Source organism: Micromonospora sp. MH99, from assembly GCF_021442385.1.
Lineage (GTDB): Bacteria > Actinomycetota > Actinomycetes > Mycobacteriales > Micromonosporaceae > Micromonospora.
In genome coordinates, this window is the sequence record NZ_MUZA01000034.1 from 1 (window position 1) to 55,290 (window position 55,290).

General features: G+C 72.4%; 62 protein-coding genes, 1 tRNA gene, 1 pseudogene and 1 riboswitch (1 of these 65 only partly in view). Of the genes and pseudogenes, 47 read left to right on the forward strand and 17 right to left on the reverse strand.

Features of this window, described 5'->3' with window-relative positions; genetic code table 11:
- From B0E54_RS18475 to B0E54_RS18510, 8 genes and pseudogenes are all read left to right on the forward strand, one after another.
- A pseudogene (locus B0E54_RS18475) lies at nt 1–236 on the forward strand (nitrite reductase); the annotation flags it as partial.
- Between the two features lie 34 nt (nt 237–270).
- Nucleotides 271–366 (forward strand) — tRNA-Sec (locus B0E54_RS18480).
- A 19-nt stretch (nt 367–385) separates the two neighbouring features.
- Entirely contained in the window at nt 386–1,690 is a 1,305-nt protein-coding gene (gene selA / locus B0E54_RS18485) for an L-seryl-tRNA(Sec) selenium transferase (protein WP_234586092.1), read from the forward strand.
- 2 nt (nt 1,691–1,692) lie between these two features.
- Nucleotides 1,693–3,447 carry a selenocysteine-specific translation elongation factor gene (selB, locus tag B0E54_RS18490; RefSeq protein WP_234586094.1) on the forward strand — a complete coding sequence of 585 codons (1,755 nt, stop codon included), beginning with the start codon at nt 1,693–1,695 and terminating at the stop codon, nt 3,445–3,447.
- A 60-nt stretch (nt 3,448–3,507) separates the two neighbouring features.
- On the forward strand, nt 3,508–4,257 hold the full coding sequence (locus B0E54_RS18495) for a hypothetical protein (protein ID WP_234586096.1): 750 nt from the start codon (nt 3,508–3,510) through the stop codon (nt 4,255–4,257).
- 39 nt (nt 4,258–4,296) lie between these two features.
- On the forward strand, nt 4,297–4,494 hold the full coding sequence (locus tag B0E54_RS18500; protein ID WP_234586099.1) for a hypothetical protein: 198 nt from the start codon (nt 4,297–4,299) through the stop codon (nt 4,492–4,494).
- A 78-nt stretch (nt 4,495–4,572) separates the two neighbouring features.
- A complete protein-coding gene (locus B0E54_RS18505) occupies nt 4,573–5,850 on the forward strand; it encodes a hemolysin family protein (protein ID WP_234586101.1) in 1,278 nt (425 codons plus the stop codon).
- A 73-nt stretch (nt 5,851–5,923) separates the two neighbouring features.
- Nucleotides 5,924–6,109 (forward strand): hypothetical protein, encoded by a 186-nt coding sequence (locus B0E54_RS18510; RefSeq protein ID WP_234586346.1) that lies wholly within the window; start codon nt 5,924–5,926, stop codon nt 6,107–6,109.
- 5 nt (nt 6,110–6,114) lie between these two features.
- On the opposite strand, the gene B0E54_RS18515 is transcribed toward B0E54_RS18510, so the two are convergent.
- Nucleotides 6,115–6,765: a hypothetical protein gene (locus B0E54_RS18515; RefSeq protein WP_234586104.1), complete on the reverse strand. Its 651-nt coding sequence runs from the start codon at nt 6,763–6,765 to the stop codon at nt 6,115–6,117.
- Nucleotides 6,766–6,900: 135 nt separating this feature from the next.
- Here B0E54_RS18515 and B0E54_RS18520 point away from each other — a divergent pair, with 135 nt between their 5' ends.
- Complete coding sequence (locus B0E54_RS18520; protein ID WP_234586106.1) at nt 6,901–7,107, forward strand: hypothetical protein; 207 nt, start codon at nt 6,901–6,903, stop codon at nt 7,105–7,107.
- Here the strand turns inward: B0E54_RS18520 and B0E54_RS18525 are convergent.
- From B0E54_RS18525 to B0E54_RS18535, 3 genes are all read right to left on the reverse strand, one after another.
- Entirely contained in the window at nt 7,104–7,580 is a 477-nt protein-coding gene (locus B0E54_RS18525) for a hypothetical protein (RefSeq protein WP_234586111.1), read from the reverse strand. The genes B0E54_RS18520 and B0E54_RS18525 overlap by 4 nt on opposite strands.
- On the reverse strand, nt 7,577–7,789 hold the full coding sequence (locus B0E54_RS18530; protein ID WP_088948250.1) for a phosphatidylethanolamine-binding protein: 213 nt from the start codon (nt 7,787–7,789) through the stop codon (nt 7,577–7,579). Before B0E54_RS18530 ends, B0E54_RS18525 begins: the two co-directional genes overlap by 4 nt.
- A 72-nt stretch (nt 7,790–7,861) precedes the next feature.
- Complete coding sequence (locus B0E54_RS18535; protein ID WP_234586113.1) at nt 7,862–8,743, reverse strand: universal stress protein; 882 nt, start codon at nt 8,741–8,743, stop codon at nt 7,862–7,864.
- 115 nt (nt 8,744–8,858) lie between these two features.
- On the opposite strand from B0E54_RS18535, the gene B0E54_RS18540 reads away from it, so the two are divergent.
- The 16 genes from B0E54_RS18540 (at nt 8,859) to B0E54_RS18615 (ending at nt 21,615) form a co-directional block, all read left to right on the forward strand.
- A complete protein-coding gene (locus B0E54_RS18540; RefSeq protein ID WP_234586115.1) occupies nt 8,859–9,605 on the forward strand; it encodes an SAM-dependent methyltransferase in 747 nt (248 codons plus the stop codon).
- Nucleotides 9,606–9,680: 75 nt separating this feature from the next.
- Nucleotides 9,681–10,859: a PP2C family protein-serine/threonine phosphatase gene (locus B0E54_RS18545; RefSeq protein ID WP_234586117.1), complete on the forward strand. Its 1,179-nt coding sequence runs from the start codon at nt 9,681–9,683 to the stop codon at nt 10,857–10,859.
- 56 nt (nt 10,860–10,915) lie between these two features.
- Nucleotides 10,916–11,380, forward strand: a complete 465-nt coding sequence (locus B0E54_RS18550; protein ID WP_234586279.1) for a MarR family transcriptional regulator — start codon at nt 10,916–10,918, stop codon at nt 11,378–11,380.
- A gap of 293 nt (nt 11,381–11,673) precedes the next feature.
- Complete coding sequence (locus B0E54_RS18555) at nt 11,674–12,306, forward strand: CDP-alcohol phosphatidyltransferase family protein (RefSeq protein ID WP_234586119.1); 633 nt, start codon at nt 11,674–11,676, stop codon at nt 12,304–12,306.
- A complete protein-coding gene (locus B0E54_RS18560) occupies nt 12,303–13,244 on the forward strand; it encodes a DUF881 domain-containing protein (protein ID WP_234586121.1) in 942 nt (313 codons plus the stop codon). The genes B0E54_RS18555 and B0E54_RS18560 overlap by 4 nt, the downstream gene beginning before the upstream one ends.
- Nucleotides 13,241–13,573, forward strand: a complete 333-nt coding sequence (locus B0E54_RS18565) for a small basic family protein (RefSeq protein WP_007460356.1) — start codon at nt 13,241–13,243, stop codon at nt 13,571–13,573. Before B0E54_RS18560 ends, B0E54_RS18565 begins: the two co-directional genes overlap by 4 nt.
- An 11-nt stretch (nt 13,574–13,584) precedes the next feature.
- Nucleotides 13,585–14,547 carry a DUF881 domain-containing protein gene (locus tag B0E54_RS18570; RefSeq protein ID WP_234586123.1) on the forward strand — a complete coding sequence of 321 codons (963 nt, stop codon included), beginning with the start codon at nt 13,585–13,587 and terminating at the stop codon, nt 14,545–14,547.
- 84 nt (nt 14,548–14,631) lie between these two features.
- Nucleotides 14,632–15,012, forward strand: a complete 381-nt coding sequence (gene gcvH / locus B0E54_RS18575; RefSeq protein ID WP_234586125.1) for a glycine cleavage system protein GcvH — start codon at nt 14,632–14,634, stop codon at nt 15,010–15,012.
- Between the two features lie 217 nt (nt 15,013–15,229).
- Nucleotides 15,230–15,682 (forward strand): FHA domain-containing protein, encoded by a 453-nt coding sequence (locus tag B0E54_RS18580; RefSeq protein WP_007071101.1) that lies wholly within the window; start codon nt 15,230–15,232, stop codon nt 15,680–15,682.
- A 50-nt stretch (nt 15,683–15,732) separates the two neighbouring features.
- Entirely contained in the window at nt 15,733–16,434 is a 702-nt protein-coding gene (locus tag B0E54_RS18585; protein WP_234586290.1) for a MerR family transcriptional regulator, read from the forward strand.
- Nucleotides 16,435–16,619: 185 nt separating this feature from the next.
- Nucleotides 16,620–17,084, forward strand: coding sequence for a bifunctional nuclease family protein (locus B0E54_RS18590; protein WP_007460347.1), 465 nt, complete (start codon nt 16,620–16,622; stop codon nt 17,082–17,084).
- A 192-nt stretch (nt 17,085–17,276) separates the two neighbouring features.
- Nucleotides 17,277–17,873, forward strand: a complete 597-nt coding sequence (locus B0E54_RS18595; protein ID WP_234586138.1) for a MerR family transcriptional regulator — start codon at nt 17,277–17,279, stop codon at nt 17,871–17,873.
- 363 nt (nt 17,874–18,236) lie between these two features.
- Nucleotides 18,237–18,635: a group 1 truncated hemoglobin gene (locus B0E54_RS18600; protein WP_308195378.1), complete on the forward strand. Its 399-nt coding sequence runs from the start codon at nt 18,237–18,239 to the stop codon at nt 18,633–18,635.
- 2 nt (nt 18,636–18,637) lie between these two features.
- Nucleotides 18,638–19,804, forward strand: coding sequence for a globin domain-containing protein (locus tag B0E54_RS18605; protein WP_234586169.1), 1,167 nt, complete (start codon nt 18,638–18,640; stop codon nt 19,802–19,804).
- A gap of 52 nt (nt 19,805–19,856) precedes the next feature.
- The gene (locus tag B0E54_RS18610) at nt 19,857–20,552 is read left to right on the forward strand and encodes a DivIVA domain-containing protein (protein ID WP_234586171.1); all 696 of its coding nucleotides are present in this window, start codon (nt 19,857–19,859) and stop codon (nt 20,550–20,552) included.
- Nucleotides 20,553–20,748: 196 nt separating this feature from the next.
- The gene (locus tag B0E54_RS18615) at nt 20,749–21,615 is read left to right on the forward strand and encodes a cyclopropane-fatty-acyl-phospholipid synthase family protein (protein ID WP_234586173.1); all 867 of its coding nucleotides are present in this window, start codon (nt 20,749–20,751) and stop codon (nt 21,613–21,615) included.
- Between the two features lie 39 nt (nt 21,616–21,654).
- Here the strand turns inward: B0E54_RS18615 and B0E54_RS18620 are convergent, their stop codons facing one another.
- On the reverse strand, nt 21,655–22,311 hold the full coding sequence (locus B0E54_RS18620) for an SDR family oxidoreductase (RefSeq protein ID WP_234586175.1): 657 nt from the start codon (nt 22,309–22,311) through the stop codon (nt 21,655–21,657).
- A 101-nt stretch (nt 22,312–22,412) separates the two neighbouring features.
- Here B0E54_RS18620 and B0E54_RS18625 point away from each other — a divergent pair, with 101 nt between their 5' ends.
- From B0E54_RS18625 to gcvP, 3 genes are all read left to right on the forward strand, one after another.
- Nucleotides 22,413–23,480 carry a MerR family transcriptional regulator gene (locus B0E54_RS18625; RefSeq protein ID WP_234586177.1) on the forward strand — a complete coding sequence of 356 codons (1,068 nt, stop codon included), beginning with the start codon at nt 22,413–22,415 and terminating at the stop codon, nt 23,478–23,480.
- Between the two features lie 11 nt (nt 23,481–23,491).
- Complete coding sequence (locus B0E54_RS18630) at nt 23,492–24,391, forward strand: Sir2 family NAD-dependent protein deacetylase (protein ID WP_234586179.1); 900 nt, start codon at nt 23,492–23,494, stop codon at nt 24,389–24,391.
- A gap of 60 nt (nt 24,392–24,451) precedes the next feature.
- Nucleotides 24,452–24,550: riboswitch (glycine riboswitch) on the forward strand.
- A gap of 71 nt (nt 24,551–24,621) precedes the next feature.
- The gene (gene gcvP, locus B0E54_RS18635) at nt 24,622–27,456 is read left to right on the forward strand and encodes an aminomethyl-transferring glycine dehydrogenase (RefSeq protein ID WP_234586181.1); all 2,835 of its coding nucleotides are present in this window, start codon (nt 24,622–24,624) and stop codon (nt 27,454–27,456) included.
- 125 nt (nt 27,457–27,581) lie between these two features.
- On the opposite strand, the gene B0E54_RS18640 is transcribed toward gcvP, so the two are convergent.
- Nucleotides 27,582–27,782: a DUF5999 family protein gene (locus B0E54_RS18640; protein ID WP_234586185.1), complete on the reverse strand. Its 201-nt coding sequence runs from the start codon at nt 27,780–27,782 to the stop codon at nt 27,582–27,584.
- A 123-nt stretch (nt 27,783–27,905) separates the two neighbouring features.
- Between B0E54_RS18640 and B0E54_RS18645 the strand changes: the two genes are divergently transcribed.
- The gene (locus tag B0E54_RS18645; protein WP_374109287.1) at nt 27,906–29,099 is read left to right on the forward strand and encodes a chorismate-binding protein; all 1,194 of its coding nucleotides are present in this window, start codon (nt 27,906–27,908) and stop codon (nt 29,097–29,099) included.
- Nucleotides 29,100–29,130: 31 nt separating this feature from the next.
- A complete protein-coding gene (def, locus tag B0E54_RS18650) occupies nt 29,131–29,640 on the forward strand; it encodes a peptide deformylase (RefSeq protein WP_234586188.1) in 510 nt (169 codons plus the stop codon).
- A 25-nt stretch (nt 29,641–29,665) separates the two neighbouring features.
- Here the strand turns inward: def and B0E54_RS18655 are convergent, their stop codons facing one another.
- A complete protein-coding gene (locus B0E54_RS18655; protein ID WP_308195379.1) occupies nt 29,666–30,439 on the reverse strand; it encodes a TSUP family transporter in 774 nt (257 codons plus the stop codon).
- Between the two features lie 183 nt (nt 30,440–30,622).
- Here B0E54_RS18655 and B0E54_RS18660 point away from each other — a divergent pair, with 183 nt between their 5' ends.
- From B0E54_RS18660 to B0E54_RS18670, 3 genes are all read left to right on the forward strand, one after another.
- Nucleotides 30,623–31,402 (forward strand): endonuclease/exonuclease/phosphatase family protein, encoded by a 780-nt coding sequence (locus B0E54_RS18660; RefSeq protein ID WP_234586200.1) that lies wholly within the window; start codon nt 30,623–30,625, stop codon nt 31,400–31,402.
- 116 nt (nt 31,403–31,518) lie between these two features.
- Entirely contained in the window at nt 31,519–33,627 is a 2,109-nt protein-coding gene (locus tag B0E54_RS18665) for a M14 family zinc carboxypeptidase (RefSeq protein ID WP_234586202.1), read from the forward strand.
- Between the two features lie 76 nt (nt 33,628–33,703).
- Nucleotides 33,704–34,336, forward strand: coding sequence for a fasciclin domain-containing protein (locus B0E54_RS18670; RefSeq protein WP_234586204.1), 633 nt, complete (start codon nt 33,704–33,706; stop codon nt 34,334–34,336).
- Nucleotides 34,337–34,342: 6 nt separating this feature from the next.
- On the opposite strand, the gene B0E54_RS18675 is transcribed toward B0E54_RS18670, so the two are convergent.
- The gene (locus B0E54_RS18675; protein WP_234586206.1) at nt 34,343–35,344 is read right to left on the reverse strand and encodes a tyrosine-type recombinase/integrase; all 1,002 of its coding nucleotides are present in this window, start codon (nt 35,342–35,344) and stop codon (nt 34,343–34,345) included.
- A gap of 58 nt (nt 35,345–35,402) precedes the next feature.
- Between B0E54_RS18675 and B0E54_RS18680 the strand changes: the two genes are divergently transcribed.
- A complete protein-coding gene (locus tag B0E54_RS18680; RefSeq protein WP_234586208.1) occupies nt 35,403–35,960 on the forward strand; it encodes an AAA family ATPase in 558 nt (185 codons plus the stop codon).
- Between the two features lie 105 nt (nt 35,961–36,065).
- On the opposite strand, the gene B0E54_RS18685 is transcribed toward B0E54_RS18680, so the two are convergent.
- The 3 genes from B0E54_RS18685 to B0E54_RS18695 form a co-directional block, all read right to left on the reverse strand.
- Nucleotides 36,066–36,914, reverse strand: coding sequence for a carbon-nitrogen hydrolase family protein (locus B0E54_RS18685; RefSeq protein ID WP_234586211.1), 849 nt, complete (start codon nt 36,912–36,914; stop codon nt 36,066–36,068).
- Between the two features lie 88 nt (nt 36,915–37,002).
- Nucleotides 37,003–37,593, reverse strand: coding sequence for a DinB family protein (locus B0E54_RS18690; RefSeq protein WP_234586214.1), 591 nt, complete (start codon nt 37,591–37,593; stop codon nt 37,003–37,005).
- Nucleotides 37,594–37,615: 22 nt separating this feature from the next.
- Nucleotides 37,616–38,425 carry an alpha/beta fold hydrolase gene (locus tag B0E54_RS18695; RefSeq protein ID WP_234586216.1) on the reverse strand — a complete coding sequence of 270 codons (810 nt, stop codon included), beginning with the start codon at nt 38,423–38,425 and terminating at the stop codon, nt 37,616–37,618.
- A gap of 237 nt (nt 38,426–38,662) precedes the next feature.
- Between B0E54_RS18695 and zwf the strand changes: the two genes are divergently transcribed.
- From zwf to B0E54_RS32480, 3 genes are all read left to right on the forward strand, one after another.
- Nucleotides 38,663–40,042 carry a glucose-6-phosphate dehydrogenase gene (gene zwf / locus B0E54_RS18700; RefSeq protein WP_234586218.1) on the forward strand — a complete coding sequence of 460 codons (1,380 nt, stop codon included), beginning with the start codon at nt 38,663–38,665 and terminating at the stop codon, nt 40,040–40,042.
- Between the two features lie 129 nt (nt 40,043–40,171).
- Complete coding sequence (locus tag B0E54_RS18705; RefSeq protein WP_234586221.1) at nt 40,172–41,584, forward strand: OFA family MFS transporter; 1,413 nt, start codon at nt 40,172–40,174, stop codon at nt 41,582–41,584.
- Nucleotides 41,581–41,706: a hypothetical protein gene (locus B0E54_RS32480; protein WP_255473694.1), complete on the forward strand. Its 126-nt coding sequence runs from the start codon at nt 41,581–41,583 to the stop codon at nt 41,704–41,706. The genes B0E54_RS18705 and B0E54_RS32480 overlap by 4 nt, the downstream gene beginning before the upstream one ends.
- A gap of 52 nt (nt 41,707–41,758) precedes the next feature.
- On the opposite strand, the gene B0E54_RS18710 is transcribed toward B0E54_RS32480, so the two are convergent.
- Entirely contained in the window at nt 41,759–42,487 is a 729-nt protein-coding gene (locus B0E54_RS18710) for an SDR family oxidoreductase (protein WP_234586224.1), read from the reverse strand.
- Between the two features lie 78 nt (nt 42,488–42,565).
- Between B0E54_RS18710 and B0E54_RS18715 the strand changes: the two genes are divergently transcribed.
- The 7 genes from B0E54_RS18715 to B0E54_RS18745 all read left to right on the forward strand — a co-directional run bounded on the left by B0E54_RS18715 (nt 42,566) and on the right by B0E54_RS18745 (nt 48,165).
- The gene (locus B0E54_RS18715) at nt 42,566–43,399 is read left to right on the forward strand and encodes a patatin-like phospholipase family protein (RefSeq protein WP_234586227.1); all 834 of its coding nucleotides are present in this window, start codon (nt 42,566–42,568) and stop codon (nt 43,397–43,399) included.
- A 45-nt stretch (nt 43,400–43,444) separates the two neighbouring features.
- Nucleotides 43,445–43,906 carry a peroxiredoxin gene (locus B0E54_RS18720; RefSeq protein WP_308195380.1) on the forward strand — a complete coding sequence of 154 codons (462 nt, stop codon included), beginning with the start codon at nt 43,445–43,447 and terminating at the stop codon, nt 43,904–43,906.
- Between the two features lie 74 nt (nt 43,907–43,980).
- Nucleotides 43,981–44,667 (forward strand): hypothetical protein, encoded by a 687-nt coding sequence (locus B0E54_RS18725; RefSeq protein WP_234586229.1) that lies wholly within the window; start codon nt 43,981–43,983, stop codon nt 44,665–44,667.
- Between the two features lie 129 nt (nt 44,668–44,796).
- Nucleotides 44,797–45,066: a metal-sensitive transcriptional regulator gene (locus B0E54_RS18730; RefSeq protein ID WP_234586242.1), complete on the forward strand. Its 270-nt coding sequence runs from the start codon at nt 44,797–44,799 to the stop codon at nt 45,064–45,066.
- A gap of 242 nt (nt 45,067–45,308) precedes the next feature.
- Entirely contained in the window at nt 45,309–46,706 is a 1,398-nt protein-coding gene (locus B0E54_RS18735; RefSeq protein WP_374109289.1) for a rhodanese-like domain-containing protein, read from the forward strand.
- A 24-nt stretch (nt 46,707–46,730) separates the two neighbouring features.
- Nucleotides 46,731–47,321, forward strand: coding sequence for a rhodanese-like domain-containing protein (locus B0E54_RS18740; RefSeq protein ID WP_234586246.1), 591 nt, complete (start codon nt 46,731–46,733; stop codon nt 47,319–47,321).
- A gap of 67 nt (nt 47,322–47,388) precedes the next feature.
- Nucleotides 47,389–48,165: a sulfite exporter TauE/SafE family protein gene (locus B0E54_RS18745; protein WP_308195381.1), complete on the forward strand. Its 777-nt coding sequence runs from the start codon at nt 47,389–47,391 to the stop codon at nt 48,163–48,165.
- 165 nt (nt 48,166–48,330) lie between these two features.
- On the opposite strand, the gene B0E54_RS18750 is transcribed toward B0E54_RS18745, so the two are convergent.
- Nucleotides 48,331–48,783 (reverse strand): MarR family winged helix-turn-helix transcriptional regulator, encoded by a 453-nt coding sequence (locus tag B0E54_RS18750; protein WP_234586247.1) that lies wholly within the window; start codon nt 48,781–48,783, stop codon nt 48,331–48,333.
- A gap of 95 nt (nt 48,784–48,878) precedes the next feature.
- On the opposite strand from B0E54_RS18750, the gene B0E54_RS18755 reads away from it, so the two are divergent.
- Nucleotides 48,879–49,313, forward strand: coding sequence for a hypothetical protein (locus tag B0E54_RS18755; protein WP_234586248.1), 435 nt, complete (start codon nt 48,879–48,881; stop codon nt 49,311–49,313).
- 27 nt (nt 49,314–49,340) lie between these two features.
- Here the strand turns inward: B0E54_RS18755 and eis are convergent, their stop codons facing one another.
- From eis to B0E54_RS18775, 4 genes are all read right to left on the reverse strand, one after another.
- Entirely contained in the window at nt 49,341–50,534 is a 1,194-nt protein-coding gene (gene eis, locus B0E54_RS18760) for an enhanced intracellular survival protein Eis (protein ID WP_234586249.1), read from the reverse strand.
- Between the two features lie 71 nt (nt 50,535–50,605).
- On the reverse strand, nt 50,606–51,442 hold the full coding sequence (locus tag B0E54_RS18765; protein ID WP_234586257.1) for an arginase family protein: 837 nt from the start codon (nt 51,440–51,442) through the stop codon (nt 50,606–50,608).
- Nucleotides 51,443–51,494: 52 nt separating this feature from the next.
- Entirely contained in the window at nt 51,495–52,493 is a 999-nt protein-coding gene (gene cydB, locus B0E54_RS18770; protein WP_234586259.1) for a cytochrome d ubiquinol oxidase subunit II, read from the reverse strand.
- 14 nt (nt 52,494–52,507) lie between these two features.
- Nucleotides 52,508–53,923, reverse strand: a complete 1,416-nt coding sequence (locus tag B0E54_RS18775; RefSeq protein ID WP_234586262.1) for a cytochrome ubiquinol oxidase subunit I — start codon at nt 53,921–53,923, stop codon at nt 52,508–52,510.
- A gap of 174 nt (nt 53,924–54,097) precedes the next feature.
- On the opposite strand from B0E54_RS18775, the gene B0E54_RS18780 reads away from it, so the two are divergent.
- Both B0E54_RS18780 and B0E54_RS18785 read left to right on the forward strand, forming a co-directional pair.
- On the forward strand, nt 54,098–54,871 hold the full coding sequence (locus tag B0E54_RS18780; protein ID WP_234586340.1) for a 1-acyl-sn-glycerol-3-phosphate acyltransferase: 774 nt from the start codon (nt 54,098–54,100) through the stop codon (nt 54,869–54,871).
- A gap of 81 nt (nt 54,872–54,952) precedes the next feature.
- Nucleotides 54,953–55,290, forward strand: the 5' portion of a protein-coding gene (locus tag B0E54_RS18785) for a TetR/AcrR family transcriptional regulator (protein ID WP_234586265.1). It continues 247 nt past the right edge of the window; the window shows 338 of its 585 coding nt (coding positions 1–338); its start codon is at nt 54,953–54,955; the stop codon falls past the right edge of the window.

The window sequence follows — 55,290 nt, forward strand, 5'->3', positions numbered from 1 at the left end:
TGCTGCGCGCCGGTCGGCTGCTGACCGCCGCCGGGGTGGCCGGGGCGCTGCTCGGCCGGCGCAGCCGCGCGGCGGGCGCGTTGTCCGGGGCCGCGTTGCTGGCCGCGTCGGTGGCCACCCGGTTCGGCATCTTCTACGGTGGCGTCGCGTCGGCGCGCGACCCCCGCTACACGGTGGTGCCGCAACGCGAGCGGGTGAACGCTCGACGGACCGGGGTGGATCCGGCGGCTGACTGAGCGGCCGCTTCGGCGTTGTGATCGAATGTCCGACGGAGGCGTTCAGGCGGCTGGTGCCCCTCCCGGTCTTCAAAACCGGTGTGGTCCGGGACCCGGGCCAGGCGGGTTCGATTCCCGTCCGTCTCCGCCAACGGCGGCAGGAGTGAGCGATGCGCGACGGCAGCGTGGACCCGCGACGCCGGGTGCCCCGCACCGACACGCTGCTCGCCGACCCGCGGCTGGCGGAGGCCGTCGCGACCCTCGGCCGGGACCGGGTCAAGGCCGCCGTCGTCCAGGCGCAGGAGCGGGCCCGTCGTGGCGAGATCGAGCCCGACGAGGTCCCCGACGCCGTGGTCGCCGGGTTGCCCGCCCCCGGTCCGCGTACGGTGCTCAACGCCACAGGCGTCGTGCTGCACACCAACCTGGGTCGGGCGCCGCTGTCACCGACCGCAGTCGCCGCGGTCGTGGCGGCCGCCGGGCACACCGACGTCGAGCTGGACCTGCGCACGGGACGACGCGCGCGCCGCGGCCGGGACGCGATGGACGCGCTGGCCGCCGCCGTGCCGGACGCCGCCGCCGTGCACGTGGTCAACAACGGCGCCGCCGCGCTGGTGCTGGCCGCCACCGCGCTGGCCGCCGGTCGGGAGATCGTGGTCAGCCGGGGCGAGCTGGTCGAGATCGGCGACGGCTTCCGCCTGCCGGACCTGCTGGAGAGCACCGGCGCCCGCCTGCGCGAGGTGGGCACCACCAACCGCACCACGCTCGACGACTACGCCGCGGCCGTCGGCCCGCAGACCGGCTTCGTGCTCAAGGTGCACCCGTCGAACTTCCAGATCACCGGCTTCACCTCGGCCACACCGGTGCGCCACCTGGCCACGCTCGACGTGCCGGTGGTAGCCGACATCGGCTCCGGGCTGCTCGCGCCGGATCCGCTGCTGCCCGACGAGCCGGACGCGTCCGGCGCCCTGCGCGCCGGCGCGGCACTGGTCACCGCGAGCGGCGACAAGCTGCTCGGCGGCCCCCAGGCCGGGTTGCTGCTCGGCGACGCCACGCTTGTCGAACGGCTGCGCCGCCACCCGCTGGCCCGGGCGCTGCGGGTGGACAAGCTGACCCTGGCCGCACTGGCCGCCACCCTGCACCGCCCGGACACGCCGACGCGGACCGCGCTGCACGCCGACCCGGCGGCCCTGCGCCGCCGGGTGGAGCTGCTGCGGGACCGGCTCGGCGCCGACGAGTGCAAGGCGGAGGTCGTCCCGGCCGTCGCCGTGGTCGGCGGCGGCGGCGCCCCCGGCGTCGAGCTGGACTCGTGGGCGCTGAGCCTGCCCGAGCGGTACGCCGTGCCGCTGCGCACCGGCGAGCAGCCGGTGCTCGGCCGGGTGGTGCGGGGCCGGCTCCTGCTCGACCTGCGCTGTGTGCCAGTCGACGCCGACGAGGCCGTCCTGGCGGCCGTGCTGCGCGTCGGAGGGGACGACTGATCATGTTCGTCGTCGCCACCGCCGGGCACGTCGACCACGGCAAGTCGACACTGGTCCGGGCGCTCACCGGGATGGAACCCGACCGGTGGGCCGAGGAACGCCGCCGGGGCATGACCATCGACCTGGGTTTCGCCTGGACGACGCTGCCGTCCGGCGCGACCATCGCCTTCGTCGACGTGCCCGGGCACGAACGGTTCGTGCCGAACATGCTCGCGGGGGTCGGCCCGGTGCCGGCCGCGCTGCTCGTGGTCGCCGCCGACGAGGGGTGGATGCCGCAGTCCGCGGAGCACCTGGCCGCGCTCGACGCGCTCGGCGTCGGGTACGGCCTGCTGGTGGTGACCCGCGCGGACCTGGCCGACCCCGCGCCGGCGGCGGAGCGGGCCCGCGCCGAGATCGCGGCGAGCAGCCTCGGCGCGGTGGAGACGGTGGCGGTCAGCGGGTTGACCGGCGCCGGCCTGCCGGAGCTGCGCGCCGCGCTGGACCGGCTCACCGCCCGGCTGCCCGCCCCCACAGTGGACGCGCCGGTGCGCCTCTGGGTGGACCGCAGCTTCACCGTCCGGGGCAGCGGCACCGTCGTCACCGGCACGCTGGGCGCTGGCCGGTTGCGCGTCGGCGACGAGTTGGAGCTGGCCGGGGCCGACGAACCGGTCCGGATTCGGGGCCTGCACTCCCTCGGCGAGGCCCGTCCGGAGGCGGCGGCCGTGGCCCGGGTGGCGGTCAACCTGCGCGGTACGCCCCGCGACCGGCTCGGCCGCGGCGACGCGCTGCTCACCCCGGGCCGGTTCCACCACACCGACGTCATCGACGTACGGCTCACCGGCGACCCGGCCGCCGACCTGCCCGCCACGCTCACCCTGCACGTGGGGTCGGCGGCGGTGCCGGTGCGGGTACGGCCGCTCGGCGCGGACACCGTCCGGCTGCGGCTGGCCCGCCCGTTGCCGCTGCTGGTCGGCGACCGGGCGTTGCTGCGTGATCCCGGCCGACACCACGTGGCCGGTGGCGTCCGGGTCCTCGACGTGGCGCCTCCACCGCTGTCGCGCCGGGGCGCGGCTGCCGCCCGCGCGACGGTCCTGGCCGACCTCGACGGTCGACCCGACCTGGCCGGTGAGCTGCGCCGCCGTCGGCTGGTGCGGGCCGGCGCGCTGCGGCGGATGGGTGTGCCGGTGCAGGCCACACCGGTGGCCGGTGACTGGCTGGCCGACCCCGCGCACTGGCGGCGACTCGGCGAGCAGCTCACCGACGAGGTCGGCCGGTACGCCCGGGAGCACCCGCTGGAGCCCGGCATGCCGGTGGACGCGTTGCGTCAACGCCTCGCCCTGCCCGACCGGGCGCTGGTCGAGGCGCTGATCCGCCCGCCGCTGCGGGTCCACGCCGGGCGGATCGGCACGGCCGCCGTCGACACGCTGCCGGAGCCGGTGGCCCGGGCCGTGCAGCGGGTCCGCGCCGAGTACGCCGACCGGCCGTTTCGCGCTCCCGAGGCGGACCGTCTCGTCGACCTGGGCCTGGGCCCGCGGGAGATCGGTGCGGCGGTGCGCGCCGGCGCGCTGGTGCGGCTGGCCGACACGGTGGTGCTGCTGCCCGACGCCCTCGACGCGGCGGTCACCGTGCTGGCCGCGTTGCCGCAGCCGTTCACCCTGTCGGCGGCCCGGCAGGCGTTGGACACCACCCGCCGGGTGGCGGTGCCCCTGCTGGAGTTGCTGGACCGTCGCGGCGCCACCCGCCGCCTTCCCGACGACGCCCGGGTCGTCGTCACCTGAGCGCGCCGACCGCGATGGTCGGGGGCGGCCGGGATTGCGGCGGGCTGCGAGGGTGGAGCGATGGCCGAGCTGTCCGCGTCCCCGTCCGTCTCGCGGCCGTTTGGTGACCGGTGGCGTGGTGTCGTTTCGATCGCGCTGCGCTGGGGTTTGCCACTGCTGTGGGTGCTGTGGGCTTCGCTGGCATGGTGGGTGGCGCCGCGCGAGGCGACGGCGGGCCAGCTCGACCGGGATCTGGCGGCGGGCCGGGTGGTGACCTTCCAACGGGCGTCGGGCTGGGCCGACGACGACCCGTACTGGGGCAGCCGAGGGCAGCCGCGGTACGACCCGCAGGGCGCGATGATCGCGTGGAGCGTGCCGAACGGCCACGTCCGGTACGCCTTCGTCGAGCCGCCCGAGGAGCAGGCGGAGCCCACCGGGTCGCAGTCGACGGATCGACCCACCGGGTTGGACGCGAGACTGGCCGCGTCGGCGGGTCCGTGGCAGTCGGCCGGCGCTGTCGCGCACCGGCTCGCCGACGCCGCCGGGCTGCTCGCTGGCGCGGTGACCCTGCTGTGGCTGGTCCGGCTGGTCGTTGGCGCCCCGCCGCTGGTCGGCAACCGGTGGTTCTGGTACTGGATCGGACTCCTGCCGTTCGGGGTGGGCGTGCTGGCCTGGTCGTACCGTGAGATCTGGCGACCGCCGCCGGTGCCGCCGGCCGTTCGCGGCTCGGGGTGGCGCGGCGCCGGTTGGCTGCTGCTCGCCGGGGTCGGCATCGTCCTGTTGGTGTCGGTGGCGCGTGCTCTGTTCGGCGGCTCGGTGGTGCCGGGCTAACCGGCCCCTCGACAGTCGGCGGTCACCTACGGTGACGCCATGGACCCTTCGGCCATCTGGCGGGACCGGCAGCACCAATGGCGGATCGAGGCGTACCGCGCGCCGGATCTGCGGTTCGCCATCTACGCGACCAACGGCCCCACCGAGTCGGTGCCGCTGTGGCTGTTCGGCATGTCGGCGCTGGCCCGGTGGTTGATGACCCACTCGATCTCGCTGGACGACCTGGAGGTCGACTGAGCGCCCCCGGCCGGAAACGGGACCCGGAGCCGGGCGCGCTGCGGTTAGGTGACCTGAGGCGGTCAACGGGGGTGGGCGGTGGGCGGTCAGCTGGGGCAGTTGGCGCTGGTGGCCGTGCTGGTGCTGGTCAACGCCGCGCTCTCGGGCAGCGAGATGGCGCTGGTGACGCTGCGGGAGGGGCAGCTGCGCCGGTTGGGTCGGCGGACCCGCGCCGGTGACCGGCTGGTCCGGCTCTCCCGGGACCCGAACCGCTATCTGGCCACCATCCAGCTCGGCATCACCCTGGCCGGGTTCCTCGCCTCGGCTGCCGCGGCGGTGTCGCTCGCCCAGCCGTTGGTCGGCCCGTTGGGCTTCCTCGGCGCGGCGGCCCGACCGGCCGCGGTGCTGCTGGTGACCGTGGCGCTGACCTTCGTCACGTTGGTGCTGGGCGAGTTGGCGCCCAAACGCCTCGCCATGCAGCGGGCCGAGCGGTGGGCGTTGCTCAGCGCCGGGCCGCTGGACCTGCTCGCCCGGGTGTCCCGCCCGGCGGTGTGGCTGCTCAGCTCGGCCACCGACGTGGTGGTCCGGCTCGCCGGCGGGAACCCCCGGGCCAGCCGGGAGGAGATGACCGAGGAGGAGTTGCGGGAGATGCTGGTCAGTCAGCGTGGCCTGTCGGCGCAGCAGCGGGAGATCCTGACCGGCGCGTTCGACATCGCCGGCCGGACGCTGCGGGAGATCCTGGTGGCCCGCCGGGACGTGACGACGCTGCCGACCGACCTGGCCGCCGACGAGGGGGTACGCCTGCTGGCCGCCGCGGGCCGGTCCCGCGCCCCGGTGACCGGCCCCGGCGGTCTGGACGAGGTGACCGGCGTGGTGCACATCCGCGATCTGGTGCGGGCCGGCACCGGGACGGTGGGGGAGCGGGTCCGGTCGCCGTTGCTGCTGCCGGTCACCCTGCCGGTGGCCGACGCGTTGCGCCGCTTGCGCCAGGAACACCAGCAACTGGCCCTCGTCGTCGACGAACACGGCGGCATCGACGGCATCGTCACGCTGGAGGACCTGCTGGCCGAGGTCGTCGGCGAGTTGTACGACGAGACCGACCGCGACGTGCGCGGCGTGGCCCGCGAGCCGGACGGGTCGCTGCTGGTGCCCGGTGACTTTCCCCTGCACGACCTGCCCGATCTGGGGGTGCGACTGAGCTTCCCGCTGTCGCGGGAGTACACGACTGTGGCGGGGCTGGTGCTGGCACGGTTGGGGCACCTGCCGGGTGAGCCGGGCGAGACGGTGCGGTTGCCCGGCCTGACCATCGAGGTGGTGGAGGTCGCCGACCGGGCGGTGCGGCGGGTGCGGCTGCGCGGCTTCGTCACCGAAACCTGAGCGCGTCGCCCAGAAGAGGGACAAGACCCACGAAAAGCCGCCGAGCGGATGCTCCTCGCCTAGCGTGCGGTACGTGAAGGACCGAGGGTTGCGTACGTTCGTCACCGTGCTCGCCGGTCTCGCGGTGATCTACTTCGGCAGCGCGGGCCGCAGCCCCGAGGAGGGCCGTGGCCTCTCCGGCGGGGTCATCGTCCTGGCGCTGCTCGCCGCGCTCGGCGTGTGGCACCTGACCCGGCCGGGCGACAAGACGGTCAAGTGAGCGCCTCACCCGGCGGCGACGCGGGTGACCTCGCCTGCGGACTCCTCGCCGAGCGCGACCCGCACCAGCGCCGAGGCGAGCCGACCGAAGTCCGGTTCGTCGACCAGCGAGGCCAGCCGGTCCGGTGAGCCCGGCAGGCCCAGCCGCTTCGCGCCGGCGAGGGCCCGACGGTCGGCGTACGGGCGCAGGTCGGACCACACCGTCTGGGCCTCGCGCAGGTAGATGTCGGCGCCGGTGGGCCCGATGCCGGGAAACTCGGTGAGCCGTCGGCGCAGCCCGGCCGGGTCACCCTGGGCGTCCCGGTGCAGGCGCCGCAGGTCGCCGTGCCAGCGGTCCAGGCACAGCCGGGCGCCGGTGCCGAGCATGGTGGCGGTGCGCTCGTCGTAGCGGCGGTAGTGTCCGCGGCCCAGCGCGTCGACCCGCTGCTGCCAGCTCGCCGTCTCCATCGCCTGCGGTGTGCGGTAGCCGGCCGCGAACAGCTCGCGTGCGGCGTCGACAGCCACGCACGCCCGGATCCGGGTGCTCAGCAGGGTGGCCAGCACCAGTAGCTGGTACAGGGGGCCGGGGCGGTCGGAGAGCCGGATACCGGCCTCCTCGGCGTACGTGTGGCTGCGCCGGTCCAACAGGACCCGCACCACCGCTTCATCGTCACCCACACCTCGTGCGTACCCACCCCGCGACCGGCTAGCCCTCCCACGCGTGACCGGGGCCGGAATGCCCTCGGGCGGGGCGGGTATGCGCACGGTGGAGGCGGTCGATGCCGTCTGCCGTACCCGGAGGGGAGACACCTCGTGACGAACCCGCAGCAGCAGGAGTTCCGGCGCAACGCACTCGGTGGGACCAGCCAGGACAACAAGGGCCCCGCCCCGGGCGGGCATCCGGCCAACCGTGGTACCTCACGGGGTGACCAGGGTCGACCGGTGCCCAAGGGCCAGGTGTCGCCGTACGGCCCGGCGGGTGAGCCGGTCGCCGAGGACGACAGCGACACCCGGGCCTAACGAGCGTGACCTGACGGCCGCCGCAACCTGTTCCAGGTGGCGGCGGCCGTCAGTCCGTACGCCAGGTGCGGGACGATGTCGGAGATCCAGTCGGAGCGCCCCCAGGTGCGCGGATCGCTGATCCCCAGCACGGTGATGGACCCGTCGGTCATCGTCATGACCCCGGCACCGAGCACGCCGGTGGCCATCGGCAGTGGCTGGCGGCGACCACCGGCGTAGAGCGCGAACGCCACGCCGGCGGCGATGCCCAGCCCGTAGCCGATCAGGGCCCCGAGCCCCGAGCGGCGGTTCGCCGCCCGGGGCCCCGACCCCAGGTCCACGTGCGCGATGCCGGCCAGCCGGTCGACGGTCTGCTCCGGTGTGCTGCTCGCCGCTCGTGCCCGCAGCGCGATGTCCAGGTAGCCGACCACGTTGAGCGCGGTGGTGCCGACGGCGCCCGCGATGGCGCCGTCGGCCAGGTCGACCCCCCTCACTTCGGATCGCCCGGTTCGCGTTCACTCTTGGGTCCGTAGGTGCGTTCGCCGCGTACGACGCCCCGTTGGCCGCGATCCTCCTGCAGGATCCGGTTCGCGACCTGGTTGGCCTTGCCGTCGGGCACCCGTCGTCCGGAGTCGTCGATCGCGTTGCGCAACCGCGCCCGCTGCTTGTCGTACGCGTTGCTGCCCGGCCGTGGTCCTGGCATCTGCTGCCTCCTTCGTCGCCGTTGGCGTACCGCGGCCGTCTACCCGTCTCGCGGCGGGCCAACCCCGGGGCGTCAGCGGGGGCCGCGCACCACGGCGACCGGGCACCGGGCGTGGTGCAGCACCGACTGACTCACCGACCCCAGCAGCAGGCCGGTCACCTCGCCGCGCCCCTGCCCCCCGACGACCATCAGTTGGGCGGAACGGGACGCCTCGGCGAGCACCGCGCCGGTGCGCCCGTGCGTCGCCCGCCAGGTCAGCCGCAGCCCCGGGTGGCGGTCGGTCAGCCCGTCCAGCCAGCCGGTGAGCATCCGCTCCTGCTCGGCGTGCAGCTGCGCCTCGTCGTACACCAGGGGTTGCATGTCACCGGGGCCGCTGCTGCCGGGGTGCCGGTAGGCGTGCACCGCGCGCAGCGGCACGCCGCGCGCCACGGCGGTCTCGGCCGCGAAGTCGGCGGCGAGCCGGGACGCCGCCGAGCCGTCCATCGCCACCACCACCGGCTCGTCGGGGCGTTGGTCGCCGCGGGCGACGAGCACCGGGCAGTCGGCGTACGCGCAGACCTGCACCGCCACCGAGCCGACGACCAGCGCGGAGAAGCCGCCCAACCCGCGGTCGCCGAGCACGATGAGCGCGGCGGTGGGGGACTCACCCACCAGCACGGCGGAGGCCTCGCCGTCGATGATCTCACCGGCGACCGTGAGCCCGGGTGTGGTCGCCTCGGCCTCGGCCACCGCGGCGGCCACCAGCTCCTCGGCCCGGTGGCGCAGTCCGGCGCCGGGCGGCGCGTCGGGAGCGGGGGAGACCGGCACGTGCAGCAGCGGCCAGATGAACCCGTGCACCACCCGCAGCGGTCGGTGCCGGCGGACGGCCTCGGCGGCGGCCAGGCGCACCGCGCGCAGGGACGACTCCGAGCCGTCCACGCCGACCACCACCGCCGCGCTGTCCGCCGAGTTCACCCGTGTCACCTCCCGCCGGGCCAGTATCGCGGGCGTGGCGGCGCGGCGGAGCGATACCGCCGGTCGGGCCCGGGTCGGTACGCTGGCGGCGACCGGACGGGGAGGAGCGTCATCGATGGGTGAACCGGACGAGCCGAGCACCGCCCGCATGATCGACTTCTGGCTCGGCGGGGAGCACCACTTCGACGTCGACGTGGCCGCGGCGGGCGCCTTCGAGCAGGCGTACGGGCCGTGCGCGCCGGTCTTTGCGGAGCTGCGGGCGTTCCTCGGCCGGGCGGTGCGGGCGATGGCCGAGCAGGGCGTGGACGGGTTCCTGGTGTTCGGCGCGGGCGTGCCGACGATGGGCAACGTGCACGAGGTCGCCGCCGAGGCCACCGTGCTCTACACCGACGTCGACCCGGTCACCATCCGGCTGGGGCAGCGGATCCTCGCCGACAGCGACCGGGCGGGCTACGGCTACGGCGACGCCACGGACATCGGCACTGTCGACCCGGCCCAGCTGCACCGATTCGTCCCGGGGTGGGGGCGGCGGCCGGTGGGGGTGGTCTTCCTCGGGCTCGCCGCGTTCCTCGACGACGCCACGCTCACGCGCACCCTCGACGAGCTGTACGCCGCAGCGGCGCCGGGGAGCCTGCTGGCCGTGGACTTCGACACCGAGGAGTTGGCCGCCCACCCGCAGGCGCTGGCGATGATGGGGCCGGCGTTCCGGATGCGTCCCCCGGCGGCGTTCGCCCCGCTGCTCGGTAGGTGGACGCCGACGGCGGACGGGATCGTCCCGGTGCACCGGTGGCGGCCCGCCGGCCCGCCCGCCGACGTGCCGGACGCCTTTCACGGCGTGCTGGCGACACGGGGCGCCGACTGACCCGCGACGACCGGTTGTCCGGGAGCGTCCGTATGATGCTTGCCCTGTAGCAAGTTTCTGGAGGGACGACCAACCATGGTGGACGCGCCGGACGGGGTGTCGCGCGCGCTGCGCGAGGCCGCGCCCGACCAGTTGGCGGAAGCGGCGGACCGGGCGATCCGGTCGGCGTTGGGCGCGTTGCGCACCGACGTGTTCGTCGCCGACTACCGGATCAGCGGTCTCTGGCCGGTGCTGGATCCCGACCTGCCGGCGGCCGGAGCCCTGGCCCGGCACACCGTGGCGCAGCGCTGCTTCTCCAGCCAGCAGCCGGTGCGCGACGGGCTGGACGACGGCGCGTGCCGGCTCTACCTGCCGCTGACGGTGTGGGGGGAGCGGCTGGGTGTGCTGCTCATCGAGCTGCCGACCGTCCCGGGCCCGGCGGTCACCGGCCACGCCACCGACATCGCCGGCGACCTGGCGGTGGCGATGCGGGCAGCGGACCGCGAGACCGACCGCTATCGCCGGGCCCGTCGCCGGGAGCGGCTCAGCATGGCCGCCGAGATGCAGTGGGACCTGCTGCCCGGTCGCAGCGTGTCGCACCGCGCCTTTCACCTGGCCGGGCAGTTGGAACCGGCGTACACCGTCGGCGGGGACCACTTCGACTGGTCGCTGGACGGTGACCGGCTCACCCTGACCGTGCTCAACGGCGAGGGCACCGGCCTGGCCGCGTCGCTGCTGACGGCGGTCACGGTGAACGCGATGCGCAACGCCCGCCGCTCCGGAGGTGGCCTCGTGGAGCAGGCGGAGCTGGCCTCGGACACGGTCTACTACCAGCACCGGGGGCGTCGGCACGTGGCCACGCTGCTGCTCGAGCTGGACATCCGCACCGGGCGGGTGCGCGCGGTCGACGCCGGTTCGCCGCACCTGCTGCGGATGCGCGGCGCGACCGTCGAGCCGGTGAAGCTGGAGCAGCAGCTGCCGTTGGGCATGTTCGCCGAGACCCGCTACGAGCTGCAGGAGTTCACGCTCGCGCCGGGTGACCGGGTCTTCGTCGTCAGCGACGGGGTGTGGGCGGCCGAGCCGGCGGGGCGGGAGCCGTACGGGCAGCGGATGATGGCCCGATCCCTACGGGCCACACGGTTGCAGCCGGCGACCGAGGCGGTTGGTACGGTGATGCGCGAACTACACGCCTACCACGCGGATTCCGATTTGCGCGACGACGCCGTCGTCGTCTGCCTCGACTGGCATGGTCCGCGTGAGCGGGACGGCGGATGAGAGTCGCCGCCGCCGCGCCGGGCGGGCACCAGCGCGACGACGGCAGGGGACATCGGGTGGAGCGACCTGGGGATCTCGCCTCGGCGATCGACGCGGCCGCCGAAACGCTGATCGCCGTGCTCGACTCGGCGGCGTCGCGGCATCAGGTGCCACCGACGCAGCTGCGGGTGCTGATGCTGATCAGCGGGCGGCAGGAGACCAACGTCAACGGCCTCGCGGAGTTGCTGGACGTGGTGCCCTCCTCGGCCAGCCGTCTCTGCGACCGGCTGGAGGCGACCGGTCTGTTGCGCCGGGTGGCCGACCCGCGCGACCGGCGGGAGGTGCGGTTGGTGCCGACCGCCGCCGCCCTGACCCTGCTGCGGGAGCTGGCGGAGCGGCGCCAGCGCGCGGTGCAGGCAGTGCTGGACAGGATGCCCCCGCGGATGCAGCACGATCTGTTGCTGTCGTTGCTCGCCTTCGGTCGCGCGGCGACGCAGACGGTGCCGGAGCAGCAGACCGATCAGGCGGTTCAGACGGCCTGAACCGCCAACCCCCTTCCACTAGTATCCTAGGACGGCTTAGGCGTGGTGATCCACGCCACAGTGCGGCACGGCCGCACCAACGGCGCGCGGCGGCGGCCGAGGAGCGCGGGGGAGCCCGATATAGTGGCAGCGCACTCAGCCGGCCCGTGATCATCGAGATCGCGGGCCGCATCAGGGCAGAGGTCCCATCCCGGGGCCGCAGGGGAGCCGGCGGTTGCCGGCCCGACAGCGCGTACGACCTCCGCCGCGCCCGTTCACGGTCTGGCGTCGGGGCGTGCGGTGGAGGAGGTTCGGTGTCGCGTCGGCCGGCTCGGGCAGAGCATCCGCGGGACACCGGTGACCAGGCTCCCGGCGACCAGGTGCTCACCCTGCCCAACCTGATCAGCTTCGGGCGCCTGCTGGGCGTACCCCTGTTCCTCTATCTGTTCCTGGTGGCCCGCGCGGACGTGGCGGCGGTGGTGGTGCTGGCCATCGGCGGCACCACCGACTGGGTCGACGGTTGGATCGCGCGCCGGCTGCGTCAGGTGAGCCGGCTCGGAGAGCTGCTCGACCCCCTCGCCGACCGGCTCTACATCCTCGCCACGCTGCTCGCCTTCACGGCCCGGGAGGTGGTGCCGTGGCAGTTCACGGCGGCGCTGCTGGCCCGGGAGGCGCTGCTGCTCGGCTCGCTGGCGGTGTTGCGCCGCTACGGGTACGGGCCGCCGCCGGTGCACTACGTCGGCAAGACCGCCACGTTCCTGCTGCTCGCGGCGTTCCCGGTGCTGTTGTTGGCCACCGAGTGGAGTGCGGCGGCGACGGCCACGGCCGCGATCGGGTGGGGGCTGGCCTGGTGGGGGCTGGTGCTCTACTGGGTGGCCGGCGCCATGTACGTGGTGCAGGCGGCGCGGCTGGTGCGCGCGGCGCGCGGCCCGGGAGCGGCCACGTGAGCGCGACGCCGCCGGAGCGTCCCCGCACGGATCGGGTGTACGCCCCGGACTTCCTCACCGAGCTGTTCCGCAACCCCCTGGATCCGGGGTACGCGGACGCGGCGGCCGCGCGCCGGCGGGCGGCGTCGTCGCAGGACGACGCGTCCTCGGGTTGGCCGGCGCGGTCGGTCAGCCTGGTCGTGGTGGTGGTGCTGGGCTTCCTGTTCGCGGTGGCGTACCGCCAGACGATGGCGGACGAGCCGGGGCGTGCCCAGGCCCGCTCCGGGTTGGTGGCGCAGATCAAGGAGCGGGAGGGCCAGACCGACCGGTTGTCGGCGCGCGCGGACCAGCTGCGCGAGGAGGTCAGCCGCCAGCGGGACGCGGCGTTGAGCGGGTCGACCGCGGCCCGTCTGCGGGACCTGGAGGCGGTCACCGGGCTCGGCCGGGTGCGGGGTGACGGTGTGGTGGTGCGCCTGGCGGACGCGCCGGGCAACGCGGATGCGGTGACCGGTAAGGGCGCGGGGCCGTCGCAGGTGCTGTACAGCGATCTGCAGGGTGTGGCGAACGCGTTGTGGAGCGCCGGCGCTGAGGCGATCTCGATCAATGGGCAGCGGTTGACGTCGACGTCGACGATCCGGACGGCGGGCGAGGCGATCCTGGTGGATTTCCGGCCGGTGACGGGGCCGTACGAGGTGTCGGCGATCGGGCCGGGGTCGATGCGGCGCAAGTTCGAGGACAGCCGGAACGCGGCGGTGATGCGGGAGGTCGCGCAGAAGACCGGCCTGTCGTTCGGTGTGCGCAAGGCGGAGGACCTCACCCTGCCGGCGGCTCCGGAGCCGCAGCTACGCTACGCCAAGCCGTCGGTCAGTCCGAGCCCTTCTGGGTCGGGTGTCCGGTCCGGCAGTCCTGGGTCGTCGGGTTCGCCGGGGACCGCTAGTCCTTCCGGAGGTGGCGGATGATCGCGGTGCTGGCGTTGCTCGCCGGTGTGGTGCTGGGCGTGTGGCTTGATCCCACGGTGCCGGCGGCGTTGCAGCCGTACCTGCCGATCGCGGTGGTCGCCGCGTTGGACGCGGTGTTCGGTGGGGTGCGGGCGAAGTTGGACCGCATCTTCGACGACAAGCAGTTCGTGGTGTCGTTCATCTCGAACGTGCTGGTGGCTGGTCTGATCGTGTATCTCGGGGATCAGTTGGGGGTGGGCGGGCAGTTGTCCACAGGTGTGGTGGTCGTTCTGGGTGTGCGGATCTTCGGGAATGTGGCGGCGATCCGTCGGCACCTGTTCCGGGCGTAGGTTTGACAGCGATGAGCGACGAGCAGGCGGAGACGGGGACGGGTTGGCCGCAGCCGGCGGGGCCGGGGCGGCCGGGTGGGCCGGCTGGTGAGCCGGATCCGCGGCCGGATGCGCCGGACCCGGACGAGTTGAGTCCGTTGGCGCCGCACGGTCCGACGGAGGAGCCGGAGTCGCCGGACGCGGAGCCCGGGGTGGCCCCGGTCGATGACGGCGCGACGGTGGACCTGAGCGCGATGTCGCGCCCGGCTGAGCCGGCGGACGAGCCGGTGGTGGAGTCGGTCCCCGCGGCGTCGGTGCGGTCGCGGTTCAGCGCGGCCGGGGTGATGATCGCGGCTTTGTTGGCGTTGCTGGGGTTCACGCTCGTCGTGCAGTTGAGGACGACGTCGACGGATCCGACGTTGGGGGCGACGCGTCAGGAGGACCTGGTGCGGATCCTGTCGGATCTGGATGCGCGCGAGAACCGTCTCCAGCAGGACATTCGGGCGTTGGAGGACAGCCAGCGGCAGTTGGCCTCGGGTGCGCAGGGTCGGCAGGCGGCGTTGGACGAGGCGACTCGTCGGGCGGACGAGCTGGGGATTCTGGCGGGTACGTTGCCGGCGGTGGGTCCGGGGTTGACTGTGCAGTTCTCCAGCAACGGGATCAAGCCGATCACGGCGGACCGGGTGTTGGACGCGGTGCAGGAGTTGCGGGGCGCGGGCGCGGAGGCGATGCAGATCTCCGGTGGTGACCGGGAGACGGTGCGGGTGATCGCATCGACGTACTTCCTCGATGGGGACAACGGGTCGTTGGTGGTGGAGGGGCGTCGGTTGACGGGGCCGTTCACCATCACGGTGATCGGTGATCCGGCGACGATGCGTACGGCGTTGAACATTCCTGGTGGGGTGGTCGCGTCGGTCCGGGGTGACGGCGGTAACGTGACGTTTGGGGAGCGTGAGGTTGCCGAGGTTTCGGCGCTGCACGTGCCGACCAAGTAGGAACACGCCCGTCCGGTCTCCTGACCGGCGCGGCCGCGCCGGGCCCGGGTGGTCCGGGGCACCGATGGATGAAGGACGCGTCTGGTGATTCCCGAGGATCTGCGATACACCGCCGAGCATGAGTGGGTGGCGGGTGACGGTACCGGCTCGGTGCGGGTCGGCATTACGCACTTCGCGCAGGACGCGTTGGGTGACATCGTGTACGTGCAGTTGCCGGAGGTGGGTGCGGCCGTCGCGGTCGGTGACTCGCTGGGTGAGATCGAGTCGACCAAGAGTGTGTCGGAGATCTACGCGCCGGTTGCGGGCACGGTGGCGGCGCGTAACGACGCGCTGGGTGACACTCCTGAGCTGATCAACACGGATCCGTACGGTGCGGGTTGGCTGGTGGAGATCACGCCGAACGATCCGACGGCGACGGACGGGTTGCTGACGGCGGGCGCGTACCAGAAGATCACCGAAGGCTGAGTGTGCTTGATCCGGTGTGCGGGATGTCTGCGCGCGTCCGGTTGCCCTGCATTTCGGCGCTGGCTAGGCTCGCCCAGTCGACCGAGAAGAACCCATTAGTTGAGCGTTGTGGAATTGCCTTCCCGGGCACGGGGAGCCAGCCGCCGGGTGGACGAGCGCCCGGCGGCCAGACCCGCCATTACCCGACGCCGACCGAACAGATCCGTGAGGTGGTCCCATGACGCGCCCAGACGACGAGTTCCCCCCACTCGACGTCACCTCGACGCTCAATCTCGGCTCGCTCGACGAAGTGCTGGAAGGGCCGGACACCGATGTGGTGCCGAGCCGGATGTCCGGTTCGTTGCCGCCGGGTATGGCGTTGCTGGTGGTTCGTCGCGGTCCGAATGCGGGTGCCCGGTTCCTGTTGGACCACGATGTGACGACCAGTGGCCGGCACCCGGACAGTGACATCTTCCTCGACGATGTGACGGTGTCGCGCCGGCACGCGGAGTTCCACCGTGATGGTGGGACGTTCACGGTGCGGGACGTGGGTAGCCTCAACGGCACGTACGTGAATCGTGAGCGGGTCGAGGCGGCCACGTTGAGCAATGGTGACGAGGTACAGATCGGTAAGTTCCGGGTGGTGTTCATCGCCGGTCCGCGCCCGGAGGAGGAGGCCGGCCGGGGGTGAACGAGCCTGCGGCCTCCACGCCACCCGGGGCGGCCCGGTCCCAGCCGCTGATGAGCATCGGTGAGGTGCTGGGGCAGTTGCGGGTGGATTTCCCGGACACGACGATTTCGAAGCTGCGGTTCCTTGAGGCCGAGGGGCTGGTGGAGCCGCAGCGGACGGCGGCGGGTTACCGGAAGTACAGCTGGGACGATGTGGCGCGGTTGCGGTTCGTGCTGACCGCGCAGCGGGACCGGTACCTGCCGTTGCGGGTGATCCGTGAGCAGTTGGCGCAGTGGGATTCGTCCGGCGAGCAGCCGGAGCGGTCACGGCCGGCGTTGGTCGCGGTGGGGCCCGATGGTGAGGTGCCGGGTCGGGAGTCGGCGGAGCCGGCCGAGTCGTCGCAGGTGCGGCTCGGCCGGGCTGAGCTGGTGGCCCGCAGTGGGATCGACGAGTCGACGCTTGTGGAGTTGGAGCGGCTCGGTGTGCTGGTGTCGGATCCGCCGGGGTGGTACGACGCGGATGCGTTGATCATCGCGTCGGCGGTGGCGGGTTTGGCGGCGTACGGGTTGGAGCCGCGGCACCTGCGGGGTTACCGGAGTGCGGCCGATCGTGAGGTCGGGTTGTTCGCGCAGTTGGTGGCGCCGTTGGCGCGGCAGAGTGATCCGGCGGCGCGGGCGCGGGCGGCGGAGACGGCGCGGGAGTTGGTGGCGTTGTCGGAGCAGTTGCACGCGGCGTTGGTGCGGGTGGGGCTGCGGTCGACGTTGGGTCGGTGAGGGTGCCCGGCAGGTGGCGGTGGAGCGGAAAGATCTCTTCTCCGAAGCGTGCCGTAGGCTTGCCGGGGTAACCCCTCTCTGGCGCGGGCGTGGTGCTGTAGCGCATCGGACGACCGTGTTGCGGTCCGTGTACCGTGCAGGGAAGGGCGCGGTGCGGCGTAGGTGACAACGACACGGAGGCGGCGGTGCGCGAGCTGAGCGTGGTCGGAGTTCGGGTGGAGCTGCCCAGCAACCAGCCGATCGTCCTGCTCAGGGAGGTCGAGGGCGACCGCTATCTGCCGATCTGGATCGGCGCGGTCGAGGCCACGGCTATCGCTTATGAGCAGCAGGGGGTCAAGCCGGCCCGTCCGTTGACGCATGATCTTTTGCGGGATGTGTTGGCGGCGTTGCAGGCGCCGTTGCAGGCGGTGGAGATCACCGAGCTGAAGGAGAACGTGTTCTACGCGGATCTCCTGATCGGCGATGGGGTGCGGGTGTCGGCGCGGCCGAGCGATTCGATCGCGTTGGCGTTGCGCGTCGGTGCGCCGATTCGTTGTGCGGAGCAGGTCCTCAGCGAGGCGGGGATCGTTATCCCCGATGAGCAGGAGGATGAGGTGGAGAAGTTCCGCGAGTTCCTGGAGCAGGTGCGTCCGGAGGATTTCGCGGGCTGAGCGGCTTCGGTTCGGCGTTGGCGTCACGGTGGGTGACGTCGGCGCGTGGTTGGTGATCTTTCTCGGTGGCTGCGCGGCGTGTCGCGTCGGTTCCTCCGTGGTAACCCCTGAAGGTGGCGTTAGGGTTGCCGTGTCGAGGGGTGCGCGTCGGACGAAACGATGCGTCGCCGCACTGACGGGGAGGTTGTCCGGATGCACGAGCCGCAGGATCCTGATCCGGGTACACAGGTGGGTGAGCCGGGCGCGTCGTCGCCGGGTGTGGCGACTGAGGGTGACGGCTCGGTGGGCTACCGAGGTGTGACGGCGTGCCACGCGGTGGGCATCAGTTACCGGCAGTTGGATTACTGGGCGCGGACGACGCTTGTGGTGCCGAGTGTGCGCGACGCGTCGGGTTCGGGGACGCAGCGGTTGTACTCGTTCCGCGATCTGGTGGTGTTGAAGGTCGTGAAGCGGTTGTTGGACGCGGGGGTGTCCCTGCAGAACATCCGCAAGGCGATCGAGGCGTTGCGGTCGCGTGGTGTGGAGGATCTGGCGGGCATCACGTTGATCTCCGACGGGACGACGGTGTACGAGTGCCGGTCTCCGGAGGAGGTGGTCGACCTGTTGCAGGGTGGCCAGGGCGTCTTCGGGATCGCGATCGGTGGGGCGTTCAAGGAGATTCAGGGGTCGTTGTCGCATCTGCCGGCGGAGCCGGCGGCGAGCGGCCCGGCGGAGCCTGCGGTGGGGTCCTCGTCGGATCCGGTGGGTGACGAGTTGGCGGCGCGGCGGGCGAGGCGGCGGGCCGGCTGAGTCGCGGTGCGCGTCCGTTGGCGTGCGGTCCGTTGATACGGGTGACTTTTTTGGCTGCGGCCGCCTGGTGACTGTGGGTCAGGTCGTGGTGTCCGGGTGCGGGTTCCCCGGGTGGCCGATTCCACAGTGGATACCGTCGGTGCTCTTCTGGTTGCCGTCGGTGGATTTCGGGTTCCCTTGTGATGACGGTGCGTGTGCGTCAATTGTCGGGAAACCGATAGGGGGGCCCTGACCGGAGGTCGCGGGCACGCTATGGTCCGTCACGGTCCCTGGCGTGCCGCCGTGGCATGACGGTGTGGCGTCGGTGGCCGTTGCCCCTGCGCGTCACCGCGCGCGCGACCTGTCACCCCGGAAGGAACGACCGTGACGGTTACGGAAGAGACCGCTCCAGCCTCGAATTACGACCGCATCGGCGGTGCGAGTTCGGTGAAGGCGGCCGTGGAGCTGTTCTACGACAAGGTGCTCGCCGATCCGGAGTTGGCGGGTTATTTCGCCACTGTGGACATGACGGGTCAGCGTCGGCACCTGGCGTTGATGTTGACGGTGGTGCTGGGCGGCCCGAACGAGTACACCGGTCGCGGGTTGGCCGAGGCGCACCAGCCGTTGGGCATTCCGGTGGCGCACTACGCCAAGGTGGGTGAGTACCTGATCGCGACGCTGGCCGAGCTGGGCGTTCCGGCCGACGTGCAGGACGACGTGCGGGCGGTGCTGGTGCAGGTGCAGGACCAGGTGGTGGCCACCGGAGAGCGTCCGGGCGTCTGAGCGTGGACGCGGCCCGACTCAAGCAGAGTTGGTCCCTCGTCGCCGGGCACGGCGACGAGGTGCCGCTCTACTTCTATTCAACGTTGTTTCTGGCGCATCCCGAGACGCGGCAGATGTTCCCCACGAACATGGCGGGGCAGCGGGACCGTCTGGTCACCGCGTTGGGCCACATCGTGTCCCACGTGGATCAGGTCGATCGGCTGGTGGGTTTCCTGCAGGACCTCGGCGCGGATCACCGTAAGTTCGCGGTCCGCGCGGAGCACTATCCGGCGGTCGGTGAAGCGCTGCTGGCGACGTTGCAGCATTTTCTCGCCGAGCAGTGGACCGATGAGCTGGCCCAGGACTGGGCTGCCGCGTACGGGCTGATCGCGCAGGTGATGATGGAGGCGGCGCAGGCCGCCGAGGCGGTGAACCCGCCGTGGTGGGTGGCCGAGATCGTGGCCCATGAGCGGCGGGCGTTCGACGTGGCGGTGTTGACGGTGCGTCCGCAGTACCTGTTGCCGTTCACCCCGGGTCAGTCGATCGGGGTGTCGCATCCGTCGGTGCGGTCGTGGCGGTACTACTCGCCGGCGAACGCGCCGCGCGCGGACGGCACGCTGGAGTTGCATGTGCGGGCCGCGCCGGGTGGCGCGGTGTCGTCGCGGCTGGTGTACGGCTCGGCGGTGGGGGACCGCGTACATCTGGCCGCTCCGGTGGGGGACCGCCTGTCGTTGTGGTCGGCGGGTTCCAGTGATCTGTTGCTGCTGGCGTCGGGCACCGGCTGGGCGCCGGTGAAGGCGCTGGTGGAGCAGGTCGCCGCGGAGGGGTCGGGTCGCCGCGTGGATCTGTACGTGGGTGCGCGGTCGCGCAGCGAGTTCTACGACAGCGACGCGATCGACAAGTTGGCGTCGTCGTGTCCGTGGTTGACGGTGACGTACGTGGTGGGCGCGGAGATGAACCGCCCGGGTGAGTTCGTGTACGCGGTGGACCGGGCGTTGGCCGATGGGGACTGGCGTTCGCGGCACGTGTACGTGTGCGGGTCGGACGAGATGGTGTCGCACGCGGTGCAGTCGTTGGCTCGGGCGGGTTACCACGAGGGTCAGGTGCATCACGAGGGTCTGGGCAAGCAGTGGTACGGCCCGGCGTGGCGTACGGCGGTCCAGCAGTCGAGTGAGGGGGGTGACCGGTGAGCGCGAGGAGTGAGCTTGCGAGCCCCGCAGTCGCGAAGGAAGGGCGTGAGCGGTGAGCGCGACCCCGATCAGCCGGTACGACGGTATTCAGGTGTCCGGCGGTGTGCAGGTGCGGATGACCTCCGACCGGGTTCGGCGGTGGGAGTTCGGGACGGCGCCGTTCGCGCGGCGTGGCTACGACAACGCGGACGTGGACCGGTTCCGGGTGCAGGTCGCCGACGAGTTGGATCTGTTGGCGACGCAGATCGCGAACCTGCGGGCGGAGAATGAGCGGCTCACCGACCGGGTGGAGTTGCACCGTCACGGGGTGATCCCGAGTACGCCGGCGGCGGCGAAGGTGCCAGCGGCCAAGGAGGTGAATCTGCTGTCGGCGGCGCAGCGGGAGGCCGAGCAGATCATCGCGCAGGCGCACGACTACGCGCGGCGGGTCGCCGAGTACGCCCGGATGCAGTACGAGAGTTACATGCGGGCGGCGGCGGAGGAGGCGAAGCAGGAGGCTGAGCGGGCGGTCACGGAGTACCGCAGTTCGGCCGGGTCCAGTTTCGACGACACGGTGGCGACCCGGGAGGCGTTGCGGATCTTCGGCGAGATGATGGTGTCGCACATGCAGGCGGCGGCGCGGCATCTCGACGACGGCAGTGAGCAGTTGGCGCGCACGATGGACCGGATCGCGAAGGAGACGCCGGGGGCGCCCTTCGTGGGTGGCGCGGCCGGGCAGGCGGCGTTGCCCCGTCACCACCAGCGGTGAGGTGTCAGGGGTGGGGTTCGCTGCGGTGGACCCCACCCGGCGCGCTGGCGGCGGTGGCATAGTCGAAGGGGCCAGGCGGCGCTGATATCGGTGGCCCGCCCCGGGGAGAGGCGCCGCCGTGTCCGTATCACCCTCACCGGATCCGCTGGCCGCGTTGGAGGCTTCGGCGTGGGCTCTGGCGGCCGCGGTCGGCACCATGAGTGACGCCCTGTCGGCCCCGCTCGCCGAGGTCCTCGCGGCGTCGCCGCACCGCAGCGCGGTGCTGGAGGCCGCTGGTCTGCTGTCCTGGGATGCTGGGGTGCCGGTCGCGCACCCGTCGCTGGTGGCTGCCGATGGGCCGACCGGGCGCAGCGCGGTGCAGGCGCGGTTGAGTTCGCTGCGCCAGGCGGTCGCCGCGGCGGCGCAGGAGCCGTCCGGGCTGGGCGGGACCGGTTGGGCGGAGCTGGGCGACGAGGTGTTGCTGCATCAGGGTCGGGCGTCGGCGGCGACCGGCCGGGCGTTGGCCACCCGGGTGGTGCCCGAGCTGCCGGGGCTGGCGCGGCGCCTGGACTCGACGGACGGCCGGGTGCTGGACGTGGGCACCGGTGTGGCGGCGTTGGCGGTTGCCCTGGCCCGGGCGTTGCCCCGGGCGTCGGTGGTGGGGATCGACGTGCTGCAGCGGGCGTTGGACCTGGCCCGCGGGGAGTTGGCCGCAGCGCCCGACGTCGCGGATCGGATCAGTCTGCGCCGTCAGGACGTCGCGGAGGTGGCCGAGCCGGGCGGGTACGACCTGGTGTGGCTGCCGGCGCCGTTCCTGCCCCAGCAGACGTTGACGGTGGCGCTTCCCCGGCTGGTGCAGGCGTTGCGGCCGGGCGGCTGGCTGGTGGCGGGCACCAACCCGCCGGCGGCGGATCCGTTGCGGGCGGCGGTGGGCCGGTGGAACGCGGTCCGCAACGGCGGCAACGACTTCGACGCGGACCGGATGGCGCAGGTGCTGGCGGGGGCGGGGCTGGTGGACGTCCGTCGTTTCCCGACCGTCCCCGGCGGGCCGGTGCTGGTCGCCGCGCACCACCCCGGCGGCTGACCTCCGCCGACCGGGGGTGCCCCTCGACGGCTGGGTCGGTCAGGTGGCGGCGGCGCGGATGGCGTCGGCGATCGGGGTGGGCCCGTCGACGAGTTCCAGGGTCGTGCCGGCGGTGCGGGGTTCGTCCAGGAGCGCGGCGAGGACGTGGGCGACGTCGGCGCGGCTGATCGCGCCGCGGCCGGCGTGTGGGGTGAGGGTGACCTGCCCGGTGGGTTCGTCGTCGGTGAGCCGGCCGGGGCGCAGCACCGTCCAGGCCAGGTCGCGGGCGCGCAGGTCGTCCTCGGCGGCTCGTTTGGCGCGTAGGTACGCGGCCCACACGTCGTCGGTGCCGGCGGCGGGCGGCTTGTCCACGCCCATGGAGGACACCAGCAGGTAGCGGTGGACGCCGGCGCGGGTGGCGGCGTCGGCGAGCAGCGCGGCGGCGCCCCGGTCGACGGTGTCCTTGCGGGCGGCGCCGCTGCCGGGGCCGGCGCCGGCGGCGAAGACCACCGCGTCGGCGTCGCGCAGGTGCGCGGCGACCTCGTCGACGTCGACGTGTTCGAGGTCGCAGACGACCGCTGTGGCGCCGGCGGCGCGCAGGTCGTCGGCCTGGTCGGGGTTGCGGATCAGGCCGACGGCGGTGTCGCCGCGGTCGGCGAGGTGCCGCTGGAGCAGCAGGGCGATCTTGCCGTGGCCTCCGGCGATGACAACACGCATGTGTCCAACCTACCGCTGTCGCCGGGCTTGACCTTGACCTGCGGGCAACCCCCAGGCTGGTGCGTGCCGGTCACCGTGACCGGCGCGAGGAGGAAGCCGACGTGGGGTTGTTGACCATCGGGGCGTTCGCCCGGGCGGCGGGACTGACGCCGAAGGCGTTGCGCCTGTACGGACGGGTGGGGGTGCTGGCGCCGGCCGCGGTGGATTCCGAGTCGGGATACCGGCTCTACGACCCGCGGCAGGTGCCGCTGGCCCGGCTGGTGGCCCAGTTGCGTCGCATCGGCATGCCGTTGGCGCAGATCCGCGCCGTGTGCGAGCTGGAACCCGCGGCGGCGGCGCAGGCCGTCACCGCGTACTGGCGGCAGGTGTCGGTCGACACCGCGGCCCGCGCCCGGCTCGCCGGCCTCCTCGTGGATCACCTGTCCGAGGGGAGCGCCACCGTGTCGAGAACGAACCGCACCGTCGCCGTCCGCTACGCCGCCGGTTGTGACACCGGGGCCGTGCGGGACAGCAACGAGGACGTCGCGTACGCCAGTGAGCGGTTGCTGGCCGTCGCCGACGGGGTACGGGGGCCCGGCGGCGCGGCGGCGAGCGCCGCCGCCGTCGACGCGCTCACCGCGTTGGAACTCGCCGACGGGCCGGCCGTCGACCTGCTGACGATGCTGGCGGGGGCGGTCACCGACGCGGACCGGGTCGTGCGGGAGTTGGCGACCGACGACCACCAGCCGGCGACCACGCTGACCGCGCTGCTGCGCAGCGGCACCCACCTGGCGCTGGTGCACGTCGGTGACACCCGCGCGTACCTCCTGCGCGACGGTGAGCTCTCCCTGTTGACGCAGGACCACACGTGGGTGCAGACGCAGGTGGATCAGGGCCGGCTCGACCGCGACGAGGCGGGCGCGCATCCCCAGCGGGCGGTGCTGGTGCGCGCGCTGGGCGGCGGTCAGCAGGTCGAGGCCGACCTGGCGTTGCGGGCGGCGTTGCCCGGTGACCGGTACCTGCTGTGCTCCGACGGGCTGTGGGCTGTCGTCGACCGGGTCGCCCTGTTCTCGACACTGAGCGCGGCGGCCGATCCGGAGCACGCGGTGCGGGCCCTGGTCCACGACGCGCGGGCCGCAGGGGCGCCGGACAATATCGCCTGCGTCGTCGCCGACGTCGTCGCGGTGTAGAGCCCGGCGGGGTGGCCGTCGCGCGGGTGCGGGGCCGGCGGGTGGCCGCTGCCGGCGGCCCCGCACCGGACGAGGCCGCTGCCCGGCGGCGCCGTACCGGACGAGGCCGCTGCCCGGCGTACGGCGTCGTACGTGGCCGGCTGCCGGCGGTGTTCGGCATCGGCGGGGTGGCCCGCCGGCACACCCCGATGACCTTCCAGGCGTTCACCCGGGATCCCGTCGCCCGGCGGCGGTACTGGGCGCGCAGCCACCTGGGGTGGCGGTTGATCGCCCGCGCGGCACCGAACGCCGGGCACCGGGCGGTGGCGCGGCTGCAACGCGCCGGTCTGGTCGACGCGGTGATCACGCAGAACGTCGACGGGTTGCACGGCGCCGCGGGCAGCGACCGGGTGGTCGAGTTGCACGGGCGCCTCGACGAGGTGGTCTGCCTGGACTGCGGCAACCTGACCTCCCGGGAGGAGGTGGACCGGCGGCTGCGCGAGGCCAACCCGGACTTCGTGGCCCGTGCCGCCGCGGTCAACCCGGACGGTGATGTGGATCTCCCCGATGAGCAGGTGGCCGGGTTCCGGCCGGTCGACTGCGGGATCTGTGGGACGGGGATGCTGAAACCGGACGTCGTGTTCTTCGGCGAGACGGTGCCGCCCGAGCGGGTGGCGCGGTGTTTCGCGCTGGTGGAGCAGGCGCGGGCGGTGGTGGTGCTCGGGTCGTCGTTGACTGTCATGTCGGGGCGCCGGTTCGTGATCCGGGCGGCGAAACACGGCATTCCGGTCGCGATCGTCAACCAGGGGCCGACCCGGGGTGACGGGTACGCCACGGTGTGCCTCGACGCGCCGCTGGGAGCGCTGCTGCCGGCGCTCGCCGACCGGGTCGCCGGCGAGGCCGCGCCGCTGGCCACAGCGGCCGGCGTGTGACGTCACAGGGGTAGGACATGAGCCGGAAACACCGGCGCTGGTAGCGTTGACCATGCCGGTACCACCCACGTGGGAGAGACCGCCCGAGAGCAGCAGGGGCGGCGCCGAAGGGGCAAATCCTCCCCGGAACCTCTCAGGCAAAAGGACCTCGTGGGCAGGCACTGTGGAGCGCTGTGCGGGCGCGACAGAGGGGGAGGCCGATCCGTCGACCTCGCCCGGGAGCGCCAAAGATGTCCGTAGAGCAGTTCGCCACCCGTCACATCGGTCCCGGCCCCGACGATGAGCGTCGCATGCTGGAGGTCGTCGGCCACGACTCGATCGACGAGCTGATGGACGCCGCGATCCCCGAGGTGATCCGCTGGCACGGCACCCTCGACCTGCCGGAGGCGGCCACCGAGGCCGAGGCGATCGCCGAGCTGCGGGCCCTCGCGGCCCGCAACACCGTCGCCGTGTCGATGATCGGCCTGGGCTACCACGGCACGCACACCCCGGCGGTGATCCGCCGGAACGTCCTGGAGGACCCGGCCTGGTACACGGCGTACACGCCGTACCAGCCGGAGATCAGCCAGGGCCGGCTCGAGGCGCTGCTGAACTTCCAGACGATGGTCACCGATTTGACCGGCCTGGCCACCGCGAACGCCTCCATGCTCGACGAGGGCACCGCCGCCGCGGAGGCGATGACCCTCGCCCGGCGGGCGTCCAAGAGCAAGAGCGGGGTGTACGTCGTCGACGCCGACGCCCTGCCGCAGACCATCGCGGTGATCACCAGCCGGGCGGTGCCACTCGGCATCGATGTGCGGGTCCTCGACGTCGAGCGCGACGAGCTGCCGGCCGAGTTCTTCGGCCTGCACCTGCAGTACCCGGGCGCGTCCGGCGCGGTGCGTGACCACGCGGGTCTCGTCGAGGCGGCGCACGCCGTCGGGGCCCTGGTGACCGTCGCGGCGGACCTGCTGGCGTTGACGCTGCTGCGGGCGCCGGGGGAGATCGGGGCGGACATCGCCGCCGGCACCACCCAGCGGTTCGGCGTACCGATGGGCTTCGGTGGGCCGCACGCCGGTTACCTGGCGGTGCGCTCGGGCCTGGAGCGGATGCTGCCCGGGCGCCTGGTCGGGGTGTCCCGCGACGCGGACGGCAACCCGGCCTACCGGCTGGCGTTGCAGACCCGCGAGCAGCACATCCGGCGGGAGAAGGCGACCAGCAACATCTGCACCGCGCAGGTGCTCCTCGCGGTGATGGCCGGCATGTACGCCGTCTACCACGGCCCGGACGGGCTGCGCGACATCGCGGCGCGTACCCACCGGATGGCGGCTTCGCTCGGGGCGGTGCTGCGCGGCGCGGGCATCGAGCTGGAACACCAGCGGTTCTTCGACACGATCACCGCGATCGTGCCGGGACAGGCCGCGGAGGTGGTCGCGGCCGCAGCGGACGGCGGCGTCAACCTGCGGCTGATCGACGCCGACCGGGTGGGCATCTCATGCGACGAGACCACCACGGGCGCACACGTGAAGGCGGTGGTGGCCGCGTTCGGTGTCGAGTTCCGCACCACCACTCCCCGCGACTTCGACGAGAGCCCAATCCCGGGGGCCCTGGCCCGTACCAGCGACTTCCTGACCCACCCGGTGTTCCGTAGCCACCACTCGGAGACGGCGATGCTGCGCTACCTGCGGCGGCTGTCGGACTTCGACTACGCCCTGGACCGGGGCATGATCCCCCTCGGTTCGTGCACGATGAAGCTGAACGCGACCACCGAGATGGAGCCGATCTCCTGGGCGGAGTTCGCCAACATCCACCCGTTCGCGCCGGACGACCAGACCGCCGGGTACCGGGAGATGATCGGTCAGCTGGAGTCGTGGCTGGCCGAGGTGACCGGCTACGACGCGGTGAGCGTGCAGCCCAACGCCGGCTCCCAGGGTGAGCTGGCCGGGCTGCTGGCCATCCGCTCCTACCACGCCTCGCGGGGCGAGACGCACCGCGACGTGTGCCTGATCCCGTCGTCGGCGCACGGCACCAACGCGGCGTCGGCGGTGATGGCCGGCATGCGGGTCGTCGTGGTGGCCTGCGACGACGACGGCAACGTCGACCTCGTCGACCTCGACGCGAAGATCGACAAGCACCGCGACGCGCTCGCCGCGATCATGGTGACGTACCCGTCGACGCACGGTGTGTACGAGACGGGCATCGCGTCGCTGTGCGCGAAGGTCCACGACGCCGGCGGTCAGGTGTACGTCGACGGGGCGAACCTCAACGCCCTCGTCGGGTTCGCCAAGCCGGGCAAGTTCGGCGCGGACGTGTCGCACCTGAACCTGCACAAGACGTTCTGCATCCCGCACGGCGGCGGTGGCCCCGGGGTGGGCCCGGTGGCGGTGCGCGCGCACCTGGCGCCGTTCCTGCCCGGTGACCCGCTCGGCGCGCACGTCAACGCCACCCCGGCGATCTCGGCGGCGAAGTACGGGTCGGCGGGGATCCTGCCGATCCCGTGGGCGTACCTGCGGATGATGGGCGCCGAGGGCCTGACCCGGGCCACCGGCGTGGCCGTCCTCGCCGCGAACTACGTGGCGGCGCGGCTGCGCGGGCACTACCCGGTGCTGTACGCCGGCAACAAGGGCCTGGTGGCCCACGAGTGCATCCTCGACCTGCGGCCGTTGACCAAGGCGACCGGGGTGAGCGTCGACGACGTGGCGAAGCGCCTGATCGACTACGGCTTCCACGCGCCGACGATGTCGTTCCCCGTCGCCGGGACGCTGATGGTCGAGCCGACCGAAAGCGAGGACCTGGCCGAGCTGGACCGGTTCTGCGACGCGATGATCGCGATCCGCGCGGAGATCGACCAGGTGGGGTCGGGGCAGTGGCCGGCGGGGGACAACCCCCTGGCGAACGCGCCGCACACCGCGGCGATGGTCAGCGGCGACGAGTGGCCGCACGCGTACCCGCGTTCGGTGGGCGCGTACCCGGGCGGGGTCGACCGGGCCGGGAAGTACTGGCCGCCGGTGCGGCGCATCGACGGCGCGTACGGAGACCGGAACCTGGTCTGCTCGTGCCCGTCGCCGGAGGCGTTCGAGGACTGACGTCGGCAGGCCGGGGCGGGCGGTTTCTGGCCGCCCCGGCTACGCCGCGACCTGGGCGCAGACGTCCCGTACCGGGGGACTAGCCTGGGTCGACGGCGGCTGGTGTGGTGACGCTGGGTGGTCGTTCAGGCCACGAGAGCGTGTCGGGCGGGGCCGCGGTGCGGTGCGATGCTGCTGCCGTCGGGGAGCAGCTCGCCGGTGTCCTCGAAGACGATCACGCCGTTGCAGAGCAGGCTCCAGCCCTGCTCAGGGAAGCAGGCGAGGACCCGGGCGGCTTCCCGGTCGGTGGCTTCAGCTAAGGGGCAGGTCGGTTGGTGCTGGCACATCGGGTTCTCCGGACTGTGGGGGCACTGTGTCATGGTTCACATGACCAGTGACGCACAGTACCAAGCGAAAGTGTCCAGCATCGAGCAGGTGCCGGCCTGGCGTACGGGAAATCCACTGAACGGATGAGGAAGGTCGGACCATACGGCGTGGAAACGCTCCCACAGGTGCTGGTCGATGTGCCGGCGGCACCCACCGCGTGTCGCGACACGCTCGCTGAACGCGCCCGCCTGCACTGGCGCCGCACCGACGGCGGCGACCCCGCGGTCCTCGCCGAGGAGTTCCTCGCCGCGCACGGCCTGAACCTACGCGACCTCACCCGGCCCACCCCCACCCACCACGACACCCGCGCCTGCGGCGCCGCCCTCTACCTGTCTGCCGCCGCCGGAGCACACCTGGCCGGCGCCCCCACCGCGGCGCCCGAACCCGCCCCGACCCTGCCCGACCTCGCCGTCGTCGTCTACGACCACGGCCCCACCCGACGCGCCCCCGCCCGCACGGCGACACCCTGGTGGCTCGGCGACTGGACCGACAGCTGGACACCCGAGCAGCACGCCGCCGCCGTCGACGCCATCCGCGCCGCCATCGGCCGCGGCGACGTCTACCAGGCCAACATCGTCGGCCACGCCGCCGCCCCCTACACCGGCGACCCGCTGCCCGCCCTGCGCCGCCTCGGCGCGCTGCCCGGTGCCCGCTACGGCGGGGTCCTCACCGGCGACGGCTGGGCCATCGGCTGCGCCTCACCGGAAACCCTCATCGAGGTCCGCGACGGACACCTGATCACCCGACCCATCAAGGGCACCCGCCCCGCCACCGCCGCCGGCCGCGCCGAACTGCTCAGCAGCGCCAAGGAACGCGCCGAACACATCATGATCGTCGACCTGGAACGCAACGACCTCGCCCGCATCGCCCGCACCGGCACCGTCACCGTCGACGACCTGTTCGCCGTACGCCGCTGGTGCGACCTGTGGCAGGCCGAGTCGACCGTACGCGCCACCGCCGCCGACGGCCTCGGCCTGGCCGACCTGCTGCGCGCCACCTGCCCCGGCGGCTCCGTCACCGGCGCCCCGAAACTCGCCGCCCTGACCCACATCGCCGCCGGAGAACCCGTCGGCCGCGGCGCCAGCATGGGCGCCCTCGGCTGGGTCGCACCCGGGCACGTCGACCTCGGCCTGACCATCCGCACCGCCGCCACCGACGGCGACATGATGCACACCTGGGCCGGCGGCGGCATCACCTGGGACAGCGACCCCGCCGCCGAGGTCGCCGAAGCCGCAGCGAAAACCGCGCCCATCCGCGCCACCCTGGCCGGACGCTGACCCGGCCACCCGCGGCGATACGCTGACCCCCATGACCATGCGGCCCATCCGGATCATCGGCGACCCCGTCCTGCGCACCGAATGCGAGCCGGTCACCACCTTCGACGCCGAGCTGCGCGCCCTGGTCACCGACCTGATGGACACCCTGCTGGGCGAACCCGGCCGCGCCGGCGTCGCCGCACCGCAGATCGGCGTCGACGCCCAGGTGTTCGTCTACGACGCCGACGGCCACCGCGGCCACCTCATCAACCCCACCCTGGAACTGTCCGACGAACTCCAGGACGACGAGGAAGGCTGCCTGTCCATCCCCGGGCTGTACTTCCCGACCGTACGGGCCCTGCACGCCACCGCTCACGGCGTCGATCAGAACGGCGAACCACTCACCATCAGCGGCACCGGCTTCCTCGCCCGCGCCCTGCAACACGAGACCGACCACCTGCGCGGCACCCTCTACGTCGACACCCTGCGCGGCGACACCCGCCGCCGGGCCCTGCGCGAGATCCGCGCCGGCCGCTTCGACTCACCCAGCCGCCGCGCCTAGAGCCCCCACACCCGGGCCCGCCCGGTCAGCGGGCCACCCACTGGTCGTGACCCAACTTGGCGACCAACGCCAGCACCACGACCAGCAGCACCACCCGCACGAACCCCGACCCGCGCCGCAACGCCATCCGCGCACCCAGCACCGCGCCCGCGACGTTGCACACCGCCATCCCCGCGCCCAGCAACCACCACACGTGCCCGGTCACCCCGAACACCACCAACGCGCCCAGGTTCGTGCCCGCGTTGATCACCTTCGCCATCGCCGACCCGTGCACGAAGTCCGCACCGATCAGCGCCGTGAACGCCACCACCAGGAACGTGCCCGTACCCGGCCCGATCAACCCGTCGTACAGGGCGATACCCACACCGGCCACACCGATCGCCACCGCGACCCGCACCGGCGTCCGCCGCGCCGGCACCGCCACCACCCCCAGCCGCGGACGCAGCAGCACGAACGCCGCCACCGCCACCAGGACCACCAACACCACCGGCCGGTACGCCGACGCCGGCACCGCCCCGGCCAACGCCGCACCCACCCCGGCGCTGAGCACCGCCAACCCCGCCGCCGGCCCCACCACCCGCCAGTCGAGCTTCGTCCGCCGCGCGTACGTCGCCGCCGCCGTCGTCGTACCGAAGATCGCCGCCAACTTGTTCGTGCCCAACGCCGTGGCCACCGGCAACCCCGGCGCAGCCACCAGCAACGCCGGCAACAGCAACAACCCACCACCGCCGACCACGGCGTCCACCCACCCGGCCATCGCCGCGGCGACCAGCAACGTACTCAGCGATACGGCGTCCACGGGCCGCAATTCTTCCCACCCGACGCACCCGACCGGCCCCCGAAGTGGCAAGACTCACCGCTCACCGACCCCGCGTACGCCGCAACCACACCCCCAACGCGCCAACCGCCACGAACACCAGCATCGAACACAGCAGCACCTTCACCACACGGCAACCCTCCCACGGGGACGTAAGGTGCAGGAGTGCGCCTGGCCACCTTCAACCTGCTGCACGGCCGATCCCTGACCGACGGACTCGTCAACCCCGACCGCCTCGCCGCCGCCGTACGCGCCCTCGACGCCGACGTCCTCGCCCTGCAGGAGGTCGACCGCGACCAACACCGCAGCGGCAACCTCGACCTCACCGCCATCGCCGCCCGGGCCCTCGACGCGCCACACCACCGCTTCGCCGCCGCCGTCGTCGGCACCCCCGGCGAACAGTTCCGCCCCCTGCGCCACGACGACGACGGCCACGGCGAACCCTGCTACGGCATCGGCCTCATCAGCCGCTACCCCGTACGCAGCTGGCACGTCACCCGACTCAAGCCCGCCCCCGTGCGCTCACCGGTCTACGTCCCCGGCCCCGGCGGCGGCCTCATCCTGCTGCACGACGAACCCCGCGTCGTCCTCGCCGCCGTCCTCGACACCCCACACGGCCCCCTCACCGCCGCCGCGACCCACCTGTCGTTCGTGCCCGGCTGGAACGCCCGCCAACTCCGCCAGACCGTGCGCGCCCTGCGCGCGCTACCCGGCCCCCGCGTCCTGCTCGGCGACCTCAACCTGCCCGCAGGCCCGGCCCGGTTCATCTCCGGCTGGCGCCCCCTGGGCCGACGGCCCACCTACCCCTCCGGGCAGCCCCGCGTCCAACTCGACCACGTCCTGGCCGACCGGCACGCCCTCGGCCAGCTCCCACCCGTACGGGCCGTCACCGCACCACCGTCCACCATCTCCGACCACCGCCCCCTGCTGGTCGACCTCGGCTGACGGACCCCGACTCCCCGCAGCCAGCGCCGAGCCGCAAGATTCCCTCAAGATCATTGCATCGACGAACCCCGACGATCATGCTGGGCGGGTCGCGCCACGATCACGTCGGAGGCCACATGAGACGCCCGCGAACCACCCTCGTCGCCGCAGCCACCCTCATCGCTCTCACCCTCACCACCGCACCCACCCCCGCCAACGCCCAGAGCGCCGCGCAACCCAACCAGGTCGCCGACCTCACCGTCCGCCAGGCCGACGGGTACGCCACCCTCGCCTGGACGCCCGTCGACGGCGCCACCGACTACCAGATCGAACGCACCGCGGTCGACACCAACGGCACCCCCACCGGCGCACCGACAATCGTCGGCGTCTGGCGCCCCAACCGCCAGATCAACCAGCAGGCACCCACCTTCGCCGACGCCGGATTCAACCCCGGCGACAGCTTCCAGTGGCGCGTGCGCGCCCGCACCGGCACCACCGAACAGCCCTACTCCGAGCCCATCACCGCCACCACCACCGCACCCTGGGGCAACCCCGACACCCCCGGCCAACAACTGCGCACCCAGTGGGAGACCACCCACGCCGCGCAGTACACCAGCGACACCGACGAGTACGCCTACACCGCCGCCATCGACGCCCTCAGCGACCGCGTACGCGTCGTCGAACTCGGCCGCACCGTCCAGAACCGACCCATCAACATGCTGGTCATCGGACACCCCACCCCGGCCACCACCCCCGAAGCCGTCGCCGCCACCGCACCCGTGGCCATCAACTGCAACGTGCACGGCAACGAACCCGGCGACCGCGAAGCCTGCCTCATCATGGCCCGGCAACTCGCCTTCAGCACCGACCCCCGCATCACCGACCTGCTCAGCCACACCACAGTCCTGATCGTCCCCACCATCAACGGAGACGGCCGCGCCAACAACACCCGCGGCAACTCCACCGGCCAGGACCTCAACCGCGACTACTCCCTGATCCGCCAACCCGAAACCGCCGCGTACATCAGGATGGTCCGCGACTACCGACCCGTCGCCGGCTACGACGGCCACGAGTTCGGCAACTCCCGCGCCGGCGACCTGCCCATGCTGCCGCCCCGGCACCAGAACGTCCCCCAACCCATCTTCGACCAGTCCCAGGACATGATCGAAGGCCACATGTACGCCAAGGGCGCCGAAGCCGGCTGGTGGCCCTGCCCCTACGGCTGCGAAGGCGGCGGCAACGTCGGCCTCAGCGAAGAAACCATCCTGCGCAACACCCTCGGCCTCAAGAACGTCACCAACTCCCTGCTGGAACTGCGCAGCTCCGGCGGACAGACCCGACCCGACGAGGGCAACACCGCCAACAACCGGCGCCGCAAGACCTACTCCGCCCTCTGGACGTTCCACCAGTTCCTCGACTACCACCGCGCCGACCGCGCCAGCATCCTCACCTCCCGCGCCGAGGCCATCACGATCCAGGCCGCCAACACCGGCCGCCTCGTCTTCCGCGGCTCCCGCCCCATCCCCGCCCACCCCGCACCCCACCCGGGCGACAGCCCGCCGCCCCTGGACGCGCCCCCGGCCAACCTGATCCTCGACAACGCCCCCTGCGCCTACAAACTCACCGACGCCCAGTACAACGGCGTGCGCACCGACGGACCCGGCGGCGTCGGCACCACCGTCGCCCAGCGCATCGCCGCCCACGGCTGGAAGGTCACCAAGACCACCGACGGCTACTACGTCCCCCTCAACCAGCCCGAACGCGGCCTCATCCCACTGCTGCTCGACCCGCTGGGCGTGGAGAAGCTCACCGACGGCGAACGCGTCTACCCGACCCTCACCGGCCGCCGCAACGGACCACTTGTCGTCACCGGCTTCACCTGCGCCGCCAACGCCACCGTCAACGGACCGGTCACCGTCCGCGCCAGCGCGGCACTCGTCACGACCGGCACCACCATCAGCGGCCCGATCACCGCCAACGGCGCCGCCGGCGTCCTGCTCGCCGACAGCACCGTCAACGGCCCCGTCCAGATCACCAACACCACCGACGCGGTCTCCATCATCGACGTCACCGTCGCCGGCCCGCTCAACCTGACCGGCAACACCACCGGCACCGACATCCCACTGCTGGCCGGCTCCACCATCCGCGGCCCTCTCACCTGCACCGGCAACAACCCCACGCCGACCAACCTCGGCGTCGCCAACACAGTGCACGGCCCCCGCACCACCGGGTGCGCGGCACTCTGAGCCCCACCTGACCGCACCGGCGGCGCGGGCCCCCCACCCCGCGCCGCCGGTGCACCCCGAACCCCTGGAGGCCGTCGTGTCGCACCCCGCCACCGCAGCACGACACCCCCGACCGCGACGGCTCGCCCTCCTCGCGGCGACACTGCTGCTGGCCGCCTGCACCGACGCCGCGCCACACACCACCGCACCCCAGGTCACCGGACCCCTCTGCGCCGCCCTGCCCACCGGCACCGACCCCGGAAACCCGACCTTCCTCGCCGGCCAACCCGTCGACGAGGCACTGCGCTGGATCCCCACCCTCACCACGTTCGAAGCGGCCCTGCGCGCCAGCGGCGTCCTCGCCGACCTCCCCGCCGGCACCGCCGTCACCGTCCTCGCACCCACCGACGACGCCTTCGCCGCCACGTTCTCCGAGGACAACTGGGACGACCTCATGACCCACCACACCGACCAGCTCCGCACCCTGCTCAAGGCCCACCTCAGCACCGGCGCCCACCCGATCGACGACCTCGCCACCGCCGGCTCGACCACCACCCTCGACGGCGCCACCATCACCGTCACCCGTACCGGAACCACCACCCGCCTCGCCGACCGCGCCGACACCGTCTGCGCCGACTACCGGGCCACCAACGCCCGCATCCACATCATCAACGCGGTCCTCGGCCCCCTACCCGTCACCGCCGACGGCACCGACCACCGCGCACACTGACCCCGCTCAGTCCCGGTCCACCCCGACCAGAGCAGCCAACGCGCGATTGGTGCGGTTGGCCCGCACCGCGTCACGCTGCTGCCCGGCCGTCACCTCGATGTACGTCTGCGACGACGCCAACGACGCGTGCCCCAGCAACCGCATGATCTCCGCCGCGCTCGCCCCGTCCTCCGCCAACCGGGTGGCGAACGTGTGCCGCAACGCGTGCAGCCGCGCCCCCCGCGGCACCCGGTCACCGATGCCCGCCCGCCGATAACAGGACTCCACCAGATACTGGAGGCCACCGCGGCGCAGCGGCTCACCGCTTCGGTCCACCAGCAACGCCGAATCCGGCCGCACCGACCGCGAACCGAAACGGCGCGCGCGACTGTCCAGGTAGTCCCGCAGCACCCGATCCAGGTCCGCCTCGATCGGCACCACGCGTGGGCGCCCGCCCTTGCCGACCACCTCGATCCGCCGTTCACCCGGCCGACCCGCCAACGAGCCGACCCGCAGCGCGAGCAGCTCCGACAGGCGCAGCCCCGCGCACAGCGCCACCGCCAGCACCGCCACGTCCCGCTCCGGCCACGGGTCGCGCTGGCGTCCGTCGTCACGGGCGACCGACGCGAGCAGCACCTCGGGGGTGTCCGCGCCGCGCAGCGGTTTCGGCTGGGGGAGTAGCGCCCGGGGACGACCCACCGCAGGCATCGGATTACCCGCCACCAACCCGTCGGCGACCAGGAACGTGAAGAAACTGTTCCAGGTGGACCAGGCCCGGTGCACCGAAGCGGGCGCCCGCGGCGCGGCGAACCGGGCGAACGCCGCCCGCATGACGCGAGGGGAGAGGTCGGTGATCGACAACGCGTCCAGGGGGAGGGGAGTGGTATCACCGTCGGCGACCAGGGCGGCCACCGCGTACAGGTCTCGCCGGTAGGCCGCCAGGGTGTGGGGGGAGGGCTTGCGGGTCGCGCGGGCGGTCAGGAACTCCTCGATCAGCATCCCGAGCGATTCGTCCTTTTTGTCATGCATAAGGGATATTATGCAGCATTTTCGCGTTCCCGGGAAGCGGGGGGAGAGGGGGGAGAACATGCCCGAACCACGACGGTATGTCCTGACCGGAGCACCCGGTGCCGGCAAGACGACCCTGCTGGAGGCGTTGCACCACAGGGGACACGTCACGGTCCGAGAGGCCGCCACCGACATCATCACCGAGCGCCAGGCGCGGGGGTGCGCCGAGCCGTGGCACGAACCCGACTTCGTCGACGCCGTGACCGCCCTGCAGAGCCGTCGCCAGATCGACGCCACCAACACCGCGCGCCACGCCCCGGTACACCTGTACGACCGTTCGCCCCTGTGCACACTGGCGCTGGCGCGCTATCAGGGCCGGCCGATCGCACCGGCGCTCGCCGCCGAGGTGGACCGCATCTCGCGGCACCGCACCTACCAGCGGTCGGTGTTCCTGATCAGCCCGCTGGGCTTCATCCACCACACGGCCGCACGCCGGATCAGCTACGCCGACTCGCTGGCCTTCGCCCGCGTGCACGAGCAGGTGTACGAGGCGTACGGGCACCACCTGGTCCACGTGCCGGCCGGACCGGTGTCGCAACGGGTCGCGCTGATCGAGAGGAGCCTGACCCGCGACTGACCGCTGTCGAGGGGACCCCCGAATCGGCTTACTTTACATAATGTTCATTATCGAAGGTGTCGCATGGGCCGGGTGGGTTGGCGTGTCGTCGATCTACCTGGCTCTTCAGGTGCCGGTGCGATCGGTGCTGCGAGGATCGCTGACCCGGCGGTCGACGTAGATGTCACCCGCTCGGGCCGTCTCCCGCCACGGTCGCGCCTTGTTCAGCGCGACGTCGAGCGCCGGGTCCGCGCGGTCCAGGTCGACGCAGATCACGTCGGGCCCGTTCGTACGGGCGTGCCGCAGCAGATGCCCGTGCGGGCCGATCACTGCCGACGGCGTGGTCGCCGCGCACTGGACGGGCACCGCGACGCTGACCCACAACCCGTTGAGGGCAGCATGTGCGCGGGCGATGACCTCGAAAACCGGATCGTCGGAGAACGTGGAGAAGAGCACGCAGTCCACGCCGAGTGCTCGTTGTTCCATCCACAGCTCGGGAAAGTTCACCTCGATGCAGATCAGGCACCCGAACCGGAAACCGTCCACGTCGAAGGTGCAGACGTGGTCGCCGGGTGTGTAGAAGCCGGTGAGCTCTGCGTGTGACAGCAGCCGCTTGTCGTATCGATCGATCAGCTCGCCGCGGTCGTTGATCACCCACAGCGAGTTGTGTGGTCGATGAGCGCCGGTCAGCCGGTGGTTGCCGCCGACGACCACCCAGACGCCGAGTTCCGCGGCGAGGGCCATCGTGCGGTGCAACTCTTGGGTGACCGGCGCCCAATCGATGCGCCATCCTGAGTAGTACGGCTTCGCAGCGCCGGCGTAGCCGGACAGAGCGCCCTCGCTGAGGTGAACCAGGCGGGCCCCCTGGTCAGCGGCCTGCCGCATCGCGGTGCGTATCGCCGTGCCGTTGGCACCCGGATCGGTGGTGACCCCTGTTTGAGCGACGGCGATCCGAATCCGTCCAGTGGCGCCCATCGCGGCACCGTAACGGACGGAAGGCGTCGCCTCTCCCCCGGCTCGGACCGGCCATGATCGCCTTTCCGGGGGTGCCGTGCGCGGGCGGTCACTCGAAGTGGTCGGCCAGCTTTCGCAGTTTGCTGACGTACGCCGGCCAGTCGTGCCCGCCGGGGACGGCGGTGCCGTCGCGGTGCCAGCCGATCGCGCCGTCGTGCTCCTCGCGCATGATGTCCATCTGACCGGCGTGCCGGGCGAGGTCGCCGCTCACGTGCAGGATGACGCGGTACAGGGTCACGTCCTGGTGGCCCGGCTGCCACCAGGGCACCAGCCCGGGCGCGTCGATCGGCAGCTGGTCGATCGTCTCGTCGGCGAACAGCGCGACGCGACGGTACAGGTCGATCAGGCCGTCCTTGGTCTCGTCCTCGCGGGCGTACCAGTCGGCCTGCGGGTCGTCGTCGAACGCCTCCAGGGGAACCAGTTCCTCGGGCGTCGGGAACTGCCGGTCGAAGGCGAGCCCGAAGTAGCCGGCTTCGACGTTGAGGCAGTGTTTGACGACGCCGAGCAGGTTGTTGCCGGTCACGGTGCGGGGTGTCCTGGCCTCGCGTTCGCTCAGACCGTCGAGTTTCCAGACGAGGTCGGTGCGCGTCCGCCGCAGGGAGTGGTGCAGCGCGGCCTTGATGTCGCTCAGGTCAGCCATGCCGGCCATTGTCGCGCAGGCGTTACGTGGTCGTGTGCCCTGGCGATGGTGTGGTCAACGTCCGGTGTAGCCAGTCCTGGGTGAGCGCGCGCAGCAGTGCCGGTTGTTCGTACGGCAGGTAGTGCCCGGCGGCGTCGATCGCGGTGTAGGTGCCGTGGGGGTAGCGGCGCATGGCGTGGAACTGGTCGGTGTAGCCGACGATGCCGTCCTGTCGGCCGGTGAGGACGCTGACGGGGCCGTCGTACGGGGTGTCGGCGGTCTCGTCGGGAAGCGCGTAGCCGGGGCCGGTGCGCAGTGTCTGCAGGAAGGTGTCGTCGCCGGGGCCGCCGGAGTGCAGGGCGGCGAGCACTGTGGCGACGACGGTCGGGGTGCGGTGGCCGAGCGCGGTGTCGAGGTGGGTGCGCAGGTCGGTGGGGGCGTCGTCGAGCCAGCCGGCGGGCCCTGGGGGTGGGCGGTGGTCGGGCAGGGTGCGGCTGGCCGGTGCGATGGTGACGCCGGGGCACACCAGGAGCAGGCCGCGGACCAGGTCGGGGCGTTGGCGGGCGATGCCGGCGGCGAGGTAGGCGCCGTAGGAGGCGCCGGCCAGGAGGACCGGTGCGTCGGTGTGGTGGTCGAGCCATGCGCAGACGGTGTCGAGTACGGCCTGGGAGGTGGGTGGGCAGGTGGCGGGGCTGTCGCCGTGGCCGGGCAGGTCCAGGTACGTCTCGCGCAGGTCGACCCCCGCGAGGGCGGGGCTGAAGGCGGCGGCGGTCGCGGTGCGGGTCATGCCGAACATCGGCAGGCACACCACCTCGGGCCCGGCTGCGGCGGATCGGTCGACTGCCAGGTTCATTCTGGGATCCTCCCCTGTTGCGCGGAGCTTTGCTGCGCGTCTTCGGTCGTGGCGTATCGGCGGGAAGGGGTGGAGCGTCGGGGTTGGCGGGCCTTAGGGTGATCGAGATTTGTCGATCAGGGTGTGCGCCGTCGCTGTCGCCGACCTCACGTGCGTCGTTGCCGGGGAATTCCTCCAGTGGGGCGTGCGGTTGTCCGTTCGGAAGATCAGGTTTCCACATGATCGGATGGAAGTGCCATGCACGTGCGCTCAGACGCGGTAGTGCTGTTCGGCGTGACAGGTGATCTCGTCTCGAAGAAGCTCTTTCCGGCGCTGTACGAGTTGACCCGGCGTGGTCGGCTCGATGTGCCGGTGATCGGGGTGGCCCGCTCCCCCTGGGATGATCAGCAGTTGGTCGCGACGGCTCGCAAGTCGGTGGCCGAGGCGAGTGACGAGGTGGACGACGAGGCGTTCGACGCCCTGGCGGGCAACCTGTCGATGATTTCCGGGGACTACGCGGACCCGGCGACGTACGAGCGGTTGGCGGAGCGTCTGCGCGACGCCGAGCGTCCGGTCTTCTATCTGGCGATTCCGCCGATGGTGTTCGGTTCGGTGGTGCAGGGGCTGGCGGCGGTCGGGCTGGCCGATCGTGGTCGGGTGATCGTGGAGAAGCCGTTCGGGCGTGACCTGGCGTCGTCCGCGGAGTTGGATCGGACGGTGCAGGGGGCCTTCGATCCGACGCGGGTGTTCCGGATCGACCACTACCTGGGCAAGGAGGCCGTGGAGAGCCTGTACGCGTTCCGGTTCGCCAATCGGCTGTTCGAGCCGTTGTGGAACAGCGAGCACATCGACAACGTGCAGGTCACGCTGGCCGAGGGGTTTGGCACGCAGGGTCGTGCCGGGTTCTACGACACGGTGGGCGCGACCCGTGACGTGTTGCAGAACCATATTCTTCAGGTGGTCGCGTTGATCGCGATGGACGCCCCGGCGGGTGACGACACGGACGCGTTTCGGGAGGCGGAGGCGGCGGTTCTGCGCCAGATCGAGCCGTTGTCGCCGGAGTTCACGGTGCGGGGGCAGTACGCGGGTTACCGCGACGAGCCGGGTGTGGCGCCGGATTCGAACACGGAGACGTTCGTGGCGACCCGGTTGACTGTCGACTCTCCCCGTTGGGCGGGGGTGCCGTTCTATCTGCGGACGGGTAAGTCGCTGGCGGGGACGGCGACGGAGGTGGTGGTGGAGTTCAAGCAGCCGCAGCGTCCGTTGATCCCGGCCGCGGGTGGGGTGGCGGCGCCGGCGAATCTGCTGCGGTTCCGGCTGGGTCGTGGGGACGGCATCACGATGTCGATTCAGGCGAAGAGCCCGGGTGCGGAGGTGGCGAGCCGTCCGGTTGACCTGTCGGTGGACTTCGGGGCGGTGCTGGGTCGCCGTCAGGAGGCGTACGAGCGGTTGCTCGACGATGCGATGGACGGGCAGCATCTGCGGTTCGCGCGGGCGGAGACGATTCGGCAGGAGTGGCGCATCGTCGAACCGATCCTGGATCTGGCGACGCCGGTGCGGCCGTACGACAGGGGTGGTTGGGGTCCGGCGGAGGCCGACGCGTTGGTCGGCGGTTGGCACGTGCCCGACCTGGGGTAGCGGGCGGGGGTGGGCTGAGTGACCGCTCAGCTCACGGATGGGACCGTCCGGCGACGGTGAGGTTTGCCGCGGGCGTGCGATGTGGGCATGTGGGGGTGTCTCACGTCCTCGTCGGAGAGGAAGCAGCGCATGCTTTCCGCACTCGATCGTCGGCACACCGTCGCGCCGCCCGGCTACAGCCGGTGGCTCATTCCCCCGGCGGCGTTGGCCATCCATCTCTGCATCGGCCAGGTTTACGCCACAAGCGTCTACAAGAACTCGTTGATCGCCCACTTCGACACCGGTCAGACCGCGATCGGGGTGATCTTCAGCATCGCGATCGTGATGCTGGGGTTGTCCGCTGCGGTGGCGGGGACGTGGGTGGAGGCGAACGGGCCGCGTAAGGCCATGTTCGTCTCGGCCTGCTTCTGGGCGACGGGCTTTCTGGTCGGGTCGCTGGGCATCGCCACGAAGCAGCTGTGGCTGCTGTATGTGGGTTACGGCCTGCTCGGCGGCATCGGTCTGGGCATCGGGTACATCTCGCCCGTCTCGACGCTGATCAAGTGGTTCCCGGACCGGCCGGGCCTGGCCACCGGTCTGGCGATCATGGGGTTCGGTGGTGGCGCGATGGTGGCCTCTCCCCTGTCGCGTCAGCTCCTGTCGTTCTACGACAGCGGTTACGACCCGTCCAACGCGGGCTCGACGGCGTCGGGCAGCGCGTTGGTGTGGCTGTTCGTGACGCTCGGGCTGGGCTATTTCGTGATCATGATGTTCGGGGTGGCGAACGTTCGGGTGCCGGCCGACGGGTGGCGCCCGGCCGGCTTCGACCCGGCGGCGGTGGCGGCGAAGCCGCTGGTGACCACGGCGAACGTGTCGGCGGCGAACGCGGTGAAGACCCGCTCGTTCTGGCTGCTGTGGGTGGTGCTGTTCTGCAACGTCACGGCCGGCATCGGCATCCTGGAGCAGGCCAGCCCGATGATCCAGGACTTCTTCCGGGACAACGGCACGTCGGCGGTGTCGGTGGCGGCGGCCGGCGGGTTCGTGGGCCTGCTGTCGCTGTTCAACATGGCGGGCCGCTTCGTGTGGTCGTCGACGTCGGACGTCATCGGCCGCAAGCCGATCTACCTGGTGTACCTGGGCGTGGGCATGGTGCTGTACACGCTGCTGGCCGTTTTCGGGCAGACGGCGACGGCGCTGTTCGTGCTGTTCGCCTGCGTGATCCTGTCGTTCTACGGCGGCGGGTTCGCCACCGCGCCGGCGTACCTGCGGGATCTGTTCGGGACGTACCAGGTGGGTGCGATCCACGGGCGGCTGCTGACCGCCTGGTCGGCGGCGGGGATCGCGGGGCCGCTGATCGTGAACGGGTTCCTCGACGCGCAGGGCAAGCCGGGCACGTTGACGGCGGCGGCGTACCGGCCGGCGCTGTTCACGATGGTGGGTGTGCTCGCGGTGGGCTTCGTGGCGAACCTGCTGGTGCGGCCGGTGCCGCAGCGCTATCACGAACCGGCGGCGGAGCAGGACGTGGACGAGGACGCGACGGTCGAGAGGAGCGGTACGCGATGAGTGACGACGGTCGGCACGGGCAGCAGGCCCGGTTGTGGATTTCCTGGCTGGTGGTGGCGGTGCTGCTCGGCTACGGGGTCGTGCAGACGGTGATCACGGCGGCGAAGCTGTTCACGCACTGAGCGCACCGAGCGCACCGAGCGCGGTGAGCCGGGGCGCGCGCCGCGTCCCGGCTCACAGGCCGCCGGAAACGCGCAGGACCGTGCCCGTGGCGTAGGAGGCGTCCGGGCCGAGCAGCCAGGCGATGGCGGCGGCGACCTCGTCGGGTTCGCCGGCGCGGCCCAACGGGATGCGGCCGGCGGCGCTGTCGGCGCGGTCGGGTACGCCGGAGTCGGCGTGGATGTCGGTGCGCACGATGCCGGGGGCGACGCCGTTGACGCGGATGCCGCGCGGGGCGAGTTCCTTGGCCAGGCCCACGGTGAGGGTGTCGGTGGCGGCCTTGACGGCGGCGTAGTGCACGTACTCCCCCGGGCTGCCGAGGGTCGCGGCGGCGGAGGACACGTTGACGATGGCGCCGCCGTCGGTGAGGCGGCGGGCGGCCTGCTGGGCGCAGAGGACGTACCCGATGAGGTTGACGTCGACGACGCGGCGCAGGTCGTCGACGCGCAGCTCGGTGAACGGGCCGATGGGGCTGGTGACGCCGGCGTTGTTGACCAGGCCGGTGAGCGGGCCGAGCTGCGCGGCGGCGTCGAACAGGCCGGCGACCTGGTCGGGGTCAGTGGTGTCGGCGCGTACCGCGATGGCCTGCGCGCCGGCCGCGTGCAGGTCGGCCAGGACGGTCGCGGCTGCGGTGTCGTCGCGGCGGTAGCACAGGGCGAGGTGGTGCCCGGCGGTGGCGAGTCGGCGGGCGGTGGCCGCGCCGATGCCGCGACCGCCGCCGGTGATGACGGTGACGGGTGCCACGATGCCTCCGGGACTGTCGGTTGGGGTGAGCCGACGCTACCGTGACCGGCGCGGGTGAGTCGTCGTAAGGAGGGTCACATGCGGCGGGCGTTGGTGCTCGGTGGTGGCGGGGTGACCGGGGTGGCGTGGGAGTTGGGCGTGCTGGCCGGGTTGGCCGAGCGGGGCGTGGCGGTCACCGAGGCGGATCTGGTGGTGGGCACGTCGGCGGGTTCGGTGGTCGGCGCGCAGGTGCGTTCCGGGGTGCCGCTGCGCCGGTTGTACGAAAAGCAGCTGGCCCCGCCCACGGGCGAGGCGGCGGCACGGTTGGGGTTCTGGGCGGTGGCGCGGCTGGTGTGGGCCGGCGGCCGTACGCGGGACGCGGCGCGGTCGAGGGCGCGTATCGGGGCGATGGCGGTGGCGGCGCGTACCCCGTCCGAGGCGTCGCAGCGGGCGGTGATCGAGGCCCGCCTGCCGGCGCGGGAGTGGCCGGCGCGGCGGCTGCTGGTGACGGCTGTCGACGCGGCGTCGGGCGAGTTCGTGGTGTTCGATGGCGCCGACGGGGTGTCGTTGGTGGACGCGGTGGGTGCGAGCTGCGCGGTGCCCGGGGTGTGGCCGCCGGTGACGATCGGGGCGCGTCGTTTCGTCGACGGTGGGATGCGCTCGTCGGTGAACGCGGACCTGGCGGCGGGCGCGCAGCGGGTGCTGGTCCTCGCGCCGACGTCGGCGGCGTTCGGGCCGATGCCACGGTTGGCGGCGCAGGTGGCCGAGCTGCGCTCGGCCGGGTCGCAGGTGGTGGTGGTGACGCCGGACGCGGCGGCGCGCGCCGCGATCGGCCGCGACGTGCTGGACCCGGCGCGGCGGGCCGGCGCGGCGCGGGCCGGGTGGGCGCAGGCCGCGACGGTGGCCGACGAGGTGCTGGCGCTCTGGGTCTGATCGCTTACGCTCACCGCGCGTTCGATCGGACAACGGAGGTGCGCGGTGGCGGGTGTGAGTGTCGGCGATGTGGTGCAGGACTTCGAGCTGCCCGATGAGACGGGCACGCCGCGGCGGCTGTCGGAGTTCCTGGCGACCGGGCCGGTGGTGCTGTTCTTCTATCCGGCGGCGATGACCCGGGGGTGCACGGCGGAGAGCTGTCACTTCCGGGACCTGGGCGCGGAGTTCACGGCGTTGGGCGCGTCGCGGGTGGGCATCAGTCGGGATCCGGTGGCGAAGCAGGCGGAGTTCTCGACGCTGCACGGTTTCGACTATCCGTTGCTGTCGGACGTCGACGGGACGGTGGCGCAGGCGTTCGGGGTGAAGCGGCGGGTGCCGCTGGGGCCGCTGAGCACGAAGCGGATGACGTTCGTCATCGGTGCCGACCGGCGGGTCATCGAGGTGATCCACAGTGAGGTCAGCATGAACGACCACGCGGACCGGGCGCTGCGGGCGTTGGGCGGCTGAACCCCCTTGCGGCGGCTGTCGCAGCCGACTGGTATCAAGACAGCAATCAAACAGGTGTACGGAAGAGGGTTGTGATGGATGCCGGCCAGGGTTTGTCCACTGACGAGGTGCAGAGCATCCGGGAGGCGTTGGCAGCCGGTCGTAAGCCGCGGGTGGTGTTCACCGCGGCGGCGGGGCAGATCGCCGGTCAGGTCGGCCAGGTGGTCGAGCTGACCGATCCGGACGTGTCCGACGAGTTCGTGGTGGTGCGGTTCGGTCGTGACGAGTTGCCGTTCTCCCCCGCCGATCTGGCGGTGGCGCCCAAGGGCGCGGGTCGTCGGGTGGCGGAGCCGAAACCGGAGCCCGAGCCGGAGCCGGCGGCGGTGGCCGCGCCGGAGTTCGTGTTGGACACGCCGCGGGTGCCCGCGCCGCGACAGGAGGAGCCGAAGGTGGAGCAGACGGAGAAGCCCACGCCGGCCCGGCGGGCGGTCAAGGCCGCCAAGCCCAAGAGCCCCGCGGGCCTGACGGTGACGCTGGCGTACGCCGACGGCGAGTGGACGGTCGCGGCGCAGCAGGGCAGCAAGGCTCTCGCGAAGCCGTACGTGGTGAAGCCGGCCGAGGCGTTGAAGATGGTGGCGTTGGTGGACGTGCCGGGTGTGCAGGAGGCGGTGGAGCAGATCCTGGGCGCCGAGCGGGCCGAGGCCGAGCAGCAGGCGGAGAAGCTGCGCGCGGAGCTGGCCGAGATCGAGGCCCGGTTGGCGGAGTTGCGCGAGGCGAGCTGAGGCTGTCCGCCGGGGCCAGGGTGGCAGTTGCGGTGTGGGTCACCATGGACCTGGCGGATACCCCAGGGGGTATAGTGGTCACGTGAAGCCGGGTACCCCCTGGGGTATGCTTGCGGTGGAGGTGACCTGATGGAGATGAGCCCGGTCCTGCTCAAGGACGCGTTGACCCGTTTGAAGCGGGCGCAGGGACAGCTTGGCGCGGTGATCTCGATGATCGAGAACGGTGAGGACTGCAAGCGGGTGCTGACCCAGTTGTCCGCGGTGTCCAGTGCCGTCGACCGGGCCGGCTTCAAGATCATCGCCACGGGGATGCGGGAGTGCCAGAGTGCCCGCGAGCGTGGCGAGGAGCCGCCCATGAGCGAGGAAGAGCTCGAGAAGCTGTTCCTGTCGCTGTCCTGATCCGCCCTCTCGCCTCCCCTGTCGCACGGCACCGGGGGGCGGGGGCTGGCTTCCCGTCATGGCCGAATCATGCCTTTCGCATACCCCCCGGGGTATTCACGTAATGGAGCTTTACAGTGACTTCGAGTGAGTTTTCCGTCGGTCGACTGACGTCAAGCGGCGTCGCCGGCGTGCCGGTCGATCGCCGGGCCGGCCACCCGGTCGAGACCAGTCGCTGACCCGCACGCACGAGCGAGGAGATGATGATGACTGAGGTGAGCGTGGAGGTCGTACAGACCTCGTCCCTGGGAGACCGCAGCTACCTGGCCCACGACGGACAGGTCGCGATCGTGGTCGACCCGCAGCGCGACATCGACCGGATCCTGGCTCTCGCGGGCCGGCTCGGTGTGCGGATCACGCACGTCGCCGAAACCCACCTGCACAACGACTACGTCTCCGGCGGCCTGGCCCTGGCGAAGCTGACCGGCGCGCAGTACCTGGTCGCCGCCGACGACGAGGTCGGCTTCGACCGGCGGCCGGTGGCGGACGGCGACGAAATCGGCGTCTCGGCGGCCATGCGGCTGCGGGTGGTGGCCACCCCCGGGCACACCTTCCACCACCTGTCCTACGTGCTCGACGACATCGGCGAGCCGGTCGGGGTGTTCACCGGCGGATCGCTGCTGTTCGGCACCACCGGGCGCACCGACCTGCTCGGCAAGCAGCACGCCCACACCCTCGCCGAGCACCAGCACGCCTCCGCCCGCCGGCTGGCGGACCTGCTGCCCGACGGCGCGCAGGTGTGGCCCACGCACGGATTCGGCAGTTTCTGCTCCGCCACCCAGGCCGACGCACCGGAGTCCACGATCGGCCGGGAACGCACCGCCAACCCGGCCCTGCGCCTGGAGACCGACGACTTCGTCCGCGAGACCCTGGCCGGACTCGACGCCTACCCGGCGTACTACGCGCACATGGGCGCCCGCAACACCGCCGGCGCCGACCTGATCGACCTCACCCCGATCGCCGCCGCCGACCCGGCCGAACTCGCGGCCCGGATCGAGGCCGGCGAGTGGGTGGTCGACCTGCGCTCCCGCAAGGCGTTCGCGCACCGGCACCTCACCGGCACCCTGAGCTTCGGCCTGGACGGACCGATGTCCACCTGGCTCGGCTGGATGGCACCGTGGGGCACGCCGATCACCCTGCTCGGCGACAGCGAACAGCAGGTCGCCGACGCCCAACGCGAACTGGCCCGCATCGGCATCGACCGGCCCGCCGCCGCGGCCACCGGCGGCTACGAGCAGTGGGCCGGCGGCGACGACACCCGCCTCGCCCACCTCACCACCGCCACCTTCGCCGACCTCGCCGCGGCCCGCGCCGGCACCCCGTCGCACGGGCTGCCCGAGGTCGACGTGCTGCTCGACGTACGGATGAGCAACGAGTGGCGCACCAACCACATCGACGGCGCCGTGCACATCCCGCTGCCCGACCTGCCCGCCCGGCTCGCCGACGTGCCCCCGGGCACCGTCTGGGTGCACTGCGGCTCCGGCTACCGCGCCGCAGCCGCCACCAGCCTGCTGCAACGCGCAGGCCGCCACGTCGTGCACATCGACGACGCCTACTCCGACGCCGCCGGCGCCGGCCTGCCCATCGTCTCCGGCAACTGACACCGAACAGGAGCACGCCACCCCATGCCCACCCCGCCGACCGGCACCCCAGCCGCCCTCGACGTCCCCGCCCTGCGACACCTGCTCGCCACCGGCCACGCCCCACGGCTGATCGACGTGCGCACCCCGGCCGAGTTCGAGACCGCGCACATCCCCGGCTCCTACAACGTGCCCCTCGATCTGCTGCGCGAGCACCGCGCCGAACTGCGCGACCACCTCGACGAGGAGGTCGTGCTGGTGTGCCGCTCCGGGCAGCGCGCCAGCCAGGCCGAACAAGCGCTGGCCGGGGCGGGTCTGCCGAACCTGCGAGTGCTCACCGGCGGCATCACCGCCTGGCAGGGCGCCCACGCACCGGTCACCACCGGCACCCCGCGCTGGGACCTGGAACGCCAGGTCCGCCTCGTCGCCGGCAGCATCGTGCTGCTCGCCGTGCTCGCCAGCACGCTGTTCGCCCCGCTGAAGTGGGTGGCCGCGTTCATCGGTGCCGGGCTGACGGTCGCCGCGCTGACCAACACCTGCGCCATGGGCATGATGCTGGCCAAGCTGCCGTACAACCGGGGCCCGCGCACCGACCTCGACCAGGTCGTCACCGCGTTGACCGGCGATCGGCGGTAGCCGTCGTGCCAGGTCACCCCACCCGCCTCCGACCGTCGGGTGCGGGCCGGCCGATCCGGAGCCGGCGGTGATCGCCGCGATCGGGTTCGGCACGCTCATCGGGATCCTGCTCGGCCTGCTCGGCGGGGGCGGCTCGATCCTCGCCGTACCCGCCCTCGTCTACGGCACCGGCCTGCCCCTCGCCGTGGCCGTACCGACCTCCCTGCTGGTGGTCGGCGTCTCCGCGGCCGCCGCCCTGCTCCCGCGGCTGCGGGCCGGCCTCGTCCGGTGGCGCATCGCCGGCATCGTCGGCGGCGCCGGCGCCGCCGCCGCGTTCGGCGGCGCCGCGATCAACCGGCTGCTCGAACCCCGCCTCGTCCTGATCGGCTTCGCCGCCCTGATGGTGCTCGCCGGATGGCGGATGCTGGCCGGCACCGGCGACGGCGGCGGCGACTGCGCCCTGCCCGGCGGCGGCATCAACTGGCGCGGCTGCCTTCCGAAGTCCGTCGCCGCCGGCCTCGGGGTCGGCTTCCTCACCGGCCTGTTCGGGGTCGGCGGCGGCTTCCTCATCATCCCCGCCCTGGTGCTGCTGCTCGGCCTGAGCATGCCCGCCGCGACCGCCACCTCACTGGTCGTCATCGTGGTCAACTCCGCCGCCGGGTTCGCAGCCCACGCCGGCGACGCCACCATCGACTACCGCATCGCCGCGGCGTTCACCCTCGCCGCCATCACCGGCTCCCTCGCCGCCGGTCGCATCGCGCCCCGGCTGCCCACCCGGTGGCTGCACCACGCCTTCGCCTGGCTCGTCTTCGCCATCGCCGCCTTCGTCGCCATCCAGGCAGTCATCAACCCCGTCGCCGCCTGACCGGCCTCACCACAGCTACCCGGATCACGACCTTCCGGCAGCGGCCGTGGGTCGTCCATCGCCGGGCCGCTGCGCTGACGGGCGCCCTGCGCGTGTGCCACGTTGTCGTCGGTCTGGAAACGACGGCTGGGCCGGTGGGGTGGGCCGGCCGTGGCGGTGTCGGGGTCAGTGGCCGCCGTGGTGCTCGAGCAGGCGGGTGAGCAGGCGGGTCAGTTGGTCGCGTTCGGCGCTGGTCAGGGGTGCCAGCAGGTCGTCCTGGACGCGGACGACGGTGTCGGCCATCCGGTGGGCTTCGTCGGCGCCGGCCTCGGTGAGGCTGATGACGTTGCGGCGGCGGTCGTCCGGGTCGGGGGCGCGTACCACGAGTCCCCGGCCGGCCAGGTCGTTGACGGCGGCCACCACGTCGCTGCGGTCGATGCCGCAGCGACGTCCCAGGTCGGCTTGGCTCGCGGGTCCGCTCTCGGTCAGCGCGGCGAGGAGCCGGTAGTGGTAGCCGCGCAGGTCGTGCGTGGCGAAACCGGCGCTGATGAGCCGGCCGGCGTGGGTGGCGACCTGGTTGAGCAGCCAGCTCGGGGTGGTCCGCAGCCCGGCCGGTGACTGCGGGGCGGTGGCGTCCATGGCGGCAGCCTACCAGCAATCGTTGGCATGACCCACGAATCGTGTTACGTTGGCTTCACCAACGTTGGTGAAGCCAACGTTTCGAAGGAGGCATCGTGTCCACTCTCAACGGTCAGGTCATCGGCCAGGCCCACTTCGCCACCCGGGCCCTGCTCGAACGCGCCGTCGCGCCCCTGGGCGTCGACTTCGGCCAGGTCCTCACGCTCAACGCCCTCGCCGCCGGCCCCGTCGCCCGCACGCGTCTCGTGCAGCGCATCGCCAGCACTCGCAAGGTCGACGAGTCTGCCGTGCACGAGATGATCGCCAGCCTCGTCGGCGCCGACCTGGCGCGGCTCGACGACACCGCCGACGACCCGCAGGTGCGGCTCACCGACGCCGGCCACGCCGCGCAGGCCCACGTCGCCGACGCCGTCGGGGGCATCACCGCCCGGCTGTACGGGGACCTCCCGGCCGCCGAGGCCGACGCCGCCGCCCGCGTCCTCACGCTCATCACCGAGCGGGCCAACGCCGAACTGGCGGGCATCGCCTGACGCCGAGAAGCGGTGCCGCGCGGGCGGTCAGAAGTAGTCGAGCAGTTGCGCCGGACCGCCCGCGCCCAACAGGTCCAGGGCCGCCGGATCGACACCGCCGGGGTGGTGCAGCAGACCGGCCTGGGCGACCGAGCGGGCGTGCGCCGCCCCGGCGTACAGCAGCGCGAACCCGCGGACGTCCAGCCGCAGGTCCGCCTCGGCGTCGATCCGGGTCAGCTCGGCGGCGCCGTCGGCGACAGCCAACCGCCAGGCGCCGGTGTTCCAGTCGGCGAGCGGGTCGGTGAGGTGAAAGTCGACGGCGCCCCGGACGTGGGCGGGCCAGCCCCGCGCGCTCACCGCGCGGGCCACGTCCACCGGCCGGTGCATCCACAGGTCCCGCTCGTGGTCCCGGGCCGCCTCCAACGGCAGGTGGGCGCTGACGGCGTCGCCGTCGAGCGGGCACAGCCGCAGCGTCGGCGCGACGCTGGCCCAACTGCCCAGCACCCCGACGAGTTCCCGGGCCGCGTCGGCGGTGACGGCCAGGGCCTCGTCGACGGTGAGCACCGAGTCGGCGCCGTAGCCGCGGCCCCGCTGCCAGGTGGCGTAGCCGACCAGGTCGCCATCGGCCTCCACGAGGGTGACACCGTCGCCGGGCAGCTCCCCCGTGGCGTTGAAGTGGTCGAACAGCTTCCCCTGGCGCGTCAGCATGCCGTTGCGGTGCCGGGTGACCCGCTCGTACAGGCCGGCGACGGCGGCCAGGTCGGCGGGCGTGCCCGCCCGCACGCTCAGGTGGGTGGCGGGCCGGTGCCGGGGCAGCGCGGCGGTGGCGAGGTTGACGGTGCGCAGCACCCCGGCGGCCTCCCAGCCGCAGGAGCGGTAGGGGGCGGCGATGGTCGGGTACAGGGCGCTGACCGCCGCGCCGCGTTCGTGGGCGCCGGCCAGCAGGGCGGTGAGCAGGGCACGGGCCACGCCCCGGCCCCGGGCCTCGGGGGCGACAGCCACCCCGGCGACGTCGGCCGCCGGCACGGCCCGTCCGGACCACCACTGGTCGTGGTGCAGGTCGACGGCCTTGCCGACGAGGCGACCGGCGTCGTCGAACGCGCCGTGGCGGGTCATGCCGGGCACCACGACGCTCGTACTGGCGGGACGCTCCGGGTTGCCGCCGAACGCGAACCGGCTCAACTCCCAGGCGGCGTCGAGGTCGTCGGTGGTGAGTTCACGCAGGTGCACAGTGGCGGGCATCGGGACAACCTAGCGGCACGGGTCCGCGCGGACCGCCGATTTTCCGGCGGGGCGGGGCCGCGTGGACGGGATCAGGCACGCGCATCCGTCAGCCCGAGCGCGTCCAGCACCTCGATGAGCGCCCGCCGGTCGTGCGCGAGCTGCGGAACGTACTCGGTGATGCCCACTCCGATCACGTCGTGGTGGGCGCGCAGCGCGCTCAGCGCCCGCGCCAGCGCGGCGGCTGGCACACCACCGGGGGTGGGGACGGCCACGGCCGGCAACGCGGACGGGTCCAGCACGTCCAGGTCGAGGTGCACGTACACGGCGGCGTCGGGCGGGGGCAGCGCGGCCAGCCGGGTCGGCTGCGCGCCCATCGTCGGGGCGTCCAGCACCGTCAGGTCGCGCCGGCGCACGTACGCGACCTCGGCGGGGTCGAGATCCCGCACCCCCACCAGGGCGACCTGCCCCGGCGAGAGGCAGCCCGGCGCCGGCAGCGCGCCCGGGGCGTCGTCGGCATCGTCGAGCAGCAGCCGCAGGGGCATGCCGTGCGCCGTTCCGCTCGGCGAGGTCGCGGGCGTGTTGAGGTCGCCGTGCGCGTCGATCCAGAGCACGAACAGCCGGTGCGCGTACCGGCTCGCGAGGTGGGCCACCGACGCGACCTCGACCGTGCAGTCCCCACCCAGGGTCAGCAGCCGCCGCGGACGGTGCCGCGCGAGCACGTCCCGGTGCGCGCGGTAGGCGTCGATGACCGCCGCCCGGTGCCGGACGCCGCCCTCGCGCGGCGACCCGCCGGCCGGGACCGGCACCGTGACCCGCCGGGTCCCCGGCGCGGTCAGGGCGGCCAGGGCTGCCGGTCCCTCGTGCACCCGGAGGTCGTCCGCGCCCTGCCACATCGGCACCAGTACGTCGAGATCCCGCTTCCACATGGCGACGATCCTTGCAGCGGCCGCGCTCGGCAGAACCGTGCGCCTCGGCCGGTCAGTGCTGCGGGATGTTGGCCACGCCGATGCGCTTGCGGAACACCCAGTACGTCCACCCCTGGTAGGCCAGCACGATCGGGGTGAAGATCACCGCCACCCACGTCATGATCTTCAGGGTGTACGGGGTGGAGGCGGCGTTGGTGGTGGTCAGCGTGCCCGCCGCGTCCAGCGTGGACGGCATGACGTTCGGGAACAACGCCGCGAACAGGGTCGCCACGGCCAGGCCGATCGCCACTGCGGTGCCGGTGAACGCCCAGCCCTCCCGGCGTACCCGGGCGGCGGCCAGAGCGCCGAGCAGGGCGAGGGCCGCGCCGACGGCGAGCACGACGGCGGCCGCGCTGGAGCGGATGCTCAACGTCCAGACCAGGAACCCGACCGCGAGCACCGCGGCGCCCGCGCCCAGGCGCACCGCGAGGGCGCCCGCGCGCTCGCGGATGTCGCCGGTGGTCTTGAGGGCGAGGAACACCGCGCCGTGGGTGAGGAACAGCGCGAGGGTGGTCGCGCCACCCAGCAGGGCGTACGGGTTGAGCAGGTCCAGCAGGCCGCCGACGTACTCGTGGTCGGCGTCCAGCGGCACGCCGCGCAGGATGTTGGCGAAGGCGACGCCCCACAGGATCGCCGGCACGAGCGACCCGATGACGATCGCGGTGTCCCAGCGGCGCTTCCAGGACGCCTCGGGGCGCTTGTGCCGGTACTCGAAGGCAACCCCTCGGGCGATCAGGGCCAGCAGGATCAGCAGCAGCGGCAGGTAGAAGCCGGAGAACAGGGTGGCGTACCACTCGGGGAACGCGGCGAACATGGCGCCGCCGGCGGTGATCAGCCACACCTCGTTGCCGTCCCAGACCGGGCCGATGGTGTTGATCAGGACACGGCGCTCCCGGTCGTCACGGCCGAGCACGGGCAGCAGCATGCCGACGCCGAAGTCGAAGCCCTCCAGGATGAAGTAGCCGGTGAACAGCACGGCGACGAGGAGAAACCAGATGGTGGTCAGGTCCACGATGGGCTCCGGGATCAGTAGGCGAAGGCGAGCGGGCGCTCGGCGTCGTCATGGGTGTCGTCGATGGGGTGCTCCTCGCTGACGTCGGGCACTCCGGCCCTGGCGTAGCGCAGCAGCAACTTGACCTCGATCACGGCGAGGGTGGCGTAGATCAGCGTGAAGGCGGTGAACGAGGTGAGCACCTCGGCCAGCGAGACGCTGCGGGACACGCCGTTGCGGGTGAGCATCTCGCCGAAGACGATCCACGGCTGGCGGCCCATCTCGGTGAAGATCCAGCCGAAGGAGTTGGCCAGCAGCGGCAGCACCGGCATGGCCAGTCCGGCGCGCAGCAGCCACTTGCTGCTCGGGGTGCGGCCCTTGCGCTGGCTCCAGAGCACCAGCAGGGCGATCGCGGCGGCCGCCATCCCGAAGGCGATCATGAAGCGGAAGCTCCAGTAGGTGACCGGGATGATCGGGGTGTAGCTGCCCGCGCCGTACTGGGTGGCGTACTGGGCCTGCAGGTCGTTGATGCCGTGCACGGTGCCGTTCGGGTCGCCGGTGCCCAGGTACGACAGCAGGTACGGGATCTTGAGGGCGAACACCTCGCGGCTGCCGTCGAGGCTGCCGATGGTGAGTACGGAGAACGAGGCGGGGCTCTCGGTGGTGTAGAGGCCCTCGGCGGCGGCCATCTTCATCGGCTGCACGTCCGTCATGATCTTGCCCTGGATGTCGCCGGTGAACAGCACGGCGGCGGAGGCGACCAGGACGACCCAGGAGCCGAACTTGGTGGCGAAGCGGTACGCGCCGGTGTCGGCGGAGTCGCGGTTGCGGATCACGTGGTACAGGCCGACCGCCACGACCAGCGACCCGGCGACCAGGAACGAGCCGGCCAGGGTGTGCGGAAAGGTGATCAGGGCGACCTTGTTGGTCAAAACGGCCGGGAAGTCGGTCAGCTCGGCGCGCCCGCTGTCCGGGTTGATCCGGAAGCCGACCGGGTTCTGCATGAACGAGTTCGCCGCGAGGATGAAGTACGCGGACAGGTTGGTGCCGATCGCGGCGGCCCAGATGCTGGCCAGGTGGGCGCGCTTGGGCAGCCGGTCCCAGCCGAAGATCCACAGGCCGATGAAGGTGGATTCGAGGAAGAAGGCGACAAGCGCCTCGATCGCGAGGGGGGCGCCGAAGATGTCGCCGACGAAGCGGGAGTAGTCGCTCCAGTTCATGCCGAACTGGAACTCCTGCACGATGCCCGTGACCACGCCCATGGCGAAGTTGATCAGGAAGAGCTTGCCGTAGAACTTGGTGAGCTTGAGGTAGCGCTCGTTGCCGGTGCGGTGCCACATCGTCTGCAGGATGGCCACCAGCACGGACAGGCCGATGGTCAGCGGCACAAAGAGAAAGTGGTAGACGGTCGTGACACCGAACTGCCACCGGGCGACGTCCAACGCGTCCACCTGTTACCCCCAGCTATGCGTACTACGAGACGTAGTAAATACTACTGCTCGTCGTAGAGAATGCGGCAGGGCCGGGCGGCCCAAAGCGGCCCGGGACCAATGACCCTGATCACCCCGGGCATCCGGCCGACCCGCCCACGCCACCGGGCCGTCGCGTGCGACGATGGCGCGCTGATGAACACCGCGCACTCCCCCTGGCAGCCGCCACTGATCTGGCGTGCGGCCCTCGTGCTGGCCCGCGTCCTGGTCGGCCTGCTCGCCCGCCTCGAGGTCACCGGCGACGTCCCCGCGCACCTGCGCCGCGGCCCGCTCGTGCTGGCCGCCAACCACATCAGCCCGTTCGACCCCGTGGTGATGATCGCCGCCTGCCAGAACCGCGGCGTCGCCCCACGGATCATGGCGACGGCCGGGCTGTTCCGCGCCCCGGTGCTCGGAGCCGCCATGCGCCACGCCGGACACATCCGGGTCGACCGGGGCACCAGCGCCGTGCACCGGGCCCTCGACGACGCCGCCACCGCCGTGGCGGCGGGCTCGGTGATCCTCATCTACCCCGAGGGACGCATCGGCCTGGACCCCGGCATGTGGCCCGAACGCGGCAAGACCGGTGTCGCCCGACTCGCCCTGGCCTGTGGCGCCCCCGTCATCCCGGTCGCCCAGTGGGGCGCGCACGAGGTGCTGCCCTACCGGGCGCCCAAGGGAATGCTGCGCGGCGTCGCCCGCGCGCTGTGGCGCCGCCCGGTGATCCGGGTGCACTTCGGCACGCCCGTCGACCTAGGCGAGGTGAGCGCCGTCAACCCCGGCGCCGCCCGGCGGGCCACCGACCGGATCATCGACGCGCTCACCGACGCCCTCGCGCCGCTGCGCCCCGACGAACCCGACCTGCCCCGGCACGTCGACCCCGGCCGCCCGAGCGACCCCAGTCGCGCGCACCGCCGCCGGTTGGGCTGAGCGCGGCGTCGTCGACGCGGGCGCGCACTGTGACGCCTGACAATTTGAGCGATTGTCGGAAACTTGTCTACGATGTCTACCGTGGACACGCTGGAACTGCTGCACGAGAACCCGAAGCACAATGCCGTCCTGGAGGCGGCGGTCGCCGTGTTCGGACGGTTCGGATTCCAGAAGGCCTCCATGGAGGCGGTCGCCAGAGCCGCCGGCATCTCCCGACCCGGCCTCTACCTGATGTTCCCCAACAAGGAGCAGTTGTACCGCGCCACCATGCAGGGCGTCCTGGAGCGGGCCCAGCGGGCCATGCAAGCGCGCCTGGCCGACCAGTCGCTGAGCTTCGACGAGCGGATCGTGGCGGGAATCGACGCGCTGATGGGCCCGTACATCGAAAACCCGGTGGCCCGCGACCTCAACGAACTGCT

Bases quoted from the DNA above. Each gene is read 5' to 3' on its own strand.
- selA (WP_234586092.1), top strand. From the start codon at position 386: ATGCGCGACGGCAGCGTGGACCCGCGACGCCGGGTGCCCCGCACCGAC.
- selB (WP_234586094.1), top strand. From the start codon at position 1,693: ATGTTCGTCGTCGCCACCGCCGGGCACGTCGACCACGGCAAGTCGACA.
- B0E54_RS18495 (WP_234586096.1), top strand. From the start codon at position 3,508: ATGGCCGAGCTGTCCGCGTCCCCGTCCGTCTCGCGGCCGTTTGGTGAC.
- B0E54_RS18500 (WP_234586099.1), top strand. From the start codon at position 4,297: ATGGACCCTTCGGCCATCTGGCGGGACCGGCAGCACCAATGGCGGATC.
- B0E54_RS18530 (WP_088948250.1), bottom strand. From the start codon at position 7,789: ATGCCAGGACCACGGCCGGGCAGCAACGCGTACGACAAGCAGCGGGCG.
- B0E54_RS18540 (WP_234586115.1), top strand. From the start codon at position 8,859: ATGGGTGAACCGGACGAGCCGAGCACCGCCCGCATGATCGACTTCTGG.
- B0E54_RS18545 (WP_234586117.1), top strand. From the start codon at position 9,681: ATGGTGGACGCGCCGGACGGGGTGTCGCGCGCGCTGCGCGAGGCCGCG.
- B0E54_RS18565 (WP_007460356.1), top strand. From the start codon at position 13,241: ATGATCGCGGTGCTGGCGTTGCTCGCCGGTGTGGTGCTGGGCGTGTGG.
- B0E54_RS18570 (WP_234586123.1), top strand. From the start codon at position 13,585: ATGAGCGACGAGCAGGCGGAGACGGGGACGGGTTGGCCGCAGCCGGCG.
- B0E54_RS18580 (WP_007071101.1), top strand. From the start codon at position 15,230: ATGACGCGCCCAGACGACGAGTTCCCCCCACTCGACGTCACCTCGACG.
- B0E54_RS18585 (WP_234586290.1), top strand. From the start codon at position 15,733: ATGAGCATCGGTGAGGTGCTGGGGCAGTTGCGGGTGGATTTCCCGGAC.
- B0E54_RS18595 (WP_234586138.1), top strand. From the start codon at position 17,277: ATGCACGAGCCGCAGGATCCTGATCCGGGTACACAGGTGGGTGAGCCG.
- B0E54_RS18615 (WP_234586173.1), top strand. From the start codon at position 20,749: ATGAGTGACGCCCTGTCGGCCCCGCTCGCCGAGGTCCTCGCGGCGTCG.
- B0E54_RS18620 (WP_234586175.1), bottom strand. From the start codon at position 22,311: ATGCGTGTTGTCATCGCCGGAGGCCACGGCAAGATCGCCCTGCTGCTC.
- gcvP (WP_234586181.1), top strand. From the start codon at position 24,622: ATGTCCGTAGAGCAGTTCGCCACCCGTCACATCGGTCCCGGCCCCGAC.
- B0E54_RS18640 (WP_234586185.1), bottom strand. From the start codon at position 27,782: ATGTGCCAGCACCAACCGACCTGCCCCTTAGCTGAAGCCACCGACCGG.
- B0E54_RS18645 (WP_374109287.1), top strand. From the start codon at position 27,906: ATGAGGAAGGTCGGACCATACGGCGTGGAAACGCTCCCACAGGTGCTG.
- def (WP_234586188.1), top strand. From the start codon at position 29,131: ATGACCATGCGGCCCATCCGGATCATCGGCGACCCCGTCCTGCGCACC.
- B0E54_RS18665 (WP_234586202.1), top strand. From the start codon at position 31,519: ATGAGACGCCCGCGAACCACCCTCGTCGCCGCAGCCACCCTCATCGCT.
- B0E54_RS18675 (WP_234586206.1), bottom strand. From the start codon at position 35,344: ATGCATGACAAAAAGGACGAATCGCTCGGGATGCTGATCGAGGAGTTC.
- B0E54_RS18680 (WP_234586208.1), top strand. From the start codon at position 35,403: ATGCCCGAACCACGACGGTATGTCCTGACCGGAGCACCCGGTGCCGGC.
- B0E54_RS18685 (WP_234586211.1), bottom strand. From the start codon at position 36,914: ATGGGCGCCACTGGACGGATTCGGATCGCCGTCGCTCAAACAGGGGTC.
- B0E54_RS18690 (WP_234586214.1), bottom strand. From the start codon at position 37,593: ATGGCTGACCTGAGCGACATCAAGGCCGCGCTGCACCACTCCCTGCGG.
- B0E54_RS18695 (WP_234586216.1), bottom strand. From the start codon at position 38,425: ATGAACCTGGCAGTCGACCGATCCGCCGCAGCCGGGCCCGAGGTGGTG.
- zwf (WP_234586218.1), top strand. From the start codon at position 38,663: ATGCACGTGCGCTCAGACGCGGTAGTGCTGTTCGGCGTGACAGGTGAT.
- B0E54_RS18705 (WP_234586221.1), top strand. From the start codon at position 40,172: ATGCTTTCCGCACTCGATCGTCGGCACACCGTCGCGCCGCCCGGCTAC.
- B0E54_RS32480 (WP_255473694.1), top strand. From the start codon at position 41,581: ATGAGTGACGACGGTCGGCACGGGCAGCAGGCCCGGTTGTGGATTTCC.
- B0E54_RS18715 (WP_234586227.1), top strand. From the start codon at position 42,566: ATGCGGCGGGCGTTGGTGCTCGGTGGTGGCGGGGTGACCGGGGTGGCG.
- B0E54_RS18725 (WP_234586229.1), top strand. From the start codon at position 43,981: ATGGATGCCGGCCAGGGTTTGTCCACTGACGAGGTGCAGAGCATCCGG.
- B0E54_RS18730 (WP_234586242.1), top strand. From the start codon at position 44,797: ATGGAGATGAGCCCGGTCCTGCTCAAGGACGCGTTGACCCGTTTGAAG.
- B0E54_RS18735 (WP_374109289.1), top strand. From the start codon at position 45,309: ATGATGACTGAGGTGAGCGTGGAGGTCGTACAGACCTCGTCCCTGGGA.
- B0E54_RS18740 (WP_234586246.1), top strand. From the start codon at position 46,731: ATGCCCACCCCGCCGACCGGCACCCCAGCCGCCCTCGACGTCCCCGCC.
- B0E54_RS18750 (WP_234586247.1), bottom strand. From the start codon at position 48,783: ATGGACGCCACCGCCCCGCAGTCACCGGCCGGGCTGCGGACCACCCCG.
- eis (WP_234586249.1), bottom strand. From the start codon at position 50,534: ATGCCCGCCACTGTGCACCTGCGTGAACTCACCACCGACGACCTCGAC.
- B0E54_RS18765 (WP_234586257.1), bottom strand. From the start codon at position 51,442: ATGTGGAAGCGGGATCTCGACGTACTGGTGCCGATGTGGCAGGGCGCG.
- B0E54_RS18780 (WP_234586340.1), top strand. From the start codon at position 54,098: ATGAACACCGCGCACTCCCCCTGGCAGCCGCCACTGATCTGGCGTGCG.